At 64.6% G+C, this 56,820-nt stretch carries 52 protein-coding genes (1 of these 52 only partly in view); 17 read left to right on the plus strand and 35 right to left on the minus strand.

Annotated features, from left to right (window positions below):
* Positions 1–155: 155 nt before the first annotated feature.
* The 3 genes from FJ956_RS07045 (at position 156) to FJ956_RS07055 (ending at position 3,491) form a co-directional block, all read left to right on the plus strand.
* Positions 156–1,121, plus strand: a complete 966-nt coding sequence (locus FJ956_RS07045) for an ABC transporter permease (protein ID WP_140673025.1) — start codon at positions 156–158, stop codon at positions 1,119–1,121.
* On the plus strand, positions 1,111–1,926 hold the full coding sequence (locus FJ956_RS07050; RefSeq protein WP_140673026.1) for an ABC transporter permease: 816 nt from the start codon (positions 1,111–1,113) through the stop codon (positions 1,924–1,926). Before FJ956_RS07045 ends, FJ956_RS07050 begins: the two co-directional genes overlap by 11 nt.
* A 137-nt stretch (positions 1,927–2,063) precedes the next feature.
* Complete coding sequence (locus tag FJ956_RS07055; protein ID WP_140673027.1) at positions 2,064–3,491, plus strand: gamma-aminobutyraldehyde dehydrogenase; 1,428 nt, start codon at positions 2,064–2,066, stop codon at positions 3,489–3,491.
* Between the two features lie 171 nt (positions 3,492–3,662).
* Here the strand turns inward: FJ956_RS07055 and FJ956_RS07060 are convergent, their stop codons facing one another.
* The 10 genes from FJ956_RS07060 to FJ956_RS07105 form a co-directional block, all read right to left on the minus strand.
* A complete protein-coding gene (locus tag FJ956_RS07060) occupies positions 3,663–3,977 on the minus strand; it encodes a hypothetical protein (protein WP_095766062.1) in 315 nt (104 codons plus the stop codon).
* Positions 3,978–4,019: 42 nt separating this feature from the next.
* A complete protein-coding gene (locus FJ956_RS07065) occupies positions 4,020–4,382 on the minus strand; it encodes a nuclear transport factor 2 family protein (RefSeq protein ID WP_027166011.1) in 363 nt (120 codons plus the stop codon).
* 84 nt (positions 4,383–4,466) lie between these two features.
* Positions 4,467–4,940 carry a carboxymuconolactone decarboxylase family protein gene (locus FJ956_RS07070; RefSeq protein WP_140673028.1) on the minus strand — a complete coding sequence of 158 codons (474 nt, stop codon included), beginning with the start codon at positions 4,938–4,940 and terminating at the stop codon, positions 4,467–4,469.
* Positions 4,941–5,049: 109 nt separating this feature from the next.
* Positions 5,050–6,603, minus strand: a complete 1,554-nt coding sequence (locus tag FJ956_RS07075; protein WP_140673029.1) for an alpha/beta fold hydrolase — start codon at positions 6,601–6,603, stop codon at positions 5,050–5,052.
* Between the two features lie 152 nt (positions 6,604–6,755).
* Entirely contained in the window at positions 6,756–7,043 is a 288-nt protein-coding gene (locus FJ956_RS07080; protein WP_140673030.1) for a formate dehydrogenase subunit delta, read from the minus strand.
* Positions 7,033–7,863: a formate dehydrogenase accessory sulfurtransferase FdhD gene (gene fdhD / locus FJ956_RS07085; RefSeq protein ID WP_140673031.1), complete on the minus strand. Its 831-nt coding sequence runs from the start codon at positions 7,861–7,863 to the stop codon at positions 7,033–7,035. The genes FJ956_RS07080 and fdhD overlap by 11 nt, the downstream gene beginning before the upstream one ends.
* A 2-nt stretch (positions 7,864–7,865) precedes the next feature.
* Positions 7,866–10,778: a formate dehydrogenase subunit alpha gene (gene fdhF, locus FJ956_RS07090; RefSeq protein ID WP_140673032.1), complete on the minus strand. Its 2,913-nt coding sequence runs from the start codon at positions 10,776–10,778 to the stop codon at positions 7,866–7,868.
* A 13-nt stretch (positions 10,779–10,791) separates the two neighbouring features.
* Positions 10,792–12,348, minus strand: a complete 1,557-nt coding sequence (locus FJ956_RS07095) for an NADH-quinone oxidoreductase subunit NuoF (RefSeq protein WP_140673033.1) — start codon at positions 12,346–12,348, stop codon at positions 10,792–10,794.
* Positions 12,345–12,824 (minus strand): formate dehydrogenase subunit gamma, encoded by a 480-nt coding sequence (locus FJ956_RS07100; RefSeq protein WP_140658339.1) that lies wholly within the window; start codon positions 12,822–12,824, stop codon positions 12,345–12,347. Before FJ956_RS07100 ends, FJ956_RS07095 begins: the two co-directional genes overlap by 4 nt.
* 193 nt (positions 12,825–13,017) lie before the next feature.
* Positions 13,018–13,917 (minus strand): LysR family transcriptional regulator, encoded by a 900-nt coding sequence (locus FJ956_RS07105; protein ID WP_140673034.1) that lies wholly within the window; start codon positions 13,915–13,917, stop codon positions 13,018–13,020.
* 158 nt (positions 13,918–14,075) lie between these two features.
* On the opposite strand from FJ956_RS07105, the gene FJ956_RS07110 reads away from it, so the two are divergent.
* Together FJ956_RS07110 and FJ956_RS07115 are read left to right on the plus strand one after the other, a co-directional pair.
* The gene (locus FJ956_RS07110; RefSeq protein WP_140673035.1) at positions 14,076–14,717 is read left to right on the plus strand and encodes a DUF47 domain-containing protein; all 642 of its coding nucleotides are present in this window, start codon (positions 14,076–14,078) and stop codon (positions 14,715–14,717) included.
* Between the two features lie 3 nt (positions 14,718–14,720).
* Positions 14,721–15,725, plus strand: coding sequence for an inorganic phosphate transporter (locus FJ956_RS07115; RefSeq protein WP_140673036.1), 1,005 nt, complete (start codon positions 14,721–14,723; stop codon positions 15,723–15,725).
* Positions 15,726–15,754: 29 nt separating this feature from the next.
* On the opposite strand, the gene FJ956_RS07120 is transcribed toward FJ956_RS07115, so the two are convergent.
* Positions 15,755–16,132 carry a VOC family protein gene (locus FJ956_RS07120; protein WP_140673037.1) on the minus strand — a complete coding sequence of 126 codons (378 nt, stop codon included), beginning with the start codon at positions 16,130–16,132 and terminating at the stop codon, positions 15,755–15,757.
* Positions 16,133–16,343: 211 nt separating this feature from the next.
* Between FJ956_RS07120 and FJ956_RS07125 the strand changes: the two genes are divergently transcribed.
* Positions 16,344–17,519, plus strand: a complete 1,176-nt coding sequence (locus FJ956_RS07125; RefSeq protein WP_140673038.1) for an Mrp/NBP35 family ATP-binding protein — start codon at positions 16,344–16,346, stop codon at positions 17,517–17,519.
* A 23-nt stretch (positions 17,520–17,542) separates the two neighbouring features.
* Here the strand turns inward: FJ956_RS07125 and FJ956_RS07130 are convergent, their stop codons facing one another.
* Positions 17,543–17,992, minus strand: a complete 450-nt coding sequence (locus FJ956_RS07130) for a carbon monoxide dehydrogenase subunit G (RefSeq protein WP_140673039.1) — start codon at positions 17,990–17,992, stop codon at positions 17,543–17,545.
* A 150-nt stretch (positions 17,993–18,142) separates the two neighbouring features.
* Here FJ956_RS07130 and FJ956_RS07135 point away from each other — a divergent pair, with 150 nt between their 5' ends.
* Both FJ956_RS07135 and FJ956_RS07140 read left to right on the plus strand, forming a co-directional pair.
* Entirely contained in the window at positions 18,143–19,948 is a 1,806-nt protein-coding gene (locus FJ956_RS07135; protein ID WP_140673040.1) for an IlvD/Edd family dehydratase, read from the plus strand.
* A gap of 127 nt (positions 19,949–20,075) precedes the next feature.
* A complete protein-coding gene (locus FJ956_RS07140) occupies positions 20,076–20,474 on the plus strand; it encodes a hypothetical protein (RefSeq protein ID WP_140673041.1) in 399 nt (132 codons plus the stop codon).
* 142 nt (positions 20,475–20,616) lie between these two features.
* Here the strand turns inward: FJ956_RS07140 and FJ956_RS07145 are convergent, their stop codons facing one another.
* Entirely contained in the window at positions 20,617–22,206 is a 1,590-nt protein-coding gene (locus FJ956_RS07145; RefSeq protein WP_140673042.1) for a trimethylamine methyltransferase family protein, read from the minus strand.
* 222 nt (positions 22,207–22,428) lie between these two features.
* Positions 22,429–23,922, minus strand: coding sequence for a PLP-dependent aminotransferase family protein (locus FJ956_RS07150; protein WP_140629206.1), 1,494 nt, complete (start codon positions 23,920–23,922; stop codon positions 22,429–22,431).
* Between the two features lie 466 nt (positions 23,923–24,388).
* On the opposite strand from FJ956_RS07150, the gene pgi reads away from it, so the two are divergent.
* Positions 24,389–26,032 carry a glucose-6-phosphate isomerase gene (gene pgi, locus FJ956_RS07155; RefSeq protein WP_140673043.1) on the plus strand — a complete coding sequence of 548 codons (1,644 nt, stop codon included), beginning with the start codon at positions 24,389–24,391 and terminating at the stop codon, positions 26,030–26,032.
* 6 nt (positions 26,033–26,038) lie between these two features.
* Positions 26,039–26,764, plus strand: coding sequence for an HAD family hydrolase (locus FJ956_RS07160; RefSeq protein ID WP_140673044.1), 726 nt, complete (start codon positions 26,039–26,041; stop codon positions 26,762–26,764).
* On the opposite strand, the gene FJ956_RS07165 is transcribed toward FJ956_RS07160, so the two are convergent.
* The 3 genes from FJ956_RS07165 to FJ956_RS07175 are packed head-to-tail and all read right to left on the minus strand — an operon-like array spanning position 26,761 to position 29,862.
* Complete coding sequence (locus tag FJ956_RS07165) at positions 26,761–27,132, minus strand: VOC family protein (protein WP_140673045.1); 372 nt, start codon at positions 27,130–27,132, stop codon at positions 26,761–26,763. The genes FJ956_RS07160 and FJ956_RS07165 overlap by 4 nt on opposite strands.
* A gap of 16 nt (positions 27,133–27,148) precedes the next feature.
* Positions 27,149–27,898, minus strand: coding sequence for a 50S ribosomal protein L11 methyltransferase (locus tag FJ956_RS07170; protein ID WP_246671973.1), 750 nt, complete (start codon positions 27,896–27,898; stop codon positions 27,149–27,151).
* Positions 27,895–29,862 (minus strand): long-chain fatty acid--CoA ligase, encoded by a 1,968-nt coding sequence (locus FJ956_RS07175; RefSeq protein ID WP_140673046.1) that lies wholly within the window; start codon positions 29,860–29,862, stop codon positions 27,895–27,897. Before FJ956_RS07175 ends, FJ956_RS07170 begins: the two co-directional genes overlap by 4 nt.
* Positions 29,863–30,324: 462 nt before the next feature.
* On the opposite strand from FJ956_RS07175, the gene FJ956_RS07180 reads away from it, so the two are divergent.
* The 5 genes from FJ956_RS07180 to FJ956_RS07200 are packed head-to-tail and all read left to right on the plus strand — an operon-like array spanning position 30,325 to position 35,595.
* Positions 30,325–31,923: an ABC transporter substrate-binding protein gene (locus FJ956_RS07180; RefSeq protein WP_140673047.1), complete on the plus strand. Its 1,599-nt coding sequence runs from the start codon at positions 30,325–30,327 to the stop codon at positions 31,921–31,923.
* Positions 31,924–31,973: 50 nt separating this feature from the next.
* On the plus strand, positions 31,974–32,981 hold the full coding sequence (locus FJ956_RS07185; RefSeq protein WP_140673048.1) for an ABC transporter permease subunit: 1,008 nt from the start codon (positions 31,974–31,976) through the stop codon (positions 32,979–32,981).
* Entirely contained in the window at positions 32,982–33,890 is a 909-nt protein-coding gene (locus FJ956_RS07190; RefSeq protein WP_140673049.1) for an ABC transporter permease subunit, read from the plus strand. It abuts the gene before it with no gap.
* Positions 33,890–34,741: an ABC transporter ATP-binding protein gene (locus tag FJ956_RS07195; protein WP_140673050.1), complete on the plus strand. Its 852-nt coding sequence runs from the start codon at positions 33,890–33,892 to the stop codon at positions 34,739–34,741. The genes FJ956_RS07190 and FJ956_RS07195 overlap by 1 nt, the downstream gene beginning before the upstream one ends.
* Complete coding sequence (locus tag FJ956_RS07200; RefSeq protein ID WP_140673051.1) at positions 34,738–35,595, plus strand: dipeptide ABC transporter ATP-binding protein; 858 nt, start codon at positions 34,738–34,740, stop codon at positions 35,593–35,595. The genes FJ956_RS07195 and FJ956_RS07200 overlap by 4 nt, the downstream gene beginning before the upstream one ends.
* A 121-nt stretch (positions 35,596–35,716) precedes the next feature.
* Here FJ956_RS07200 and FJ956_RS07205 read toward each other — a convergent pair whose 3' ends face one another.
* The 5 genes from FJ956_RS07205 to FJ956_RS07225 form a co-directional block, all read right to left on the minus strand.
* Positions 35,717–37,006, minus strand: a complete 1,290-nt coding sequence (locus FJ956_RS07205) for a cysteine desulfurase-like protein (protein WP_140673052.1) — start codon at positions 37,004–37,006, stop codon at positions 35,717–35,719.
* 42 nt (positions 37,007–37,048) lie between these two features.
* Complete coding sequence (locus FJ956_RS07210; protein WP_140673053.1) at positions 37,049–37,723, minus strand: amino acid ABC transporter permease; 675 nt, start codon at positions 37,721–37,723, stop codon at positions 37,049–37,051.
* A 185-nt stretch (positions 37,724–37,908) separates the two neighbouring features.
* On the minus strand, positions 37,909–38,706 hold the full coding sequence (locus FJ956_RS07215) for an ABC transporter substrate-binding protein (protein WP_140673054.1): 798 nt from the start codon (positions 38,704–38,706) through the stop codon (positions 37,909–37,911).
* Positions 38,707–38,795: 89 nt separating this feature from the next.
* Positions 38,796–39,986 (minus strand): pyridoxal phosphate-dependent aminotransferase, encoded by a 1,191-nt coding sequence (locus tag FJ956_RS07220; RefSeq protein ID WP_246671976.1) that lies wholly within the window; start codon positions 39,984–39,986, stop codon positions 38,796–38,798.
* A 225-nt stretch (positions 39,987–40,211) separates the two neighbouring features.
* Positions 40,212–40,973, minus strand: coding sequence for an HpcH/HpaI aldolase/citrate lyase family protein (locus FJ956_RS07225; protein ID WP_140673056.1), 762 nt, complete (start codon positions 40,971–40,973; stop codon positions 40,212–40,214).
* A gap of 121 nt (positions 40,974–41,094) precedes the next feature.
* On the opposite strand from FJ956_RS07225, the gene FJ956_RS07230 reads away from it, so the two are divergent.
* On the plus strand, positions 41,095–42,186 hold the full coding sequence (locus FJ956_RS07230; RefSeq protein ID WP_140673057.1) for an LLM class flavin-dependent oxidoreductase: 1,092 nt from the start codon (positions 41,095–41,097) through the stop codon (positions 42,184–42,186).
* Positions 42,187–42,413: 227 nt separating this feature from the next.
* Here the strand turns inward: FJ956_RS07230 and FJ956_RS07235 are convergent, their stop codons facing one another.
* The 13 genes from FJ956_RS07235 to FJ956_RS07300 form a co-directional block, all read right to left on the minus strand.
* On the minus strand, positions 42,414–42,809 hold the full coding sequence (locus FJ956_RS07235) for a RidA family protein (protein WP_140673058.1): 396 nt from the start codon (positions 42,807–42,809) through the stop codon (positions 42,414–42,416).
* 43 nt (positions 42,810–42,852) lie between these two features.
* Positions 42,853–44,001 carry an acyl-CoA dehydrogenase family protein gene (locus FJ956_RS07240; RefSeq protein WP_140673059.1) on the minus strand — a complete coding sequence of 383 codons (1,149 nt, stop codon included), beginning with the start codon at positions 43,999–44,001 and terminating at the stop codon, positions 42,853–42,855.
* Positions 44,002–44,232: 231 nt separating this feature from the next.
* Positions 44,233–45,045 carry an enoyl-CoA hydratase family protein gene (locus tag FJ956_RS07250; RefSeq protein WP_140673060.1) on the minus strand — a complete coding sequence of 271 codons (813 nt, stop codon included), beginning with the start codon at positions 45,043–45,045 and terminating at the stop codon, positions 44,233–44,235.
* Positions 45,042–45,506, minus strand: a complete 465-nt coding sequence (locus FJ956_RS07255) for a MarR family transcriptional regulator (RefSeq protein ID WP_140658297.1) — start codon at positions 45,504–45,506, stop codon at positions 45,042–45,044. Before FJ956_RS07255 ends, FJ956_RS07250 begins: the two co-directional genes overlap by 4 nt.
* Complete coding sequence (locus FJ956_RS07260) at positions 45,500–46,273, minus strand: SDR family NAD(P)-dependent oxidoreductase (RefSeq protein ID WP_140673061.1); 774 nt, start codon at positions 46,271–46,273, stop codon at positions 45,500–45,502. The genes FJ956_RS07255 and FJ956_RS07260 overlap by 7 nt, the downstream gene beginning before the upstream one ends.
* Positions 46,270–48,564: a bifunctional salicylyl-CoA 5-hydroxylase/oxidoreductase gene (locus FJ956_RS07265; RefSeq protein ID WP_140673062.1), complete on the minus strand. Its 2,295-nt coding sequence runs from the start codon at positions 48,562–48,564 to the stop codon at positions 46,270–46,272. Before FJ956_RS07265 ends, FJ956_RS07260 begins: the two co-directional genes overlap by 4 nt.
* A 137-nt stretch (positions 48,565–48,701) precedes the next feature.
* Positions 48,702–49,301, minus strand: a complete 600-nt coding sequence (locus FJ956_RS07270) for a VOC family protein (protein WP_140673063.1) — start codon at positions 49,299–49,301, stop codon at positions 48,702–48,704.
* Between the two features lie 75 nt (positions 49,302–49,376).
* On the minus strand, positions 49,377–50,207 hold the full coding sequence (locus FJ956_RS07275) for an ATP-binding cassette domain-containing protein (protein WP_140673064.1): 831 nt from the start codon (positions 50,205–50,207) through the stop codon (positions 49,377–49,379).
* The gene (locus tag FJ956_RS07280; RefSeq protein ID WP_140673066.1) at positions 50,200–51,078 is read right to left on the minus strand and encodes an ABC transporter ATP-binding protein; all 879 of its coding nucleotides are present in this window, start codon (positions 51,076–51,078) and stop codon (positions 50,200–50,202) included. The genes FJ956_RS07275 and FJ956_RS07280 overlap by 8 nt, the downstream gene beginning before the upstream one ends.
* Positions 51,075–51,923 carry an ABC transporter permease gene (locus FJ956_RS07285; protein ID WP_140673068.1) on the minus strand — a complete coding sequence of 283 codons (849 nt, stop codon included), beginning with the start codon at positions 51,921–51,923 and terminating at the stop codon, positions 51,075–51,077. Before FJ956_RS07285 ends, FJ956_RS07280 begins: the two co-directional genes overlap by 4 nt.
* Positions 51,916–52,923 (minus strand): ABC transporter permease, encoded by a 1,008-nt coding sequence (locus FJ956_RS07290; RefSeq protein WP_140673070.1) that lies wholly within the window; start codon positions 52,921–52,923, stop codon positions 51,916–51,918. Before FJ956_RS07290 ends, FJ956_RS07285 begins: the two co-directional genes overlap by 8 nt.
* 70 nt (positions 52,924–52,993) lie before the next feature.
* On the minus strand, positions 52,994–54,523 hold the full coding sequence (locus FJ956_RS07295; protein WP_140673072.1) for an ABC transporter substrate-binding protein: 1,530 nt from the start codon (positions 54,521–54,523) through the stop codon (positions 52,994–52,996).
* 166 nt (positions 54,524–54,689) lie between these two features.
* Positions 54,690–56,264, minus strand: coding sequence for an NAD(P)/FAD-dependent oxidoreductase (locus FJ956_RS07300; RefSeq protein ID WP_140673074.1), 1,575 nt, complete (start codon positions 56,262–56,264; stop codon positions 54,690–54,692).
* Between the two features lie 120 nt (positions 56,265–56,384).
* Between FJ956_RS07300 and FJ956_RS07305 the strand changes: the two genes are divergently transcribed.
* Positions 56,385–56,820 carry the 5' portion of a cyclase family protein gene (locus tag FJ956_RS07305; protein WP_140673076.1) on the plus strand. 356 nt of this gene lie beyond the right edge of the window, so the window shows 436 of its 792 coding nt (coding positions 1–436); the start codon lies at positions 56,385–56,387; its stop codon lies beyond the right edge, outside the window.

The following is a 56,820-nucleotide window of genomic DNA, read 5'->3' on the forward strand; positions in this document are numbered from 1 at the left end:
AACCAGTTCCAGCGCTAGCATGGGAAACTGTTCGCGATGTCTTCGCACACCTGTTCGCGATGTCCCCAGTCCATACACCCCCTTGAGGGGGAGATGTCCGGCAGGACAGAGAGGGGGGCGAAGGATCGCGACCTCGGTCCGTACAGGGCGGCGCCATGACCATCGCCGCTGTTCAACCCAACCCCACCCCCGCCATACTGCCCGGCAGCGGCGGCCTGCGCGGCGGCCTCTCCGATCTTTTCTGGCGGCGGCCGAAATTCCTGCTCTTCCTGATGCTCCTGCCGCCGGTGCTGTGGCTAGGCATCGTCTATATCGGCTCGCTGTTCGCGCTGCTGGCGCAGAGCTTCTTCTCGATCGACGAGTTTTCCGGTCTCATCAACCGCGAGTTCACGCTGAAGACCTATGGCGACCTGTTCCAGGCCGCCAATCTCGACATCATCCTGCGCACGGTGACGATGGCCGCTTTGGTCACGCTGGCCTCCGCAATCGTCGCTTTCCCCATCGCCTATTACGCGGCGCGCTATGCGCGCGGCCGCTGGAAGGCGCTGTTCTATCTCGGCGTCATGCTGCCGCTGTGGTCGAGCTACCTGGTCAAGATCTATGCCTGGAAGCTGATCCTCGCCAAGGAGGGCATCCTCACCTGGCTGCTCGCCAAGCTGAACCTGCTCTGGCTGCTCGACGCCTGGCTGTCGCTGCCGATCGTCGGCGGCAACTCGCTGTCGGTCTCCTTCACCGGCACCTTCATCGTCTTCGTCTATGTCTGGCTGCCCTTCATGATCCTGCCGGTGCAGGCCGCGCTCGAACGCGTGCCCGGCAACCTCGTCGAGGCCTCGTCCGACCTCGGTGCCTCGCCGGGACAGACCTTCCGCAACGTGCTGTTCCCGCTGGCGCTGCCCGGCATCGTCGCCGGCTCGATCTTCACCTTCTCGCTGACATTGGGCGATTACATCATCCCGCAGATCATCGGCACCTCGCGCCTGTTCATTGGCCAGGCCGTCTATTCGCAGCAGGGCACCGCCGGCAACATTCCTTTGGCCGCCGCCTTCACCGTGGTGCCCATCGTCATCATGGGCTTCTATCTCTGGGGCGCCAAGCGCATGGGGGCTTTCGATGCGCTCTGACCGTGGTCAAAATGCTCCGCTCGGCCTGAAGATCGCCGCTGCCTGCGGCCTGCTCTTCCTGCACCTGCCGATCCTCCTGATCTTCGTCTATGCCTTCACGACGGAAGAGAAGAGTTTCGTCTGGCCGCCGCCGGGGCTGACCACGCAATGGTTCGCCGTCACCTGGAGCCGGCCGGACGTATGGGATGCGCTGTCGCTGTCGGTGCGCGTCGCCGCCATCTCGACGGCGATTGCGCTGGTGCTCGGCACGCTATGCGCCGCCGCCGTCTCGCAAACGCGCTTCTTCGGCCGCGAGGCCATCTCGCTGCTGGTCATCCTGCCCATCGCGCTGCCCGGCATCATCACCGGCATCGCGCTGCGCTCCGCTTTCGCGCTCGCCGACATCCCGTTCTCGTTCTGGACGATCGTGCTCGGCCACGCCACCTTCTGCGTGGTCGTCGTCTACAACAATGCCGTCGCCCGCTTCCGCCGCACCTCGGGCTCGATGATCGAGGCCTCGATGGACCTCGGCGCCGACGGTTTCCAGACGTTCCGGCATGTCGTGCTGCCCAACATCGCGACCGCGCTCCTTGCCGGCGGCATGCTCGCTTTCGCGCTCTCCTTCGACGAGGTCATCGTCACCACCTTCACCGCCGGCCAGCAGCAGACAGTGCCGATCTGGATGTTGGAGGAACTGATCCGCCCGCGCCAGCGCCCGGTCACCAATGTCGTGGCCATGGTCGTCGTGCTGGTGACGCTGCTGCCGATCCTGTTTGCCTATTACCTGACCCGCGACGGCGATCAGATTGCGGGGAGTGGAAAATGAAACGGGTCAGCAGTGAGTAGTTATTGGCGAATAGTAAGTAGTGAATGGTGAATGGAAGTACAGCGGATTGGTTCTGATAACTACTCACTACTTACTACTGACCATTCACCATTAACTTCCTTTCAAGGAGAGCCAACATGGACACCCAGATGCTGATCGGCTCGAAATTCGAGAAGGGCACCGAGGCCGAGGAGTCGATCCTCAATCCGAAGACCGGGGCGACGATCCTCAACTTGCCGGAGGCGAGCCCGGCGCAGATCGAGGCTGCTGTCAGTGCCGCCGAACGAGCGTTCGTCAGGTGGTCGCGCACGACGCCGGCGCAGCGCTCGAGCTATCTGCTCAAGATCGCCGACCGCATCGAGGCAGAGGCGAAGGAGTTCGCCGCGCTCGAGGCGCTGAATTGCGGCAAGCCGATCAACGCCGTGCTCAATGACGAGATTCCGGCGATCGTCGACTGCTACCGCTTCTTTGCCGGCGCGGTGCGTTCGATGCCCGGCCAGGTTGCCGGCGAATATATTCCGGGCCACACCTCGATGGTGCGGCGCGACCCGATCGGCATTGTCGCTTCCATCGCGCCCTGGAACTATCCGCTGATGATGATGGCCTGGAAGCTGGCGCCCGCGGTCGGCGGTGGCAACACGGTCGTCTTCAAGCCGTCGGAGCAGACGCCGCTGACCGCGCTGAAGCTGGCTAGGATCCTCGCCGAGGTGCTGCCCCAGGGCGTCGTCAATGTCGTGCTCGGCCGCGGCGACAGCGTCGGCAACACGCTGATCAACCACACCAAGGTGAACATGATCTCGATCACCGGTGACGTCGCCACCGGCAAGAAGGTGCTGCAGGCGGCCGCCAAGTCGGTCAAGCGCACGCATCTGGAGCTCGGCGGCAAGGCGCCGGTCATCGTCTTCGACGATGCCGACCTCGGCGCCGTGGTCAACGGCCTGCGCGCCTTCGGCTATTACAATGCCGGTCAGGACTGCACCGCCGCCTGCCGCATCTATGCCGGCAAGAAGATCTACGACAAGCTCGTCGCCGACCTCTCCTCCGCCGTCTCGACCATCAAGTACAACCAGCCGGACGACACCGAGAACGAGATCGGGCCGCTGATCTCACGCCGCCAGCGCGACCGCGTGTCGAGCTTCGTCGAGCGCGCTTCCGAACTGAAGCACATCGAGATCACCACCGGCGGCAAGCCGGGCGAGGGCTCTGGTTTCTACTACCAGCCGACGGTCGTCGCCGGCGCGCTGCAGGAGGACGAGATCGTGCGCCGCGAAGTGTTCGGCCCGGTCGTCTCGGTCACCCGCTTCTCCGACGTCGACGAGGCGGTGAGCTGGGCGAACGACAGCGACTACGGCCTCGCCTCGTCGGTGTGGACCAAGGACGTCTCGCGCGCCATGGCGACGGCCGCCCGTCTGCAATATGGCTGCACCTGGATCAACACCCACTTCATGCTGACCAACGAGATGCCGCATGGCGGCCTGAAGCAGTCCGGCTACGGCAAGGACATGTCGCTCTACGCGCTGGAGGACTACACCGCCGTCCGCCACGTCATGGTGGCGCACGGGTAGTGCAGTTTTCCCTTCTCCCCCTGTGGGAGAAGGTGGATCGGCGCGCAGCGCCGAGACGGATGAGGGGTGTTCCAGCTTGGCGCCAAGCTACCCCTCACCCGGATTGCCAGCCGAATTGCGAAGGCAATTCGGGGCAATCCGACCTCTCCCACAAGGGGAGAGGTAGCGGTGCTACTCGACGATCCGGAAGATCGTCCATTTGCTGGTGCCCGACACCACATAGGGCTCGAGCTCCTTGCCCCATTTGGCGTGCGCGTCGATCTTGGCGATCTTGGCGAAGAATTCCTCCAACTGGGCCAGGCTTTCGACCTGGTGGTGCGCCTCGATCGTCGCTTCGCGCGCGCCCACGGAACCGGTCATGAGCTGGAACTTCATGTCGGCGAGCCCGACCTGCGAGCCGATCTCGCGCTCCCATTTGCGCATCAGCTCGAGCGCGGTCTGCTTGTGACCGAACTTGGCGTCGATCTGCCATCTGGCGCTGAACATGTTCTTTCTCCTCCCTGACTTGCGGTTGAGCCCGCGGTTGATCTACTCGTCCCAGGCCTGCACGACGGTCTGCCTTGCGATGCGGCCGTTCTTCAATTCCAGCATCGCCGCGCAGAACACCTTCGTGCCGTCCGGATAGGCGCAGGCCTGGGTGAAGGCGAGGCTGTCGCCCTCGGCGATCGTGGTGTCGACCTTGTGGGTCATCGCCCGGCTGCAGATGTCGTCCCAGAAGGTGCTGATCGCCGCCCGGCCGCGGATCTCGCGCGGCTTGCTCGGCGGATTGTTGCGGTCGATCACCCGCACCAGCGCGTCGTCATTGTAGAAGCTCGACAAGAGCTTGCCGTCGCGGCCTTCGATCGCCTTCTTGATCGCCGCGCCGTCCACTGTCTGTGTCTTGGTCAGCATGTCATCCTCCATGTGCCCGTCTCTCGATCGGGCTGTTGACGAGGGAAGCGCCGCCCGGCGTTTATCGCCGGGCAGGGATTTCGTTCACTGCGACTTGGCCTTGACGGCCGCGAACACGTCGTCCGTCTGTTTCTTGAAGGTCGCCAGGTCGACCTGGCTGCCGTTGAGCATCGTCGACCAGTGCCGCACGATCGCCGCCATGGCCACCGCCTCCTTGATCTCCTCGTCGCTCGCGCCGTTGAGCTTGGCGGCCTCGGTGTGGAAATAGATGCAGTACTGGCAGGGAATCTGCGCGGCGACCGCAAGCCCCATCAGCTCCTTGGTCTTGCCGTCGAGCGCGGTGTTGGGGTTGAGCTGCACACCCTTGATCTCGGCCCAGGCGCCGGCGACCGCGACGTCCGGCAAGGTCTTGAACATGTCGGGCACCGAGCCGAGCGTGGCCTGGATGTCCTTGTAGGCGGCGGCGGCCGAAGCGTCTTCGGCATGCGCCGGAGTGATGGCCAGCAATGCGCCCGCGGCAAATGCCAGCAATCCGATCTTGCGATTGAGTTTCAGCATTTCATCCTCCATTTCGCAGCGCCCTTTCGGCGACATCGCCCGGCCTGCATGGGGAGAATTGATATCGCTTACAGCACCCCCCGCGCTTCCCCCGAAAGCGCCATGGCTCTCATGGCCCGTCCGGGCCAGCATGCCTCGCCGAAAATGCCGCCGCCGCCGCCCGCGACGGCAGGTCGAGCTTGAGCAGTATATTGGCGACGTGCCGCTTGACCGTGTGCTCGCTGAGGCTGAGCGCGGCGGCGATCGCCGCGTTGCTCTTGCCGTCGGCGATCAGGTTCACCACCTCGCTCTCGCGCGCCGTCAGCGCGGCCGGCTCGGCGGACCTTGCCTTGGGCCGGCAGGCCGGCTCCAGATGCTGCTCCGACGTCGCCAGAACTGCCGGCATGGGCTCGTCCACCTCATCGAGGCTGACGCGGCCGGCATCGACGAAATGCAGGCCGGAACCTATTGCGAGATCGGCGACCAGCCGCGAGGCGAGGATGTCGCCGCGCCCGGCATGCGCCGCGAGCTGCATCGTCACCCGCGCCGTCAGCCCGACCGGCTGGCCGCGCATTTCGATCTCGCCGACATGCACGCCTTGCGCGCTGGCCACGCCGATCTGCTGTGCCGCCTCGCGCAGCGCCGCGGCGCAGCGTACGGCGCGCGCCGGCCCATCGAAGCGCGACATCATCAATTCGCCATGCGTGCCGGCCGTGCGGCCGCCATGGCGGCCGACCAGAAGCCGCCAGGTTTCCTGGAAGCGCTGGCTGCGCTCGCTCCACATGCGATCGCCGAGCCTGGCCGTGTCGTAGATGCGCGTCACCAGCAGCGCCGCCAGCACGCGCTCGGTGTCGGCCACCGCGGGCTCGCCGGTGAGGCATTCCTCGATCAGGTCGGCGACGCGATCGACATCGCCGGTCCAGATCGGATGATCGCGCCCGGCTATCTCGACCAGCCGGGCATGCGGGATTTTCTTCGCGAGGAAGCGGCTGGCGTCGGGGTCGACACGGACGTCGTTGCGGCGATGGATGAGCAGCGTCGGCGCGCTGATCATCGCCAGGATGCCGCGCACGTCGATGCCGGCGTTCATGCGGGCAAGCGCTGCCGCGGCCGTCGGACTGGCCGACAGCCGCTCGAACCGGGCCCACCACTGGGCGAAATGCGCGTCGTCCACGCGGCCAGGCGCGAAATTGGGCAAGGTGGCGCCGGTGCCCCACGATGTCTCCGCCGTCTCGATGAAAGCTTCCAGCCGTTCCGGCGACATCACCCATTTGTGGAAATGCGCATAGGCGCCATAAAGCACGAGCGCGCGCGTCCGCTCCGGATAGGTGGCGGCGAACAGCATCGCCATCGGCGCGCCCTCCGAAGCGCCGAGGATCGCCGCCCGGCCGCTGCCGGCGGCATCCATCACCGCGCGCACATCGTCCATGCGCGTTTCAAGGCTGGGCAGATTGTGGTTGTCGACACGGTCGGAAAGCCCGGTGCCGCGCTTGTCGAACAGGATCAGCCGCGAGAAGGCGGAGAGCCGTTTCAACAGGCGGCTGTAGCCTTCGTCTTCCCAATGCAGGTCGAGATTGGAGATGAAGCCTGGCACGAAGACCAGATCGAACGCGCCCTGGCCGACCACCTGATAGGCGATCCGCACCTCTCCGCTGCGCGCGTATCTGGTCTCGATCGGCCTCACGCAAACTACCCCGCCCGGCCAGACGATTTCCTGTCGCCGACCATAGCAGAAGCGGGCCGTCTAAGGCAGCCTAACTTTAGAGAGATGAAATATAAGACCTTTGTCGCCGGAAGAGCGGAGCCGCGCTGCCATGCGCAAAACGGCGTAGTCGCCTATGCTTGCCTGGCGTAGCCGAGGCTCTTGTCTGCCTGTTCCGGCGTCGGTGGCCGCTTGATCTTGGCCGAGGCGGCGATCACAAGGTCGTCGAAATTCTCCGTGCCGGCGTCCAGCATCTCGAAGAATTGGCGCCGCATCCGAGGCTCCCAGAACTTGTTGATGTGCTCGGCGACGCCGGCAATGCCTTCCTCGCGCGGCTTCGAATGGAAGAAGGTGGCGATCTGGTTGGCCATGCGCACCAGCTTTTCCTTGGTGTTGGCGATGTGGTCTTCGTCATGCGACATGCTTGGCAACTCCGGAAGCCACCCGTTCGGGGTGGGTGAAAATATCGAAATCGTCGCCGCGAACCAGCGCCACCAGCGTCATGCCGGCGGCCTCGGCCGTGCGGATGGCAAGGGCGGTCGGCGCCGAAACCGCCATGATGATCGAAGCGCCGATGGCCGCCGTCTTCTGCACCATCTCCACCGACACGCGCGAGGTCACGACAACGGCACCGCTCTCGCCGTCGATGCGCGCCTTGGCCAGCGCACCGGCGAGCTTGTCCAGCGCGTTGTGACGGCCGACATCCTCGCGCGCCATCACGATGCCCTTGCCGGGAACATAGAAGCCGGCGGCATGCACCGCGCCGGTTTCAGTGTGCAGCGGTTGGACCTTCGAGAGCAGCCGGACGGCGCTGGTGATATCTTTGGCGTCGAGCGTAAGCTTCGACGCACCGACCGCGTCGACCGAGCGCATCGCCTCCTCGATGGATTCGATGCCGCACAAACCGCAGCCGACCGGCCCGGCCAGCCGGCGCCGCCGCGCCTGGAAGCGCGTATTGGCCTTATCCTTGAGCCTTATTTGGATGTCGATGCCAGCGCCGAGATCCTCGACCTCGATCGCCTCGATCTCAGCCGGACCGGCTATGATGCCTTCGGTCAGCGAGAAGCCGAGGGCGAAATCCTCGAAATCGGCCGGGCTTGCCATCATCACCGCATGCGTGGTGCCGGCAAAGGAGAACGCCACCGGCGTCTCCTCCGGCACCATGCGGTTCGCGGCCGAGGTGCCGCCGACGCGATGCGCCAGCCGGGAGATTTGCGTCGTCGCTTTGCGGCGCGCGGCCAAGACTACTCCGCCGCCTGCAGCGGGGCGATGCGCCGGCTCTGCTTGGCCTGCTCGTTATAGTCCTTCTGCCAGTCGGTCGGGCCGTTAGACGGGGCCACCTGCACGGCTGTGACCTTGTATTCCGGACAATTGGTCGCCCAGTCGGAGAAGTCGGTGGTGATCACGTTGGCCTGCGTGTCCGGGTGGTGGAAGGTGGTGTAGACGACACCGGGCGAGACGCGGTCGGTGATCAGCGCGCGCAGCGTGGTTTCGCCCGAACGGCTCGCCAGCCGCACCCAGTTGCCTTCGTGCACGCCGCGGACTTCGGCGTCGTGCGGATGGATCTCCAGCCGGTCCTCAGCGTGCCACATCGAATTCTCGGTGCGCCTTGTCTGCGCACCGACATTGTACTGCGACAGGATACGGCCGGTGGTCAGCAGCAGCGGATAGCGCGGACCGGTCCGCTCGTCCGTCGCCACATATTCGGTGCGGATGAACTTGCCCTTGCCGCGCACGAAGCCGTCGACATGCATGATCGGTGTGCCGAGCGGCGCCTTCTCGTTGCAGGGCCACTGCACCGAGCCGACGCGGTCGAGCAGCTCGAAGGAGACGCCTGCAAAGCTCGGCGTCGTCTTGGCGATCTCGTCCATGATCTCAGACGGATGCGTGTAGTTCCAGTCGAGCCCGATGGCGCGGGCAAGCTCCTGCGTCGCCTCCCAGTCGGCATAGCGCGCCTTCGGCTCAATGACCTTGCGCACCATGTTGATGCGGCGCTCGGCATTGGTGAAGGTGCCGTCCTTCTCGAGGAAGGTCGAGCCCGGCAGGAAGACATGCGCGTAGTTCGCCGTCTCGTTGAGGAAGAGGTCGTGCACGACCACGCATTCCATCGCGGCGAGACCGCCGGCGACATGCTTGGTGTCGGGATCGGACTGCAGGATGTCCTCGCCCTGGATGTAGATGCCCTTGAACGAGCCGTCGACGGCGGCGTCCAGCATGTTGGGGATGCGCAGGCCCGGCTCATCGTCCAGCTTCACGCCCCACAGGCTTTCATAGATGTCGCGCACCGCTTCGCCCGAGATGTGCCGGTAGCCCGGCAATTCATGCGGGAACGAGCCCATGTCGCAGGAGCCCTGCACGTTGTTCTGGCCGCGCAGCGGGTTCACGCCGACGCCCGGACGGCCGATATTGCCCGTGGCCATGGCGAGGTTGGCGATGGCGATCACCGTGGTGGAGCCCTGGCTATGCTCCGTCACGCCGAGGCCGTAGTAGATCGCGCCATTGCCGCCCTTGGCATACATGCGCGCGGCACCCCGGATCAGTTCCGGATCGACGCCCGAGAGCTTGCCGACGGTTTCGGGGCTGTTTTCCGGCAGGGCGACGAAGGACGCCCAGTCCTGGAACTCGGCCCAGTCGCAGCGTTCGCGGATGAAGGCCTCGTCGAACAGGCCTTCGGTGACGACGACATGCGCCAGCGCCGTCAGCACCGCCACGTTGGTGCCGGGCTTCAAGGGCAGGTGGTAGTCGGCTTCGATATGCGCCGACTTGACCATCTCGGTGCGGCGCGGATCGAGCACGATCAGCTTGGCGCCCTGGCGCAGCCGCTTCTTCAACCGCGAGGCGAAGACGGGATGGGCGGAAGCCGGATTGGCGCCGATGATGACGGCGACATCGGTGAAATCGACCGAATCGAAATCCTGCGTGCCGGCCGAGGTGCCGTAGGTCTGGCCCAGCCCATAGCCGGTCGGCGAGTGGCAGACGCGGGCGCAGGTGTCGACATTGTTGTTGCGGAAGCCTTGGCGAACCAGCTTCTGGACGAGGTAGGTCTCCTCATTCGTGCAGCGCGAGGACGTGATGCCGCCGATCGCCGTGCGTCCATACTGATACTGGATGCGGCGGAATTCCTTCGCCGTGTGGGCGATCGCCTCTTCCCAGCTCACTTCGCGCCACGGATCGGTGATCTTCTCGCGGACCATCGGCGAGAGGATGCGGTCCTTGTGCGTGGCGTAGCCATAGGCGAAACGGCCCTTGACGCAGGAATGGCCGTGGTTGGCCTTGCCGTCCTTGTAGGGCATCATGCGGATGACCTCGTCATCCTTCACCTCGGCCTTGAACGAGCAGCCGACGCCGCAATAGGCGCAGGTGGTGACGGCCGAGCGCTCCGGCAGGCCCTTTTCGAGCACGGTCTTCTCGCGCAGCGCGTCCGTCGGGCAGGCCTGCACGCAGGCGCCGCAGGAGACGCATTCCGACGCGATGAAGTCCTCATGCATGCCGGCGACCATGCGCGATTCGAAGCCGCGGCCCTCGATGGTCAGCGCGAAGGTGCCCTGCACCTCCTCGCAGGCGCGCACGCAGCGCGAGCAGACGATGCATTGTGCCGGATCATAGGTGAAATAGGGATTGGATTCGTCGCGGGCGATGTAGTCGACCGCCAGCGAGCCATGGCCCGGCGCGACGCCGCCTTCTTCCTTGACGTGGTTGCGGCCCTCGACACCATAGCGGTTCTCGGCCAGGCCGACCGACTTCGCCACCGCGTCGAACTCGCTGGCGCCGGTTCCGGCCTTCTCGTTCCAGCCGGTCGGATGGTCGGAGACATAGAGCTCCATGACGCCGCGACGGATGGCGTCGAGCCGGTCCGACTGCGTGCGCACGACCATGCCTTCGCCGACGGGCGTCGTGCAGGACGCCGGCGTGCCGCCACGTCCTTCGATCTCGACCAGGCAGACGCGGCAGGAACCAAAGGAGTCCAGCATGTCGGTGGCGCAGAGTTTCGGGATCTCGACCCCGCCCTCCATCGCCGCGCGCATGATCGAGGTGCCTTCCGGCACGGTGATGCTTTGCCCATCCACGGTCAGCGTGATCTGCTTCGTCGCTTTCGACTCCGGCGTTCCGTAGTCGATCTCTTCGATGAGTGTCGGGAAGTCGGCCTTGATGTTCATCTTCTGCCAGCTCCTATTCAGCCGCCACGCGCGCCGGCGCGGGCTTGAAATCCTCGGGGAAATGCGTGATCGAACTCATCACCGGGTAGGGCGTGAAGCCGCCCAGCGCGCAGAGCGATCCGAACTTCATCGTGTTGCAGAGGTCGGTGACCAGAGCGAGGTTCTTCTCCGCCTCGATGCCCGCGGCGACCTTGTCGAGAACCTCGACGCCGCGCGTCGAGCCGATGCGGCAGGGCGTGCACTTGCCGCAGCTTTCGATGGCGCAGAATTCCATGGCGAAGCGCGCCTGCTTCAGCATGTCGGCCGTGTCGTCGAACACGGTGATGCCGGCATGGCCGATCAGCCCGTCGCGCTTGGCGAATTCCTCGTAGTCGAAGGGCGTGTCGAACAAAGCGCGCGGGAAATAGGCGCCGAGCGGCCCGCCGACCTGCACCGCCTTCACCGGACGTCCAGTGGACGTGCCGCCGCCGATGTCGTCGACGATCTCGCCCAGCGTCAGGCCGAAGGCCGTCTCGAACAGGCCGCCATGCTTGACGTTGCCGGCGATCTGGATCGGGATCGTGCCGCGCGAGCGGCCCATGCCGAAATCCTTGTAGTAGGCGGCGCCCCTGTCCATGATGATCGGCACGGAAGCCAGCGAGATGACGTTGTTGATCACCGTCGGCTTGCCGAACAAGCCCTGGATGGCCGGCAGCGGCGGCTTGGCGCGCACCACGCCGCGCTTGCCCTCGAGGCTGTTCAAGAGCGAGGTTTCCTCGCCGCAGACATAGGCGCCGGCGCCGACGCGGATTTCCATGTCGAAGGCGTTGGGCGAGCCCAGCACGTTGACGCCCAGCACGCCCGCCTTGCGGGCGATAGCGACCGCCTTGTTCATCGTCGCCACCGCATGCGGATATTCCGAACGGATATAGACGAAGCCCTTGGTCGCGCCGGTGGCGATGCCGGCGATTGCCATGCCTTCGATCAGCACGAACGGATCGCCTTCCATGATCATGCGGTCGGCGAAAGTGGCGCTGTCGCCTTCGTCGGCGTTGCAGACGATGTATTTCTGCTCGCCCGCCGTATCCAGCACCGTCTTCCACTTGATGCCGGTCGGGAAGCCGGCGCCGCCGCGGCCGCGCAGGCCGGATTCGGTCACCTGTTTCACGATATCCGCGGGCGCCATCGCTACTGCATTCTGCAGGCCGTTCAGGCCGCCATGCGATTTGTAGCTGTCGAGTGACAGCGGATCGATGATGCCACAGCGCGCGAAGGTCAGCCGCGTCTGCTTGGCGAAGAAGGGGATCTTGTCGGGCGAGCCCAGCCAGCGCTTGTGGTGGCCGCCCTTGAGGAAGCCGCTGTCGAACAGGCTCTTGACGTCGGACGGCTTGACCGGCCCGTAGGCGACGCGGCCCCCGGCCGTGGCGACCTCGACCATCGGCTCAAGGAAATAGGCGCCGCGCGAGCCGTTGCGCACGATCTTTGCCTCGACGCCGCGCTCCTTGAGTTCCTTCTCGATCGCTTTGGCGACCTTTTCGGCGCCGAGCGCCAGCGCGCCCGAATCTGCCGGGACATAGATGCGCGGGATCATGAACGTACCTCCGCGACGATCTCTTCGATCTTCTCGTCATCGAGCCGGCCGATGACTTCGCCGTCGAGCATCGCCGACGGCGAGCAGGCGCAAAGCCCGAGGCAGTAGACCGGCTCCAGTGTAACCGATCCGTCGCGCGTGGTCTCGTGGAAATCGATGCCGAGCAACTGCTTGACCTTGGCCGCGACGGCGTCCGAGCCCATCGACTGGCAGGCTTCCGCCTGGCAGAGCTTCAGCACATGCCGCCCGGCCGGCTTGGCGCGGAAATCGTGATAGAAGCTGACCACGCCGTGCACCTCGGCCCGGGAGAGGTTCAGCCCGTCGGCGATCACCGGCAGCGCGTCCTTCGGAACGTGCCCGAACTCTTCCTGTATGCTGTGCAGGATCGGCAGCAGCGGGCCTTCGAGGCCCTTCATCTCGTCAATGATCGCCGCTGTGCGCGACGCGATCTCGGTACTTGCGGCCTGCATGGTCACGCAGCGCCCTCCCTGGTCGTGGCGGCCAATGTATGTCACCCCAGGATATAGAGCGATTTCGGGGTAACGACATGCATGGGGCGCATTATCGCTAAGTCCTTACGAAATCAGAGGAAACCTCCGAAATCAATAAAGCGCTCCCGTCGCTTGATAGAAATTTTCTATCAAAATCGGGCAGCTCGCATTGTCTAGCCTAGCGGTGGCGACGGAAATCGTCCGCCAGCGCCATCGCCTCGTCCAGCAGCGCCTGCACCAGCGGCGTGTGCGGCTCGCGCGGCGCCGCCACCAGCCCGACCGTGTGGCTGGCATCCGGCTCGACGATGGGGATGGCTCGGATGGGCTCGGAAAAGCCGAACGTTTCCGCAAGGTTGAGCGGCATGATCGATGACCATTTGCCTGTACGGATATGCGAGAAGAGCACGATCATCGAATTCGATTCCAGCGTCGGCCGCACCTGCACGCCGGCTTCCGCCAGATGCTGGTCGATGATGCGCCGGTTCTGCATGTCGGGCGTCAGCAGGCAGAGCGGCAGCTGGCTGATCTCGGCCCACGACACTTTGTCGCGGTCCGAATAGGGGTTCCCGACCGCCGTGATCAACTGGTAGCGCTCGTCATAGAGCGGCACGCTGGTGACGCGCCCGAGCGGCTCGTTGTCGAGATAGGTGATGCCGGCATCGACGTCGAAATTGCCGAGCAGCGATAGCACTTCGATCGATGTCCGCGACAGCACCGAGAAGGTGACGCCGGGATGCTTCTCGCGGAACGGCGTCGTCAGCCGCGCCACCATGGCCAGCGCGGTCGGGACGGCGGCGATGCGGATGCGGCCGGCAAGGCCGTGGCGCGCCGCCCGCATCTCCTCGCGCATCGTCCTTGTGTCGCCGACGATGCGGCGCGCCCAGCCCAGCACCTGCTTGCCCTCCGGCGTCAGGCCTTGGAAGCGGGAGCCGCGCAGCACCAGCATGACGCCGAGCTGCCCTTCGAGCTGCTTGATGCCGGCCGACAGCGTCGGCTGCGTGACGCCGCACACCTCCGCGGCCCGGCCGAAATGCTCCTCCTTGGCCAAAGCGATGAAGAATTCCAGTTTGTCGATCATGCCATCCGATCCGCCGCGGTTTGCCCAAGGTCGGGGAAATCGCCTTGCTTCGCAAGACGCATGCGCAATCGGCCTCGTCCACATTTTTGAGCCGGCTATCTGTTTTCCCGCACCGCGCATGGCGTTATGTGGGATAGGTGGAAGCAGGGAGGGACGACATGCTGGGTTGGTTTCGCAAGCTGTTGCCGCGCGAGGATCGCTTCTTCGACCTGTTCGAGCGGCATTCGCGCACCGTGGTCGGCGGCGCCGAAGCCCTTGAGCAGCTTCTCCAGGGCAAGGATATCGACCGCTGGTGCCAAAAGATCATCGATCTCGAAAACGAGGCTGACGGCATCACCGCCGAGGTGCTGCTTGCCGTTCGGCGCTCCTTCATCACGCCCTTCGACCGCGGCGATATCAAGGATCTGATCCAGTCGATGGATGACGCCATCGACATGATGCACAAGACCGTCAAGACGGTGAAATTGTTCGAGGTGAAGGAGTTCGACCCGCTGATGCGGGAAATGGGCGGCGTCATCGTCCAGGCTGCCCGATTGGTCGCGGAGGCGATTCCGCTGCTCGGCAAGGTTGGCGCCAACGCAGCGCGCCTCAACGCCATCGCCGAGGAGGTGATGCGCGTCGAGGGCCGCGCCGACGATCTGCATGAGCATGGCCTGAAGGATCTGTTCAAGCGCCACGGCCGCGGCGACGCCATGGCCTACATGATCGGCTCGGAGATTTATGGCCAGCTGGAGAAAGTGGTCGACCGTTTCGAGGACGTCGCCAACGAGATCAGCGGCATCGTCATCGAGAACGTTTAGGCGATGGACGCTACGATCGCCTTTCCCCTGCTGGTCGGCCTCGTTGCCGTGGCGCTGTTCTTCGATTTCCTCAACGGCCTGCACGATGCCGCCAACTCGATCGCGACCATCGTCTCCACCCGGGTGCTCAGGCCGCATTACGCGGTGCTCTGGGCGGCTTTCTTCAATTTCATCGCTTTCCTGTTCTTCGGCCTGCATGTCGCGGAAACGGTGGGGAAAGGGATCGTCGACGCCAGCATCGTCACGCCGGCGGTTATCTTCGCCGCGCTCGTGGGCGCCATCGTCTGGAACATCGTCACCTGGATCGCCGGCATTCCGTCCAGCAGCTCGCATGCGCTGATCGGCGGGCTGGTCGGCGCCGGCGTCGCCAAGGCCGGAACCGGCGCCATCGTCTGGTCGGGGCTCGGCAAGACGGTCGCCGCCATCGTGCTCTCGCCGGCGACGGGATTCGTGCTGGCCCTCGTCCTCGTTCTCATCGTCTCCTGGCTGTTCGTGCGCCAGACGCCGTTCGCGGTCGACAGCACTTTTCGCGTGCTGCAGTTCTTTTCCGCCTCGCTCTATTCGCTGGGACATGGCGGCAACGACGCGCAGAAGACCATGGGCATCATCGCCGTGCTGCTCTATTCGCAAGGCGCGCTCGGCCCGACTTTCTATGTGCCGCTTTGGGTGGTGCTGACCTGCCAGTCGGCGCTGGCGCTGGGCACGCTGTTCGGCGGCTGGCGCATCGTGCACACGATGGGATCGAAGATCACCCGGCTCAACCCCATGCAGGGTTTTTGCGCCGAGACCGGCGGGGCGATCACGCTTTTCGCCGCCACCTGGCTCGGCGTCCCGGTCTCGACGACGCATACCATCACCGGCGCCATCATCGGCGTGGGCGCCGCCCGCCGCGTCTCCGCCGTGCGCTGGGGCATCGCCGGCAACATCGTCGTCGCCTGGGTGATCACCTTGCCGGCGACGGCTGCGATTTCGGCGCTGACTTATCTCGCCACGAGGCTGGCCGGATGACGGGTCCCGGCTCCGCCTGAGAACGGGCGCTATTTGCCGACCAGGTTCAGGATGTTGCCGTCGGGGTCCTTGAACCAGGCCACCTTCATGCCGGAGCCGACGTGGATGTCGCCTTCGAGCGACAGTCCAGGCATATCGTAGTGCTCGAAGGTGATGCCCTTCGACCGTAGCGATTTGACGATCGGCTCGATCCGGTCGCCGACCGCCCAGGTTGCGGCCGTCGCCTTGTTGGTGCCGGCGAATTGCGAATGATAGACATTGATGAGGGTGTCGCCGCTTTTGTAGACGATCAGTTCGCCGTCCATGTCGTCCACTTGGCTGAGGCCCAGCGTGCCCTCGTAGAACGCCCGTGCCTTGGCGATATCCTTCACCGCGAGACTGGCTGTCACATTGCTGTTTTCAAGCATGACCGTCTTCCTTCTCCGGTTGTCGTGATGGCGATGGAGATAGCGCGGGCGCGCCGTTCGGCTATGACCTGGCCCGAATCTGCGCCACGGCCCTGGCCAAACCCGACACCATCCGTCGCTTTCCGGGGCACGCCGGGCGAGCCATTGCGCCACGGCTTGGTTCTGGCGGGAAACTGCACTATCTGGAACGCCAAAGCCCCGAGGAAAGATCATGACCGTTACCAAGGAATCCGTCGTCGAGCGCCTGAAGACGGTGAACGGGCCGGACTTCACCGGCAACATCGTCGACCTCGGCATGGTCTCGGAGATCTTCATCGCCGATTCCAAGGTCTTCTTCTCGATTACCGTTCCCGCCGCCCGCGCCCAGGAGCTGGAGCCGTTGCGCGCCGCGGCCGAGCGCGCGGTGAAGGCCATCCCCGGCGTCGCCAGCGCCGTCGTCGCGCTGACGGCGGAGAAGAAGGGTGGCGGCATGGAAGCGCCGGTTCCGGCGCGCCCGGCCGCCCCTCGGCCAGCCGCCCCGCCGCCGGCGCCGCAGCGACCCGCGCCGCACGCGCCCGCATCACAAAGCCACGGCAGGCGCGGCGTGCCCGGCATCGACGCCATCATCGCGGTCGCCTCCGGCAAGGGCGGCGTCGGCAAGTCGACCACCGCGGTCAATCTGGCGCTCGGTCTTGCCGCCAACGGGCTGAAGGTCGGCGTGCTCGATGCCGACATTTACGGCCCGTCGATGCCCAGGCTGCTCAACATCCACGGCCGGCCGCAGACCGTCGACGGCAAGGTGCTGAAGCCGATGCAGAATTACGGCCTCAAGGTGATGTCGATGGGCTTCCTCGTCGATGAGGAGACGCCGATGATCTGGCGCGGCCCGATGGTGATGTCGGCGTTGACGCAAATGCTGCGCGAGGTCGAGTGGGGCCCGCTCGACGTGCTGGTGGTCGACATGCCGCCCGGCACCGGCGATGCCCAGCTCACCATGGCTCAGCAGGTGCCGCTCGCCGGCGCCGTCATCGTCTCGACGCCGCAGGATCTGGCGCTGATCGACGCCCGCAAGGGCCTCAACATGTTCAAGAAGGTCGATGTGCCGTTGCTCGGCATCGTCGAGAACATGAGCTACTTCCTCGCCCCCGACACCGGCAAGCGCTACGACATTTTCGGCCATGGCGGCGCGCGCCGAGAAGCCGAGCGCCTCGGCGTCACCTTCCTCGGCGAGGTGCCGCTAGAAATGGGCATCCGCGAAAGCTCGGACGCCGGCACCCCGGTCGTCGCCTCCAAGCCGGAGGGTGCGGAGGCAAAGATCTATCGCGACATCGCGAGCAAGGTCTGGGAAAGGGTCCAGGAGGAGCGCGGGGCCGCCGAAGCCGCCGTGCCGAGCATCGTGTTCGAATAACCCCCTTTCCCTTGAGGGGAGGGTCAGGCGCCGACCTTCTCGCCGAACGTCGAGAAGAACTGCCCTGCCAATTTCTTCGATGTCGACTCGATCAGCCGGCTGCCGAGCTGCGCGATCTTGCCCCCGACTTCGGCCTTGGCTGCGTATTTGAGCACTGTCGAGTCCGCCCCGTCGGCGGTCAACGTGACGTCGGCGCCGCCCTTGGCGAAGCCGGCAATGCCGCCCTTGCCTTCGCCCTGGATGGTATAGGAATGCGGCGGCTTGAGGTTCTTCAGCGTGACTTCGCCGTTGAAGGTCGCCTTGATCGGCCCGATCTTCAGCACCACGGTCGCCGCCATCCCGGTGTTCGAGGTTTTTTCCAGGCTCTGGCAGCCGGGAATCGCCTCTTTCAGGATTTCCGGGTCGTTGAGGGCCTCCCACACTTTCCCGATGGGTGCGGCGATCCGCTCCTCGCCTTCGATCACCAAAGCCATCAAGACCTCCCGGATTGCTGATGCCGGTTGGTCGTAGCGCGCGGCCCGAAACAAGTCTATCGCACCAAAGTCCGGGTTCCGGCTGCGCCTGCCTCTTGCCTGCATGGACGCATTGTCCTATCGATTTGTCATACAAATACGGAGACCACCATGGCAGGCGCCCCCACCAAGAAGAAGAAATTTCGCTCGCAGGAGTGGTTCGACAATCCCGACAATCCGGGCATGACGGCGCTCTATCTCGAGCGCTACCTTAATTACGGCCTGACGCGCGCCGAGCTGATGTCGGGCAAGCCGCTGATCGGCATCGCGCAGACCGGTTCCGATCTTTCGCCCTGCAACCGGCATCACCTCGAGCTCGCCAAGCGCGTGCGCGAAGGCATCGTCTCGATGGGCGGCATCCCGTTCGAATTCCCGTGCCATCCGATCCAGGAGACCGGCAAGCGCCCCACCGCCGCGCTCGACCGCAACCTCGCCTATCTCAGCCTCGTCGAGGTGCTCTACGGCTATCCGCTCGACGGCGTCGTGCTGACCATCGGCTGCGACAAGACCACGCCTGCGCTGCTGATGGCGGCGGCCACCGTCAACATCCCGGCCATCGCGCTTTCGGTCGGCCCGATGCTCAACGGCTGGCACAAGGGCAAGCGCACCGGTTCGGGCACCATCGTCTGGGAATCCCGGCAACGGCTGTCGGCCGGCGAGATCGGCTATGACGAGTTCATGGACATCGTCGCCTCCTCGGCGCCGTCGACCGGCTATTGCAACACCATGGGCACGGCGACCACCATGAATTCGCTGGCCGAGGCGCTCGGCATGCAATTGCCGGGCTCGGCCGCTATCCCGGCGCCGTACCGCGAGCGAGGCCAGATTTCCTACGAGACGGGCAAGCGCATCGTCGAGATGGTGCATGAGGATCTGAAGCCGTCCGACATCATGACCCGCAAGGCGTTCGAGAACGCCATCGTCGTCAACTCTGCCATTGGCGGCTCGACCAACGCGCCGATCCACCTCAACGCCATCGCCCGCCATCTCGGCGTGCCGCTCGACAATGACGACTGGCAGAAGATCGGCCTCGACATCCCGCTGCTGGTCAACCTGCAGCCGACGGGCGAGTATCTCGGCGAGGATTACCACCATGCCGGCGGCGTGCCGGCGGTCGTCGCCGAACTGATGAAGGGCGGGCTGCTGCCGCATCCCGGTGCCATCACGGCCAACGGCAGGTCGATGGGCGACAATTGCAGGGATGCCGTCAACGAGAATCACGACGTTATCCGCGGCGCCGACAAGCCGCTCAAGGCCAATGCAGGTTTCATCAACCTCAAGGGTAATCTGTTCGATTCCGCCATCATGAAGACCAGCGGCATCTCGCCCGAATTCCGTGAGCGCTACCTCTCCAACCCGAACGACCCGGAGGCCTTCGAGGGCAACGCCATGGTCTTCGACGGGCCGGAGGATTACCACGCCCGCATCGACGATCCGGCGCAGGGTATCGACGAGCACACGATCCTGTTCATGCGCGGCGCCGGTCCGGTCGGCTATCCGGGCGGCGCCGAGGTGGTCAACATGCAGCCGCCGGCCTACCTCATCAAGAAGGGCATCCACGCCCTTGCCTGCATCGGTGACGGCCGGCAGTCCGGCACGTCGGGCTCGCCGTCCATCCTCAACGCCTCGCCGGAAGCCGCGATCGGCGGCGGCCTGGCGCTGCTCAAGAGCGGCGACCGCGTCCGCATCGACCTGAAGAAGGGCACGGCCAATATCCTCGTCAGCGACGAGGAGATCGTCAAGCGGCGCGCCGCGCTGCAGGCCAATGGCGGCTACCACTATCCCCAGCACCAGACGCCGTGGCAGGAGATCCAGCGCGGCATGGTCGACCAGTTCTCGGCCGGCATGGTGCTGAAGCCGGCGGTGAAGTACCAGGACGTCGCCCATACCAGCGGCGTGCCGCGCGACAATCACTGAATTCCCGGCTTGGTGAAATCAAGGGGCGGCTTGCGAAGCGCAGCCGCCCCTTTCTTGTGCCCTTGTTTCAGCCGCATGGCGCATCCAGATAGCGTCATACCAGCTGGTTAAGGACATAAGGATCATCATGGCCAAGCGGCGCTCTTCCCTCGGCTTTCTCGGCATGTTCGGCCGCTCCGGCGACTTGCGCCAGCTCGACGACGCGTTGCGTGCGGCCGATCTGCATCCGGCGCTGGTGCCGGAAGGGGTAAAGCTTACCATCGTCAATCTGATGAACGACCGCTGGCCCGATGAGCCGCCGGCGGGCGCCTATCAATCCGTGGCCCAGCTCTGCGGCTATTGCGTCGCCGGGCCGGAAGTGTTCGTGCAGGTCAACGGCCGCGAGCCGACATTGGCGGTCGAGCGCCGCATCGAGGCGGCGCTGGAGGCCGGCGACAGCTTCGACGCGCAGCTCGTGCTGATGACGCTGCACGCCAAGCTGATCAACGCCGAAGTCGTCGAGCGCTATGGGCTCAGTGTGGAGTGAACCGCTGGATAGTATGCGTTGATATTCAGGTCAGGCCGAGTCGAAAACGATGTCTTCCGAGAACCGGAGCGGAGCGTACTTAAAGTACGTGAGCACCGGAAGCGCAGGAAGGCATTGTTTGCAGGCCGGCCTCACCTGAATATTAGCCGCCCATCTTGTTGCGCGGCAACTTGATCATCTCGCCGAAGCGGGCGCGCAATTTGTCGTCGAGCAGGCGCGAGACGTGGCGCGGGAAACGCTCGGCAAGCACGCGCTTCTTCTCCGCGATCGCCCGCGACAGGATGTCGGGCCGGCCCTTCTCGTTCCATTCCTTGGGCGAGAAACGATCGCCGACGGCGGGATAGAAATACTCGGTCTGCATCAGCTTCAGCGTCTGATCGTTGCCGAGATAGTGTCCGGGACCCTTCATGCAGACATCGGCGATGGTGTCGATCGACAGCGCCTCGTCGGTCACCTCGATGCCGCGCACGCAGCGCAGGCAGTGGCCGAGCATGTCGTTGTCGATGATCAGGCTTTCCAGGCAGAAGCCAAGCAGCGAGGCATGCATGCCGGCTGACTCATAGACGAGATTGAGGCCGGCAAGACCGGCCATCACGTCGGTGATGCCCTTTTCATAGCCAGACTGGATGTCGGGCAGTTTCGAATCCGTCATGCCGGCAGCCGAACCACCCGGCAGGTCGTAATATTGCGCCATCTGCGCGCAGGCCGCGGTCAGCACCGCCTGTTCGGCCGATCCGCCGGACATGGCACCGGTCCTAAGGTCGGAGACGAACGGCCAGGTGCCGAAGATCGCCGGATGTCCGGGTTTTATTGCGTTGACATAGACCAGGCCCATCAGCACTTCGGCCACCGCCTGCACCACCGCGCCGGCAATCGCGGCCGGAGCAGTCGCGCCGGCCTGGCCTGCCGACAGGAGCAGGATCGGAATGCCGCCTTCGACGCAGGCCTCCAGCACGCCGCAGGCGTCTTCGGCGAATTTCATCGGCGGTACGACGAAGCAGTTCGAGTTCGACACGAACGGCCGCGCCCGGAAATTCTCCTCGCCGCCGGCGATTGCATAGAGCATTTCCAGCGCCGGCTTGACGTTCTCGCGCACGGTGAACGAGGTGCCGACATGCTTGGATGTCCCCATCACGCAGGCATAGAGCGTGTTGAAATCCATATCGAGCGGGTCGGGAATGTCGCGCGGCACCATGGTGCGCTGGAAGAAATGGATGTTGTCCAGCCCATCGACGAGACGGGCGGCGTCGTAGAGATCCTGCAGCAGCGATTCGCGGTATTCGCGCTTCTCGACATCGACCAGATGCACCGCCGCGCCCGCCGTGCCGTAGTGCACGCGTTTGCCCTGGATCAGCATGTCGTGCTTCGGATCCTGGCCGTAGAGTGTGAAGTTGCGCGCAGCGTTCTTGATCGTGTCCAGCACCAGCGCGCGTGGCAGCCGGATGCGGCCGTCGTCGCCATGGGTGCCGCCGGCCCGGGTCAGCGCTTCGATGCAGGACGGGATGGCGTTGGCGAAGCCGACCGTCTCCAGGAGCGTCAGCACCGCTTCGTGGATGCGTTCCTGGTCGTTCTGGCTCAATGGCCCATAGCTGCCGCCTTCAAGCCCCGCCCGCACTGGACGGATGTCGTCGGCCAAGGGCGCCGCCCGCATCGCGCGGCGCGCTTCGCGCCCGCCGGAACGCCGCGAACGCTGGTCCGACGACGCTTCCTGCTTCTCGAGAGCCACTGACATGGAAGCACTCCACCTTTTGTCTTTATCTGCGAGGCGGGCGCGGCGGTTGGTCCACCATCGGCCTGCCTCGTCCCCTTCTGGCTCCGACTATGCCGCCGGCATTGGCACAGCCTATGGGCCAAGCAATCCAGTCGAATATGCCAGAATGCTAAAGCGGCAAACATGCGCCCAAACAAAAAGAGCCGGCGCAGCGCCGGCTCTTTTTCAGGACGTCTGTGGCGGTCAGGCGGCCGCGGGCCTGCGCCCGGCGGCGGTGGCGAGTTCGCGAATGCCCGGCTCGATATGCTGCAGCGAGATCGAGGAGATACCCAAGCGCATGAAACGAGAGGGCTTTTCGCTGCGGTCGAAGAACCGGTCGCCGGGTTCGATGATGACGCTGCGCGAAGCGGCGGCTTCGGCCAGGCCGCGTGAATCGGTGCCGCGCGGCCCCTCCAGCCAGAGCGATGTGCCGCCCGCCGAGTCGGTCGAGCGCCATTCTGGCAGGAAAGCGGAAATCGCATGGACCAGACGCTTGCGCCGTTCGTCGAAGGCGGTGGAAAGTCTGCGCACCAGCGCCTCGTGATGGCCGAGCGACAGGAACAGCGCAACGGCACGCTGGTTGTTCGCCGGCGGGTGCCTGAGCATGAAGCGGCGCAGCGCGCGAAGCTCGGCGATCAGCCCGGCCGAGGCCACGATGTAGCCAAGCCTGAGACCCGGAGCCAGCGTCTTCGACATCGAGCCGACATAGATGACGCGGCCGGAACGATCGAGGCTCTTCAGCGCCTGCTGCGGCGCCTCGTCGAGCAACTGGCTGTCATAGCCGTCCTCGATGATGATCTGGTTGTTGCGGTTGGCGCGCGCCAGGAGATCCTGCCGCCGCTCTGCCGACAACGGCACCATGGTCGGGCAGTGGTGGCTGGGCGTGACGAAGACGAAGCCGGAATCGCTGGGGATCGACGAGGTCACGATGCCCGACTGGTCGACCGGAACCGGCTGGATATCGGCACCGGCCAGCCGGAAGATCGAGCGGGCATCGGGATAGCCGGGGTCTTCCATGGCCACCTTCGAGCCCTTGGTCATCAAGAGCGTGGCAAGCATGTAGAGTGCGTTCTGCGCGCCCAGCGTCACGATGATCTCGTCCGGATTGGCGAAGATGCCGCGGCGCGGCAGGAGCCGCGCCTGGACCTGCTCGATCAGCAGCGGATCGTCACGGTCCACCATGTCGGATGCCCAGTTGCGGATCTCGAGCACCGCCAATGCCATCCGGTTGCACTCGCGCCATTCGGCGGTCGGGAACAGCGCCGGATCGAATTGGCCATAGACGAACGGATAGGAGGACTTGATCCAGTTGTCGTGCTTGGCCGGCGGCGGCATGTCGCTTGCGGCGATCTGCCGGCGCGCCTTCCAGTCGATCTCGTTCTGCTGGTCGGGCGCCTTCTGGTGCGGCTTGGCGGGAGTGGCCAGCACGTCCGGATTGACGAAATGGCCGCGCCGCTCGCGCGCCACCAGGAAGCCCTGGTCGACCAGCTGCTGGAAGGCGAGCACCACCGTGCCGCGGGCAACCCCAAGTTTTTCCGCGAGAATTCGGCAGGACGGCAGCGGCATCGAGGCGGCGATCTGTCGGTCGAGAATGGCCGCGACGATCGCCTGGCGGATCTGCGCCTGGAGGGTTTGGCCGGATTCAGCCGAAATCCGGAACAGGCCGGACCATATGGCCGTGTCATTGCGCTGTGGCATGGGAAATCTTCCTCGGATGGCCAGCTGTTTTCACTTGGCTGGACCAGTGGAGTGTATGGGTGGCATAAGGGGTTGCGCCAATCAATTTTTCTGATCGCTGGGATTTATGCCAGTGATCTATCAAGCGCGATGCGAAGCATCGTCGCCACGCGTTTAGGCGCGATGCGCAGCATCGTCGCCGCGCGCTAAAGCGCGACGCAAAGCGTCGTCGCGACACCCTCCCAAGCGCGACGCGCAGCGTCGTCGCCCCCCGCGATGCGCAGCATCGTCGCCCTACCGCACAGCACCCTCGCCGTGAAATTCCCGCACCTCACCATCCAATACCATCCCTCATCAAAGCGTGAATGCGGTGCGGCAAAGCCGCGCTTGAACGAAATGGAAATCGGCTCGATAGAATGACGCGCCGACACGCGCCGGAAACATCCGGCCTGTTAAAATGGTCTAAAAACCCGCCAGGAGCCCGCCAGTGGATCAGCCAACCTTCGACAAGCAGGTCACCGCTCTGCGTGAGCAGCGCGCGGCGGCCAAGGGCAGCATGCGCGAGGCCTTCGCAGCCGATCCCAAGCGCTTCGAGACATTCTCCGCCATCGATGGCGATCTTCTGCTCGACTGGTCGAAATGCGCCGTCGACGCAAACACGATGACGATGCTGGAGAAGCTCGCGGGTGCGGCCGATCTCGCGGGACGCCGCGCCGCCATGTTCGAAGGCAAGAAGATCAACATCACCGAGAACCGCGCCGTGCTGCACACCGCGCTGCGCAACCTGACCGGCAAGAGCGTGGTCGTCGACGGCCAGGACACCAAGGCCGATGTGATCGCCGTGCTCGACGCCATGGGCGCCTTCGCCGACGCCGTCCGCTCCGGCAAGGCGGCCGGCGCCACCGGCAAGAGGATCACCGATATCGTCAACATCGGCATCGGCGGCTCCGATCTCGGTCCGGCGATGGTGACGCTGGCGCTCGCGCCTTATCATGACGGACCGCGCGCGCATTATGTCTCCAATGTCGACGGCGCCCATATCCATGACACGCTGAAGGGCCTGTCTGCCGAGACGACTTTGTTCATCATCGCTTCCAAGACCTTCACGACCGTCGAGACGATGACGAATGCGCAGACGGCGCGCGACTGGGTTCAGAAGGCGCTCGGCCAGGAAGCGGTCGGCAAGCATTTCGCCGCCGTCTCGACCGCGCTCGACCTTGTGGCGAAATTCGGCATCGAACAAGACCGCGTCTTCGGCTTCTGGGACTGGGTCGGCGGCCGCTATTCGGTCTGGAGCGCCATCGGCCTGCCGGTGATGATTTCCGTCGGCCCGCGCAACTTCCGCGCCTTCCTCGACGGCGCGCATGAGATGGACGAGCATTTCCGTACCGCGCCGATGCAAAAGAATCTGCCGGTGCTTCTGGGGCTGATCGGCTGGTGGCATCGCGTCGTCTGCAAATATCCGGCCCGCGCCGTCATCCCTTACGACCAGCGCTTGTCGCGCCTGCCGGCCTATCTGCAGCAGCTCGACATGGAATCGAACGGCAAGAGCGTCACGCTGGACGGCGCCGCGGCCGCCACGCCGACCGGCCCGCTGGTCTGGGGCGAGCCCGGCACCAACGGCCAGCATGCCTTCTTCCAGCTCCTGCATCAGGGCACCGACTTCATCCCGGTCGAGTTCCTCGCCGCCGCTGTCGGTCACGAGCCCGAGCTGAAACACCAGCATGATCTCTTGCTCGCCAACTGCCTGGCGCAGTCGGAGGCCTTCATGAAGGGCCGCACGCTGGAAGAGGCGCGCGCGCAGATGCTGGCCAAGGGCATGAGACCGGCCGATGTCGACAGGATCGCACCGCATCGCGTCTTCTCGGGCAATCGCCCCTCGCTCACCATTCTCTACAGAAAGCTCGACCCGCGCACGCTGGGCAGGCTCATCGCGCTTTACGAGCACCGCGTCTTCGTCGAGGGCACGCTCTTCAACATCAATTCCTTCGACCAATGGGGCGTCGAGCTCGGCAAGGAACTGGCGACCGGCCTGCTGCCTGTCGTTGAGGGCAAGGAGACTGCCGCAAAACGCGACGCCTCGACTGCCGGACTGGTGGGACATATCCACCAATTGCGTGGCGCGGAGTAAACGGGATTGGCGGATATCAAGGGAATATTGTTCGACAAGGACGGCACGCTTGTCGACTTCAACGCAACCTGGCTCGGCGTCGCCGACTTCATGGCGATGGATGCCGCCGAGGGCGATCGCTGGAAAGCGGATCGGCTGCTTGCCGCCGCCGGCTTCGACTTCGTCACCAAACGCTTCAAGCCGGATTCGATCTTCGCCTCCGGCTCGAACATGGACGTCGTCGAGCTCTGGTTCCCGCGTCTGTCCGAGGAGGACCAGATGCGCGCAGTTTCCCGCTTCAACGAGATCACTTCGGCGCAAGGTTCGGCCATGGCGGTCGCGCTGCCGGGCGTCATCGACTCGTTGCGGGCATTGCACAACCGATCCTATCGCATGGGTGTTGCCACCAACGATTCGACCAGCGGCGCCGAAAGGACGCTGGCTACGCTCGGCATCGCGCAGCTCTTCGATGCCGCCTTCGGCTATGACGCCGTTGCCAACTCCAAGCCGGCGCCCGACACGGTCGTCGCTTTCTGCGACCTGACCGGGTTGAAGGCGGGCGAGATCGCCATGGTCGGCGACAACCGCCACGATCTGGAAATGGCGCGCGCCGGCGGCTGCGGCCTGGCGGTGGGCGTCTTGTCTGGAACAGGCACGCGCGACTCGCTGGCGCCGATGGCGGACGTCGTTCTGGATTCGGTCGCCGACCTGCCGGATTTTCTGGCTGCGCGGATGAGCGTGCCGGCGGGTTAGATTGAGACGCGGCCGTCGTCCCCGTCTGACGCGTCTGACAAGTCTTCGCGAACAAAAATACTGCGGCCTTCAGGGTCCTTCACGATGATCCTGCGCATGCCGGGTTCAGCATCCCGCCATAGCGGAATGCCCGCTGCCAGCATTCTCGCTCTTGCATGGTCAAGATTGGCGACGTTCACGCCGATCATGATTCCCGGGCTCGCGACATCCTTGCCCGGGTAGATTTCAAGAACCGTCGCGCCCCCCGCACAGGCTAGATGTTCAGGGCCTGAGCCATGCTGTTCCGTCACGAATTCGAACCCAAGCAGGCGATAGATGGCTGCCGTGCGCTCGATATCTTGGGCAAAAATTGTGACGAAGCTAATCATAGTTGGACTCTCCCTTTTAAGGGGCGGCTTTCCCCATGGTTTGCTTGAGGATCGCTCTGGAAGATTCCGCGACAAAGGCGAACACCGCGCTTGGCTTCAGCTCGCTGCCGCCGTTTCCGCCGACATCCGGGACCTGGTATTCGCCGAGCAGGCAAAGTCGCGGCCGGGGCAACCAGGCGCGGCCGGGGTCGCCGACCAGCACGTCGATGCCGGCGGCGAGGCAGCGTTCGAGGAACGGCATCATCCGCTGCCCGACGTCCTGCGCGTAAAAGACATCGCCAGCGAGCACCAGCTCGACCGCCGGCGGCGGACCCGCGGTAATGTCCCTGCCGATGACCTCGATGGCGACGCCATTGGCTTGTGCGTTGAGGCCCAGCGCCACAACGCCGTTGCGATCTACCTCCGCCGCGATCACCGCGCGCGCTCCGGCCTTTGCCGCCGCGATCCCGACCAGCCCCGAGCCGGCGCCGAGGTCGAGCACGCGTTTGCCAGCCACGATCGACGGACGGTCGAGGATATAGCGGGCCAGCACGGCGCCGCCGGCCCAGGCATAGGCCCAGTAGGGCGGCTGCGGCTCCGGCGAGCTTTCGTCGCTGTCGTCGTCCGGTTCGAGCAGCCGCCGCAGTCCGCTGCCGGGATGCGACTGGTAGAGCCGGACCTCCGGCAGCGACGGCACCGGCGCCAGCCGCATGTTCGCCCTGATGAATTCCACCGGATCGAGCCGCTTGCCTCGCCCCGGTGTCTTGCCGGCGGAATAATCGCTCAAGCCTGGTCCCGCAGCGCGCGCCGCAGGATCTTGCCGACCGGCGTCTTCGGCAGCTCGGTGCGGAATTCGATGGATCTCGGCCGTTTGTAGCCGGTCAGATTTTCGCGGCAATAGGCCATCAGCGCCTCGACGGTGAGCGCCGGATCCTTCTTCACCACGAACAATTTAGGCACTTCGCCGGAATGCTCGTCCGGCACGCCGATCGCCGCCACCTCGAGCACGCCGGGGTGATGCGCCACCACCTCTTCCAGTTCGTTGGGATAGACGTTGAAGCCGGAGACCAGGATCATGTCCTTCTTACGGTCGACGATCTTGGTGTAGCCGCGCTCGTCCATGAAGCCCATGTCGCCGGATTTGAAGAAGCCGTCCTTGGTCATCACCTTGGCGGTCTCGTCGGGCCGGTTCCAGTAGCCGGCCATCACCTGCGGGCCGCGGATGCAGATCTCGCCGACTTCGCCGAGCGGCACGTTGTTGCCGTCGTCGTCGCGGATGGCGATCTCGGTCGAAGGCAGCGGCAGGCCGATCGTGCCGGTGAAATCGGCCGAGCTGAACTTGTTGGCGGTCGCCACCGGCGAGGTTTCGGACAGACCGTAGCCTTCGCTCACCGGGCAGCCGGTCAGCGCCTTCCAGCGCTCGGCGACGCCCTTCTGCACCGCCATGCCGCCGCCCAGCGTCAGGATCAGCGGCTTGAAGTCGAGCTTGCGGAACTCCTCATTGTTGAGCAGCGCGTTGAACAGCGTGTTGAGGCCCGGGAAGATGTGCATCGGGTATTTCGCCAGTTCCTTGACGAAGCCCGGAATGTCGCGCGGGTTGGGGATCAGCACGTTCTGCGCGCCCTGCTGCATGCCCATCAGCGCGTTCACCGTCAGCGCGAAGATGTGATAGAGCGGCAGCGCGCAGATGAAGTTGAGATGCGCCGGCTTCGGCTTGACCGTGTAGGCGTCCTCCACCCACAGCGAATTCTGCGCGACGTTCGAAAGCACGTTGCGATGCAAAAGCACAGCGCCCTTCGAGACGCCGGTGGTGCCGCCCGTATATTGCAGGAAAGCGATGTCGTCGCCGGAGACCGTGGGCGGCTTGAAGGCGATGGTCGCGCCGGTCTTGAGCACGGCGTTGAACTTGACATGGCCGGGCAGCGACCAGGCCGGAACCATATTCTTCACCCGCCGCACGACGATGTTGACGATGGCGCCTTTGAGACCGCCCAGCATGTCGCCCATCGCCGCGACGATGACATGCTTGACCGACGTCCTGGCGATCACCGCCTGCAGCGTGCCGGCGAAGTTTTCGAGGATGACGATCGCCTGCGCGCCGGAATCCTTCAACTGGTGTTCCAGCTCGCGCGGCGTGTAGAGCGGATTGACGTTCACCACCGTGTAGCCGGCGCGCAGTATGGCCATCATCGCCACCGGATATTGCAGCACGTTCGGCATCATCAGCGCCACGCGCGCGCCCTTCTCCAGGCCTCTTGCCTGAAGATAGGCGCCGAACGCGGCCGACAGCCGCTCGAGCTCGGCATAGGTGATCGATTTGCCCATGCACACGAAGGCCGGCTGTCCGCCGAATTGCTTGCAGGCGCCGACCAGGAAGTCGCCGATCGACTTGTAGGGCAGGGCGCCGATCTCGGCCGGCATGTTCTTCGGATAGCTTTTCAGCCACGGTTTTTCCGGCAGGCCGACGGTGAGCTCGGTGATCGCCTTCGGCAGGCCCTTGGAGACGGGCCTGGCGGTGCTCGGCCTGGCAGCCTCCGCTTTTGCGGTTGCCGGCTTGCCCACTTTCGCGGCTGCGGCCTTGGTCGTTGCGGGCTTGGCGGCGGCCGGCTTTGCAGCGACCTTGGCGGGCGCTGATTTTGCTGTCGCCTTTGCCTTGGGCGCGGCTGCGGCCTTGGCAGCCTTGGGCGCATCGCTTCCGGCGGCCTTGGCCTTTGCTTTCGCCGCGGCTGTCGTCTTGGCTGCTTTTGCCACCTGTCTCTCCCTGTCGCCTTCGATCTGGGCGCCCGCTTCCAGGGAAGCGTCCTCCACGCCGTCGCGGATTTTCCGGGAAGTCCCGCCCATTGCCTATGTATTGCCTCTATCGGCGGCCGTGCAAGCCTTGCCCCAACGGCAGGACGGGGAAAGAGATTTGCCGTCGAAATCTGATGGTCCGGCGGCCTCGCATATCGTGCCTGGGCGGCAGGCAGACCTCGGGCAGTCAGCCCCCGCGAGCCCATTTCCCAAGGCGGCCGATCAATAAAAAAATGCCGTCGTTAATAATGTCGTGAGCAGAAAAAATTACTCACTTTTTCTGCTTTTGGAGCACAAGCTAGATTCTTTTCCTGCTTCCCATGGGGTACGCAAACGAGGTGTTCCAAAGGCGAAGAAACGGTGCTTATATGCGCCCTTCGCGAGCCTGATAGAGGGGCTTGAGAGAACATCAGGGAGTGCTCAATGAAAAAGACAATGACTTTTGCAGCCGCGTTGCTGGCTGCAAGCGTCCTCAGCGGCATGGCCAGTGCTAAGACGCTCGTTTACTGCTCGGAAGCGTCGCCGGCCAATTTCGATCCGGGTACGACGACCGGCGGTAACGACTTCGACGCGTCTTCGCGCACCGTCTATTCGCGATTGGTCGAATTCAAGCACGGTGGCACCGAGATCGAGCCTGGTCTGGCCGACAAGTGGGAAATTTCCGACGATGGCCTGGTTTATACTTTCCATCTGCATCCGGGTGTGAAGTTCCAGACCACCGACTATTTCAAGCCGACGCGCGACCTCAACGCCGACGACGTTGTCTTCTCCTTCGATCGCCAGTTCAACAAGGAGAATCCGTGGAACGGCGACAAGTACCTGCCGAACCTCACCTGGGACTATTACACCGGCATGGACATGCCGAAATACGTCGCCAAGTGGGAGAAGGTCGACGACCTCACCGTCAAGCTGACGCTGACCGAGCCGAACGCGCCGATGCTGGCCAATCTCGGCATGGACTTCGCCTCGATCGTGTCAAAGGAATATGCCGACCAGTTGCAGAAGGACGGCAAGATGGCCGACTTCTCGACCAAGCCGGTCGGCACCGGCCCGTTCCAGTTCGTCGACTACCAGCTGGATTCGGTCATCCGCTATGCGGCCAATCCCGACTACTTCAAGGGCAAGGAAAAGATCGACGATCTCGTCTTCGCCATCACGCCTGACGCGACCGCCCGCATCCAGAAGGTGCTGGCTGGCGAATGCGACATCGCGCCCTATCCGAACCCGGCCGACATCGCCACCATCAAGGCCAACAAGGACGTGACCCTGATGGATCAGGCCGGCCTGAACATCGGCTATATGAGCTACAACACCACGATCCCGCCGCTCGACAAACCGGAAGTGCGCCATGCGCTCAACCAGGCGATCGACCGGGAAGCCCTGATCAAGTCGCTGTTCCAGGACGCCGGCGCCACCCCGGCCGAGAACCTCATCCCGCCGACCATGTGGTCGTGGGACAAGGACGTGAAGACCGACGCCTACAATCCGGATGAGGCCAAGAAGGTGCTCGAGGCTGCCGGGCTGAAGGAAATCCAGCTTTGGGCCGCCGACCGCGTTCGCCCGTATAACCCGAACTTCCAGCGCGCGGCCGAGCTGATCCAGGCCGACTGGGCCAAGGTCGGCGTCAAGGCGGATATCGTCAACTACGAGTGGACGAAGTATCGCGAGGAAGGCAAGAAGAAGGACCGTCCGGGCGCCTTCCAGATCGGCTGGACCGGCGACAATGGCGATCCGGACAACTTCTTCGCCACTCTCTTCGCCTGCTCCGCTATCGGCGTGTCGAACTACTCCAGCTGGTGCGACAAGGACTTCGAGGACCTGATCCAGAAGGCCAAGAAGACCAGCGACCAGGCCGAGCGCACCAAGCTCTATGAGCAGGCGCAGGTGATCTTCGCCAAGGAAGCCCCGGCTTTCCTGCTGGCCCACAGCCAGGTCTATTCGGTCGTTCGCAACAACGTCACCGGCTACAAGATGGACCCGCTCGGCATTCACCGCTTCGACGGCGTTGACAAAGCCGAATAAGATTGCGAACGGGGCGGCGTAAACTTTAGCGCCGCCCCATTCCATCCAAGATGCTCCGATATCTTCTCAACAAGATCGCCCTCCTGATCCCGACCCTTGTCGGCATCACCATCTGCGCCTTCGCGTTTGTCCGGCTGCTGCCCGGCGACCCGATCCTCGCCATGGCCGGCGAGCATGGCGTCACCCCCGCCCGCTATGAAGAGCTCAAGCAGCAGTTCGGCTATAATCTGCCGATCTGGGAGCAGTATGCGCGCTATGTCGGCGAGGTCGTCACCGGTGATTTCGGCGTCTCCATTTCCTCCAAGCGCCCGGTTCTCGAGGAGTTCAAGACGCTGTTCCCGGCAACGCTGGAGCTGTCCTTCTTCGCCATGATCTTCGCCATGATCATCGGCATTCCGGCCGGCATCTTCGCCGCGGTCAAGCGCGGCTCATGGTTCGACCAGTCGCTGATGGGCACCGCCCTTGTCGGCTATTCCATGCCGATCTTCTGGTGGGGCCTTTTGCTCATCATCTTCTTTTCCGGCTACCTCGGCTGGACACCGGTTAACGGCCGCATCGACCTGCAGTACTTCTTCAAGCCGATCACCGGGTTCATGACGGTCGACACCTTGATCTACGGCAAATGGGCTGCATTTCGCTCGGTATTGCGCCATCTGGTGCTACCGACAATTGTGCTCGGCACCATTCCGCTGGCTGTGATAGCGCGCCAGACGCGCTCCGCCATGCTCGAGGTGCTGGGCGAGGACTATGTGCGGACTGCCCGCGCCAAAGGCCTCTCGTCGGCCCGAGTCATCGGCGTGCATGCTCTGCGCAACGCGCTCATCCCGGTGGTCACCACCATCGGCCTGCAGGTTAGTACGCTGCTCGCCGGCGCCATCCTTACCGAAACGATCTTCTCGTGGCCCGGCATCGGCAGGTGGATGGTCGAATCCATATCCAAGCGCGACTATGTTGTCGTGCAGTCCGGCCTGCTGCTAATTGCCCTTGTCGTCATGGCCGTGAACCTGATCGTCGACGTGCTCTATGCCGTCATCAACCCACGCATCAGGGCGGCATAGATGAGCCAGACCGAAATCGCCCCGATGGCCGCCGGCAGCCCGGATCGTCTCACCGGCCTCAAGACCTTCTGGCACTATTTCTCGGTGAACCGCGGCGCCGTCATCGGCCTGTTCGTCTTTGTCCTGCTGGTGCTGGCTGCGCTCTTCGCGCCGCTGCTGGCGCCCTACGCGCCAGACGTCCAGGACAAGACCGCATTCTTGCGGCCTCCGGCCTGGCAGGACGGCGGCTCGACACAATACCTGCTCGGCACCGATCCGGTCGGGCGCGACATCCTCTCGCGCCTGCTCTACGGCGCGCGCTTCTCGCTGTTGATCGGCGCGGTCGTCGTCACGCTGGCGCTCACCGGGGGCATCACACTCGGCCTGCTGGCCGGCTATTTCCGCGGCTGGGTCGACGTGGCGATCATGCGCGTCATGGACCTGATCCTGGCCTTCCCGTCGCTGCTCTTGGCGCTGGTGATGGTTACCATCCTCGGTCCCGGCCTGTTCAATGCGATGCTGGCGATCGCGCTCGTCCTGCAGCCGCATTTCGCGCGCCTTGTGCGCGCCGCGGTGATGGCCGAGAAGAGCCGCGAATATGTCGTGGCGGCGAAGGTTGCCGGCGCCGGGCATTTCAGGCTGATGCTGGCGACCATCCTGCCCAACTGTCTGGCGCCGTTGATCGTCCAGGGCACGCTGTCCTTCTCCAACGCCATCCTGGAAGCCGCAGCGCTCGGCTTCCTCGGCCTTGGCGCCCAGCCGCCGACGCCGGAATGGGGAACCATGCTTGCCTCGGCGCGCGAGTTCATCCTGCGCGCCTGGTGGGTGGTGACCTTCCCAGGTCTTGCCATCCTCATCACCGTGCTTGCCATCAACTTGGTCGGCGACGGCCTGCGCGATGCGCTCGATCCCAAGCTCAGGAGGTCGTGATGGCGCTGCTCGACATCCAGAATCTCGTCGTCGAATTCCAGACCGCGTCGGGTCCGTTTCGCGCCGTCGACGGCGTCTCGCTCCATGTCGACGAGCGCGAGGTGCTCGCCATCGTCGGCGAATCCGGCTCCGGCAAATCGGTGTCGATGCTGGCCGTGATGGGCCTGTTGCCATGGACGGCGACCGTCACCGCCGACCGCATGACCTTCAACGGCCGCGATCTGTTGAAGATCAGCCCGGCCGACCGCCGCAAGATCATCGGCAAGGACATCGCCATGATCTTCCAGGAGCCGATCGCCAGCCTCAATCCCTGCTTCACCGTCGGCTTCCAGATCGAGGAAGTGCTGCGCTTCCACATGGGCATGGACAAGGCCCAGCGGCGGGCACGCGCCATCGAGCTTTTCAAGCAGGTCGGCATTCCGGAACCGGAGGAACGGCTGAATTCCTTTCCGCACCAGATGTCGGGCGGCCAGTGCCAGCGCGTCATGATCGCCATGGCGATCGCCTGCAACCCGAAGCTTTTGATCGCCGACGAGCCGACCACCGCGCTCGACGTCACCATCCAGAAGCAGATCCTCGACCTGCTGGTCTCGCTGCAGGCCAAATACGGCATGGGCCTGATCATGATCACCCACAATATGGGCGTCGTGGCCGAGACCGCAGACCGCGTCATCGTCCAGTACAAGGGCCGCAAGATGGAAGAGGCCGACGTGCTGTCGCTCTTTGAATCGCCCAAGAGCAACTACACGCGCGCGCTGCTCTCAGCGCTGCCGGAGAACGCGGTCGGCGACCGGCTGCCGACCGTCTCCGACATGCTGTTCGAGCCGGCGCCTTCAGGAGCCGGCGCATGACCAAGGTCGTCGAAGGCAAGGACATCAAGCGCGACTATCATGTCGGCGGCGGCCTGTTCCGCGGCGCGCGCACCGTCCATGCGGTGAAGGGCGTGTCCTTCAGCGTCGAGAAAGGCAAGACGCTTGCCATCGTCGGCGAGAGCGGCTGCGGCAAGTCCACGCTCGCCCGCATCATCACGCTGATCGATCCGGCCACCTCCGGAGAACTCTTCATCGACGGCAACAAGGTCGACATCGCCCGGGACGGTCTCTCCAAGGAAATGCGCCGCAAGGTGCAGATCGTCTTCCAGAACCCTTATGGCTCGCTCAACCCGCGCCAGAAGATCGGCGACGTGCTCGGCGAGCCGCTCTTGATCAACACCGACAAGCCGACCGAAGAGCGGCGCGACCTGGCGATGAAGATGCTGAAGAAGGTCGGTCTCGGACCGGAGCACTACAACCGCTACCCGCACATGTTCTCGGGCGGCCAGCGCCAGCGCATCGCCATTGCCCGCGCGCTGATGCTGAATCCGAGCTTGCTGGTGCTGGACGAGCCGGTCTCGGCGCTCGACCTGTCGGTGCAGGCGCAGGTGCTCAACCTGCTTGCCGACCTGCAGGACGAGTTCCAGCTGACCTATGTCTTCATCAGCCACGACCTCTCGGTGGTGCGCTACATCGCCGACGACGTGATGGTGATGTATTTCGGCGAAGCGGTCGAATACGGCCCGCGCGAGGAGGTCTTCTCCAACCCACAACACGCCTACACCAAGACGCTCTTCGCCGCGACGCCGCGCGCCGACATCGCCAGCATCAAGGCGAGGCTGGCCAAGAAGAAGGCGGCGGGACCTCTGCTTCGTCCTCGCAAAGGGCGCTAGCCCAGAGGTCGTCATTCTAGGGCGGAGCGGGAGCGAAGCTACGCGGCGCAGACCCGAGGATGACGACGCGGAGTTAGCCGCTCCGATGTCCCGTGCAGGCCCCCGACCAAAGGTCCTTAGATCACGACAGCTTGGCAATAATCGCCCGCAGCGCCTCGCCGAATTTGTGCACCTCCTCCACCGTGTTGTAGTGCACCAGCGAGGCGCGGATGGCGCCGCTGTCCATCGACAAATTGAGCCGCTTCATCAGCCGCGGCGCGTACATGTGGCCGTCGCGGATGCCGATCTGCATGGCCGCCATCTCCTCGACGATCCGCTGCGGCGACAGCTTGCCGATGTTGAAGCAGAAGGTTGGCACGCGCTCGTGGATGCGCGTCTCGTCGGCGACGCCGTAGATCGTCGCGCCGCAATCCTTCAGCACCTTCATCATCTCGCGCGCCAGCATCAGCTCGTAGTCGCGGATGGCGTTCATGCCGGCGACGATGTTGTCGCGGCGCGAGCGGTTGTTTTCCGGCAGGAAGTTGCGGCCGATCGATTCCAGGTAGCGCACCGCCGCGTCCATGCCGGAGACGTTCTCGTAGATGAAGGTGCCGGCCTCGACCTTGTAGGGCGGCTCGTCGGGAATGAAGTCCTCGCGGAAGGTCGGCAGCCGCTTCAGCGTCTCGAAGCGGCCCCATAGGAAGCCCATATGCGGCGAGAAATTCTTGTAGCCCGAGCAGACGAGGTAGTCGCACTGCCAGGCCTGCACGTCGATCAGCCCGTGCGGTCCGTAATGCACGCAGTCGAGGAACACTTCGGCGCCGGCCGCATGCGCGATCCTGGCCACCGCGGCGACGTCGACGATCGAGCCGATCGAGTGCGCCGTCACCGTGCAGGCGACGAGCCGGGTGCGTTCCGACACCAGCGGCTTGAGGTCGTCGACATGCAAATTGCCGTCCTCGCGCATGCGCCACCATTTGAACTTGGCGCCGGCGGATTCCAGCGCCAGCCAGGTGGCGATGTTGGCGTCATGGTCCATGTCGGTGATGACGATCTCGTCGCGTCCCCCAATCGTGTCATTGGAAAGCATCTGGCCGATACCGAGGCTGACCAGACGGATAAACGAGGTGGCGTTCATGCCGAAGCAGATTTCGGACGGGCTGTAGGCATTGATGAGCAGCGCGACGCTTGTCCGCGCCTCGGCGACCGACTGGTCGACGGTGACGCTGCGGCCATAGCGGCCGCCGCGCTGCACATTGTGCGACACCAGATGGTTGGTCACCGCGTCGAGCACGCTTTGCGGGATCTGCGCGCCGGCGGCGTTGTCCATGAAGATGAAGTCGCCGGCACGCTGCAGCGCCGGGAACATCGCCCGAATCTTTTCGACGGGGAACGCGGCGGCGTTCGCATTGTCTGTCTGATGCTTGTTCACGGGTAAGCTCCTGCGAAGGACTTGGATGGGGACTGGTTGGCGTCAGCGCGTCTTCTCTGTCTGGAAGCGGCGCTCGAGCAGGCTGACGAGGCGAACCATCGGCCAGAGGAAGATCAGGTAGACCAGCGCCGCGCCGATCAGCGGCGACGGGTTCGCGTAGAGCGACTGCGCATTGGTCGCTTCCTTCAAGAGTTCCGGCAGCGCCACGGTCGAGGCGAGCGAAGTGTCCTTGAACATCGAGACGCAATTGCTGGTCATCGGCGGGATGACCACGCGGATGGCTTGCGGCAGCACCACTTTGCGCAGAGTGAGCATGAACGGCAGGCCGAGCGCCTGCGCCGCCTCGAACTGGCCCTTAGGAATGCTCTCGATGCCGGAGCGGAACACTTCGGCCGAATAGGCCGACATGATGATGGCGAATGCCGTCACGGCGGACGCCCAGGACGACAGGCGGATGCCGAGGAAAGGCAGCGCGTAATAGATCAGGATCAGCACGACCAGCACCGGCAAGGCGCGGAAGATGTCGGTGTAGCCGATGGCGAGCCAGCGCAGCGGTTTTGGCGCGTAGAGCCGCACCAGGCTGATCGCCAGCCCCATGACGATGCCGATGACGATGCTCATAATTCCAAGCAGCAGCGTGTTGAGGAAGCCGCGCAGCAGCGCCGGCAGGCTCGACACTATGACGTCGGGATTGAAGAAGGTGTCGATCAGCGACATGGGGTGTTCCCGAACCGTGTCAGAGCAATTCCAGGAAACGTGTGAAACGGTTTTCCGTCCGGAATTGCGTAAAAACGAGGGTAGAGGCCCGAAACATCAGATCAGGTCTGCCCTGGGTTCCGGGAGAAAGGAAACGAGCCGTGCGGGCCTCGAAAGCCGACACGGCTCGTTTTTCGTCAGTCCGCTCAGGCCTTGGGCAGCGGCATTTCCTTGACCGTCGAGGAATCGGCCGGCGCATCGGTGCCGAACCACTTCTTGTGGATGGCGGCCAGCGTGCCGTCCTTCTTCATCGCCGTCAGCGCGTCATTCAGCTTGCCGAGCAGCGGATGGTCCTTGGTCATCATCAGCCCGTACTGTTCGCCGGTCTTGATGCGCTGCTTGACGACGAGGTCCTTCATCTTCTGGAAGGAGTACTGCATGCCGGGGACGTCGCTGACGGCGGCGTCGACGCGGCCGGCGCTGAGGTCGAGCAGAAGGTTCTGCTGCGTGTCGTAGCCCTTCACGTCGCTGAAGCCGTCGGCTGCCTGGTGGTCCTTGACCCAGGTCTCGCCGGTCGAGCCGGACAGCACGCCGACGACCTTGCCCTTGAGATCTGCCTCGGCGTTGATCGCGCTGTCGGTCTTGGTGGCGATGCCCATGTCGGAATCATAATAGGGCTGCGTGAAGGACTGCGACTTCAGCCGCTCTGCCGTGATGGTGATCGAGGAGATGGCGACGTCGATGCGCTTGGAGGTGGTGGCCGCGAACAGCGCCTGGAAGCCGAGATCGGCGATGTCGGTGGTCATGCCGATGCGCTTGGCCGCCTCGTTGACGATGTCGACCTCGAAGCCTTCGAAAGTGCCGCTCTCGTTCTTGTATTCGAAGGGCGGATTGGTCGGGTAGGCGCCGACATTGAGCACATCGGCGGCATAAGCGGTGGCGGGGCCGGCGGCGACGCCGATGGCGGCGGCCAGAACAAGCAGGTTGCGACGCGTAAAGCTCATTTGGTTTCCCTCTGGGTCTTCCCTCTGGTTGTTGATCGGGCGGGGCTGACCCCGCACGGTTTCTTGCCGTCCCGCCTCCCAGCGGGACGTCAATTCATGGCGGCGACCATGCGGGTGAGCGCGGTCGCTATCTGGTCGCGGTCGCGGCAGACGCACATTCTGAGGAATGCCGTTGCCGAGCTTCCGAAGAGATGGCCGGGCGCCAGCCCGACGCGGGCCGTCTCCAGGATCCTGGCGCAGGCTTGCCGGGCGTCGCTTTCACCCTCGAGCGCAAAGAAGGCATACATGCCGCCGCGCGGTTTGGTCGGCAGGATGATGCCGGGGATTTGCGCCAGCCTGTCATAGGCAAGGTCGAGGCCGGTCCTGATCCGCTGTCTGATTTCCTCGACCAGCGGCTCGCCCTGGCGGATCGCCGCCACGGCGCCGGCCTGGATCGGGGCCGCGGTGCCGCTGTTGATATATTGCGTCATCGCGCCGAGCTGGTCGGCAACGCCGGAAGGATGCGTCAGCCAGCCGATTCGCCAACCGGTCATCGCCCAGGCTTTCGAGAAGCTGTTGACCGACAGCACCCGGTCGCCGTCCTCGGCGATCTGCAGGATCGAGGGCGCGACGTCGCCGTCGAAATAGAGCCGGCCATAGACCTCGTCGGAGATGATCCAGGTGCCGGTGCGCCGGCTGAAGTCGAGCAGCGCCTGCATCTCCTCGCGCGTCGCCGTCCAGCCGGTCGGGTTGGACGGCGTCGACAGGAAGATGGCGCGGGTGCGCGCGTCGCAGGTGGCGAACAGCCGGTCGAGATCGAGCCGCCAGTCATCCGTGAAGTCGAGCGAGAACGGCCGCGGCTCGCCGCCGATCAGGTGGATGGCGTTATGGATGTTCGGCCATTGTGGCGCGACATAGACGATGTTGGTGCCGGTATCGACCAGCAGCTCGAGCGCAAGGTACAGCGCCTGCATGCCGCCCGGCGTCACCGTGGTGCGCGCGATCGGGATGGGGCGGCCATGGATGCGCGTCTGGTACTCCGACAGCGCCTCGTTCAGCGGGCCGTGCCCGCGCATGTTGGGAACATAAAAGGTCAGGCCCTCATCGAAAGCGGCCTTCGCCGCGTCGCGGATGAAGGCGGGCGTCACCAGGTCGCCTTCGCCGTACCAGAGCGCGATGACATCGCCGAGCTCTCGCGCGCGAACCGCCAGGTTTGCGATGTTTTCCGTGTGCAGGTCGCGAATTTGCGCCCGCACGCCATCGAAAGCATAGCGCGCGCTGGACGACGACTGGGGCAACACAAACGACAAGGACTGAAACCCCTTCCACCAATGATGGACCGACCGGAAAAGCCCCTCCGCCACGGCAGTCGCATCAGCTTCGGATGCTATCCAAAGCGCGGCGCTTTTCAAGGCAAAAGTTTTAAGCTTAAAAAGTTGGTTGGCCTGTCGCCGATAGGCCTTTTGACCGCGATCGTCATTAGGCGTGTTGATGTCAGGCCGGCATCACCTGAATATCAACATGCCTTAGCCAAGTTCGGCACGCGCGGCGGTACAGTTGGCCGCGGCGCCGGCGCCAAGAAACATCGTGTCGCTGGCCAGCACGAAGAAACTCGCGCCGATGGCTGCCCATCGGCTGACGGTCTGTGGGCTGGCGCAAAATATGCCGGCAGTCCTGCCATGTGCGATCGTCGCGCGAATGATTGTTCCGATCGCCTCGGAGAGCTTGTCCGCGCCTGCCGGTCCGACCGCGTCGATCGACACCGAAAGATCGCCAGGGCCGACGAAGACCACGTCGATGCCGTCGACGGCTGCGATCGCCTCGATATTGGCCAGCCCCTCGGCGGTCTCGACCTGAATGGCAACGACAATCCGGTCATTGGCGGCGGCAAGATATTCGGGGATGCGGTAGCCGTAGCCCGAGGCCCGGCCGGGGCCGACGCCGCGCTCGCCTTGCGGCGGATGGCGCGAGGCCCTCACCGCCATTGCGGCCTGCTCTGCGGTCGAGACGCGCGGCACGAGCACGCCTTGCGCGCCGCTGTCCAGCGCCGCCTGGATCGCTTCCGGCGCATGGCCGGGAACACGCACCATAGTCGGCGCGCGATGCACGTCGGCCGCGCGCAGCATGGTCTCGATCGTCTCGCGCGAAATCTGCGCGTGCTCCCAGTCGATGCAGAGGAAATCGAGGCCGGACGACGCCATCACTTCCACAGCGACCGGATGGGGGATGGCGGCGAAGGACCCGATGAGGTTCGCCTTGCCGATGCATTTCTGGCGGAACTCGCTCATGCCTGTCCCTTTCGTGTTGCCCAATGCATATCCGCAAACGGCGGCGAGGCGAAGCTGTTTCAGGCTTGAAATATTTTCGCCCGGGCCTAGCGTGTGGATCTTCCGCCCAAGAGTTCCGGACATGATCAAAGCGCATCCCCTGCACGGCCCGAACAGACTGAAGCTCGGCGTCTTTTCCACCAACGCCGATGGCGGGCTGGCCATCACCGATGTGCCGGAACGCTGGACGGCAAGCTGGCAGGATAATCTGACGGCGGCGCAGATCGCCGATCGCGCGGGCCTCGAATTCATGCTGCCGATCGCCCGCTGGCGCGGCTTCGGCGGCCGCAACAAGGTGCGCGAATTCTCCTTCGAGACCTTCACCTGGGCGGCGGCGCTTGCCGCCGCGACCGAACAGATCGGCTTGTTCATGACCGTGCATGTGCCGCTGGTGCATCCGCTCTATGCCGCCAAGGCGCTGGCGACGGTCGACCATATCAGCCAGGGCAGGGCGGGGCTCAACGTCGTCTGCGGCTGGAACCCGAAGGAATTCGGCATGTTCGGGACGCCGCTGGTCGAGAAAGGCTATGACCAGGCAGCCGAGTGGATCGAGATACTCGAACGGCTTTATGTCTCAAGCGAGCCGCTCGACTATGAGGGCGCTTACTATCGGCTGAAGGAGGCGGTGAGCCGGCCGGCCAGCCTGCAGGTGCCGCGCCCGGTGACGATGAACGCCGCTTTTGGCGGACCGGGCCGGGATTTCGCCGCCGCCAGATGCGACTATCTTTTCACGACCTTCTCGGAGATGAGCGATGCCGGCAAGCATGTCGCCGATATCGGCGAGCGCGCCGCCAAGGTCGGCCGTGACGTCGGCGTCTACACCGTGGCGCATGTGGTCTGCCGCCCGACCATGGAGGAGGCGCAAGCTTATTACACGCGCTACGCCGTCACGATGGCCGATCACGAAGCGGTCGATGCCCATATGGCCGGCAAGAAGGAATTCTCGCAGTCGCACGACCCGCATGCCTATGACCGCTACCGCCAGCGTTTCGCCGGCGGTGCCGGCACCTATCCGCTGATCGGCACCCCGGAGACGATCGCCTCCGACATGGCGGCGATCGCCGCGCATGGCTACCAAGGCATTGCGCTGTCCTTCGTCAACTACACCCAGGAACTGCCCTATTTCTGCGACCACGTGCTGCCGATTTTGAGACAGGCAGGACTCCGAGGATAATAGCTGATCGCTTCGCCTGTTGGCGGCGGCTTCCCCGACTTCGTCATCCCTTGGGCGAAGCTCCGTCGCGGAGACCCTTGGGATCCATCCCGTTACCTCGGACGCAGGGCGCGGCGGCGCAGAATTCTGCACCGTCGCGACGCTTACAAGTCGCGGAATGGATCCTCGGGTCTGCGCTGCGTCGCTATCGCTCCTTGCTCCGCCCGTGGATGACGAAGCGATGGTGTTTATTCCGGGATGACTGCCATGGCCTGAATCTCGATCTTGGCACGGTCCTCGACCAGCGCCACCACCTGCATGGCGGCCATCGCCGGGAAATGCCGGCCGATCACGTCGCGGTAGGCTTTGCCGATGCCTTTGAGGTTGCCAACATACTCGGCCTTGTCGGTGAAGTACCATGTCATCGAGGTGATGTGCCGTGGCTCGCCACCGGCTTCGGCGAGCACGGCGACGACATTGGCGAGCGTCTGGCGCACCTGGCCGACGAAGTCGTCGGTCTCGAATTTGCATTCGGCGTTCCAGCCAACCTGGCCGCCGACGAACACCAGTCGTCCCTGCGCGGCCACGCCATTGGCGTAGCCGATCGGCTTGGCCCAGCCTTCGGGCTGCAGGATCGTATGCATGTCTGGCTCCCCCTATTACAAATCTGGTTCGCAAGGCATCGCGTCACGCCCCGCCTATCACCTGCCTGGCGATCACCACCTTCTGCACGTCCGAAGCGCCCTCATAGATGCGCAACGCCCGGATCTCGCGATAGAGGCTCTCGACGATGTGGCCCCTGCGCACGCCGTCGCCGCCATGCAGCTGCACCGCCTTGTCGATCACCTCTTGCGCCTTGTCGGTGGCGAACAGCTTGGCCATCGCCGCTTCGCGCGTCACCCGCGCGGCGCCCATGTCCTTGGTCCAGGCGGCGCGGTAGATGAGCAGCGCGGCGGCATCCACATCCAGCGCCATGTCGGCGAGGTGGCCCTGCACCATCTGCAGCTCCGCCATCGGCGCGCCGAACAGCTTGCGCTCGCTCGCCCGCTTGACGCTCTCGTCCAGCGCGCGTCGTGCGAAGCCGAGGGCCGCGGCGCCGACCGTCGAGCGGAACACGTCGAGCACCGACATGGCGATGCGGAAACCATCGCCGGGCTTGCCGATCAGGGCGGAAGCCGGAACTCGCGCATTGTCGAAGGAGAGCCGCGCCAGCGGGTGTGGCGCGCTGACCTCGAGCCGCTCGGCGACGCTGAGCCCCTTCGCGTCGCCTGGCACAACGAAAGCGGAAATCCCTTTCGCGCCCGGCGCCTCGCCGGTGCGGGCGAAGACGACATAGAGATCGGCGATGCCGCCATTGGAGATCCAGGTCTTTTCGCCGAAAAGCAGATACTCGTCGCCGTCGCGGACAGCGGTCATCTCCATGTTGGCGACGTCCGATCCCGCGCGCGGCTCCGACAGCGCGAAAGCCGAGATGGCCTTTCCGGCCCGCGTCTTCTCCAGCCAGCGCTGCTGCTCCGGCGTCCCGAACAACGTGATCGCGCCGGTGCCCAGCCCCTGCATGGCGAAGGCGAAATCGGCGAGCCCGTCATGCCGCGCCAGCGTCTCGCGCGTGATGCAGAGCGTGCGCACGTCGAGTGGGGTGGGATTGGCGAGGTCCAGCGCCGTCGGCTTCAGCCAACCGTCGCGGCCGAGTTTAGCGACGAGTTCGCGGCAGGCGGCGTCGACGTCGTGGTGGTCGACGGGGAGGTTTTGTTGGCACCAGGCGTCGAGGTTGTCGGCGAGTTGGCGGTGGCGGTCTTCGAAGAAGGGCCAACTGAGGAAGGAGCGGTCAGGCATTTGTGCCTCCGCAGTTCTGCGAGGTTTGCGCTCTACGGCGCCCCCCTCTGTCCTGCCGGACATCTCCCCCACGAGGGGGGAGATTGGCAGTTTCGGCGCCTCGCTCAATCCTGCGGCGTTGGCGGTTGGCGAAAGCCCGCGTGACGTCTGATCTCCCCCCAAGTGGGGGAGATGGCCGGCAGGCCAGAGGGGGGCGCTGTCCCGCCAGCGTTGCCAATAACGCACCCATCATCAATCCCCCTCGAACACCGGCTTTTCCTTCGCCGCGAACGCCTTGTACGCTCGTTCGAAATCGCCGGTCTGCATGCAGATCGCCTGCGCCTGCGCTTCCGCCTCGATCGCTTGCTCGAGGCCCATCGACCATTCTTGGTTGATCTGCGTCTTGGTGATGCCATGCGCGAAGGTCGGCCCGGCGACGATCCGCGCCGCCATGTCGAGCGCATCGGCTTCGAGCGCCGCCGGCTCGACCAGGCGGTTGTAGAATCCCCAGCGCTCGCCCTCGGCGGCGCTCATGGTGCGGCCGGTGTAGAGCAGCTCGGCCGCGCGGCCCTGGCCGATGATGCGCGGCAGGATCGCGCAGGCGCCCATGTCGCAGCCGGCCAGGCCGACGCGGGTGAACAGGAAGGCGGTCTTCGCGTCCGGCGTGGCGATGCGGATGTCGGAGGCCATGGCGATGATCGCGCCGGCGCCGACCGCGACGCCGTCAACAGCCGCGATGATCGGCTTGCCGCAGTTGAGCATCGCCTTGACGAAGTCGCCGGTCATGCGCGTGAAGGCGAGCAGTTCCTTCATGTCCATCTTGACCAGCGGTCCGATGATGTCGTGGACATCGCCGCCCGAGCAGAAATTGCCGCCATTGGGCAGGAACACGACGGCATCGATATCGTCGGCATAGACCAGGTCGCGAAACGTGTCGCGCAGCTCCGCATAGCTGTCGAAGGTGAGCGGGTTCTTGCGCTCGGGACGATCGAGCCGAACCTTCGCGACCTTGCCTTCGACCTCCCAGAGGAAGTGTTTTGGCTTGAGCTTTGCCATGGCGCTCATTCGCGTCCCTCCCAATTGCTGCGGAACGATTTCAGCATGCCGGCCAGCCGCCGTGCCTCGTCCTCGCTGACATTGCCGAGCAGCTCGCCGACCCAACTCTCATGCGCGGCGGCGATCGCGGCGAAAGATTTCGTGCCTTCCTCGGTCAGTCGCACCATAGAGGTGCGCCGGTCGCCATTGCGACGCGCCCGCGTCACCAGCCCTTCGGAAACCAGCCGGTCGACAATGCCCGTCACATTGCCGTTCGACACCAGCAGGAAGCGCGACAGGTCGCTCATCAGCATGCCTTCCGGCACGCGGTAGAGCGCCGCCATCACGTCGAAGCGCGGCAGCGTCGTGTCGAACTCCTTCTTCAGCCGCTCGCGCAGCTCGGCCTCGATGGTGCGCGAGGCGCGCAGCAGGCGTATCCACAGCCGCAGCCTGTCCTTGCCCGGTCCGGCGGAGGTAGGTCCCGCTACCATGTTTCACCTCCCGAGACCGAGATTGCCTGCCCGGTGATCGACCGCGCGGCGTCGCTGCACAGCCAAAGCACCGCCGCAGCGACTTCCTCCGGCTGGATGAAACGCCCTTGCGGGTTCGTCGCCGCGAGGCTCGCTCGCGCCTCATCGGTGGAACGTCCCGTCTTCTCGACGATGCGCTGGACGGATTCCTCAAGCATGTCGGTTTCGACGAAGCCCGGGCAGACGGCGTTGACGGTGACTCCGGATTTGGCTGTTTCGGCGGCCAAAGCCCGCATCAACCCGACCACGCCGTGCTTGGCGGCGACGTAAGGCGCGACATAGGCATAGCCTTTGAGGCCCGCGGTCGAGGCGACGAAAACAATCCTGCCCCGTTTGCGCCCCAGCATTCCCGCGAGCGCCGGCTTCACAGTCAGGAAGGCGCCGGTGAGGTTGACGTCGAGCGTGCGCTGCCAGTCGGCCAGCGAAGTCTTGTGCGCCGGGGCACTGCCCGCCATGCCGGCATTGGCGACGACGATGTCGAATGGTCCGCGCTCGGCTTCCGCCTTCTCGTGGAGGGCCGCCATGTCGGCCTCGTTCGCGACATCGGCGGTGGCAGCAAAGATGCGGTCGCTTTCCATTGCGACCTCGGCAAGGGCAGCTTCGCGCCGCCCGCAGATGGTGACGGCCAAACCTTCCGCCGCCAGTGCCAGCGCGATGGCCTTGCCGACGCCGGAGCCGCCGCCGGTGACCAGCGCGTGCTTGCCGGTGATTTCGCGCGCGGCGCTCATACTTTGAGCCCCGCTGCCGCTTCGCGCTCGGCCAGCCGGTAGATCTGGTCGCGTCCGGGCAGATAGGGATCGGGCCATTTGACGCCGCGATCGCCGAGCGTCACCGCCGCGTGCAGCGTCCAGTAGGGATCGGCAAGATGCGGCCTGGCCAGCGCCACCAGGTCGGCGCGACCGGCCATCAGGATCGAGTTGGCATGGTCCGGCTCATAGATGTTGCCGACCGCCATCGTCGCCATGCCGACCTCGTTGCGGATACGGTCGGAAAACGGCGTCTGGAACATGCGGCCATAGACCGGCTTGGCGGCGATCGAGGTCTGCCCGGCCGATACGTCGCAAAGGTCGACACCGGCCTCGTGCAGCATCTTCGCGATCTCGACCGCGTCCGAAGGCGTGACGCCTTCGATGCCGACCCAGTCATTGGCCGAAATGCGCATCGAGATCGGCTTTTCGGCCGGCCACACCGCGCGCACCGCATGGAAGATTTCCAGCGGATAGCGCATGCGGTTTTCCAGCGAGCCGCCATAGTCGTCGGTGCGCCGGTTGGTCAGCGGCGTGATGAAGGCCGACAGCAGGTAGCCGTGCGCGGCATGGATCTCCAGCATGTCGAAGCCGCAGCGCGCGGCCATCTTCGCCGACGCGACGAATTCTCCGCGGACCAGATCCATGTCGGCGCGGTCCATCGCCTTCGGCACCTGGTTCTTCGGCGACCACGCGACGGCCGACGGCGCTACCACCGGCCAGTTGCCGGAGGGCAGCGGCACGTCGGTTCCTTCCCAGCCGACACGGGTCGAGCCCTTGGCACCGGAATGGCCGATCTGGGCGCAGATCTTCGCCTCGGTCTCGGCATGGACGAAATCGACCAGCCGCTTCCAGGCGACCTCATGCTCCGGCTTATAGAAGCCCGGGCATCCGGGCGTGATGCGCCCTTCCGGGCTGACGCAGGTCATCTCGATGTAGAGCAGGCCGGCGCCGCCCTTGGCGCGCTCGGCATAATGCGAAAAATGCCAGTCGGTCGGGCAGCCGTCGATCGCCTTATACTGCGCCATCGGCGAGACGACGATGCGGTTGGTGAGCGTCATGTCGCGCAGCTTGAACGGCGCGAACATCGGCGCGCGGCGTAAGCTGTTGCCGCCGGCGCCGGCCTTGCGCTGGAACCATTCCTCGGCGCCCGCCAGCCATTCGGCATCGCGCAGGCGAAGGTTCTCGTGGCTGATGCGCTGCGAGCGGGTGAGCAGCGAATAGTTGAATTGAACTGGATCTAAACCGAGATATCGTTCGACTTCCTCGAACCATTCGAGCGAATTGCGCGCCGCCGACTGCAGCTTCAGCACCTCGGTGCGCCGCGCATCTTCATATTTTCGGAAGGCCGCCTCGAGGTCCGGCTCGGACTCGACATAATCGGCCAGCGCCACCGCGCTTTCCAGCGCGAGCTTGGTGCCGGAGCCGATGGAGAAATGCGCTGAAGCCGCGGCATCCCCCATAAGCGCCAGGTTTTTGTAAGACCAGCGCTCGCACAACACGCGCGGGAAATTGATCCAGGCCGAACCTCGAATGTGGTTGGCGTTGGTCATCAGCGCATGGCCGCCGAGATGCTTTGCGAAGATGCGCTCGCAGACCGCGATCGATTCCTGCTGCGTCACCTGGCCGAAGCCGAAGGCGGCCCAGGTCTCTTCGCTGCATTCGACGATGAAGGTCGCGGTCTCGCTGTCGAACTGGTAGGCATGCGCCCATACCCAGCCATGCTCGGTCTTCTCGAAGATGAAGGTGAAGGCGTCGTCGAATTTCTGCGTGGTACCCAGCCACACGAACTTGCATTTGCGGGTGTCGATGTCGGGCTTGAAGACATCGGCGAAGGCCGCGCGTGACTTCGAGTTCAACCCGTCGGCGGCGACCACCAGGTCATGCGTTTCCATGAAGGGTTTGGGGTCGGAAATATCGGTCTCGAACATCATCTTGATGCCGAGCTCGCGGGCGCGCCGCTGCAAGAGGACCAAGAGCCGCTTTCGCCCGATGCCGCAGAAGCCATGGCCTGAGGACACCGTGCGCACGCCGTCATGGATGACGGCGATGTCGTCCCAATAGGCGAAATGCTTCTTGATCCAGACGGCGCTGACCGGGTCGTTTTTTGTCAGGTTCTCCAGCGTCTCCGCCGACAGCACCACGCCCCATCCGAACGTGTCGTCGGCGCGGTTGCGCTCATAGACCGTCACCTCATGCGCGGCATCGCGCAGCTTGAGCGAGATGGCAAAGTAGAGGCCGGCTGGTCCGCCGCCGAGAACCGCAACCTTCATGTCTTGCGATCTCCAATTAGCTTCCGGAACCGCCGGATGGACGACGGCTCCGGATATCAGTATCACGCTCGGCGGCAATTATTTCAAGCTTAAAGTTTCATAATTGAACGATGGCCAAGCGCGCGCTCTGTATCAACTCACTTGGTCGGATCCTTTGGACTCCACAGCACCGTCTCCGCGCCCTTTTCATAGGCCATGCCATCCGGGTAGCTGATCGCCTCCAACTGCAGGCCCCATGGCGCCTGGAAATAGAGGATGGTCTGGCCGGCGGCTGGCCCTTCCTTCACCGGCAGCGGTCCCATCCGGGTCTTCACCCCCTTGCCCTCGAGATAGGTCTTCGCGGCGGCGACGTCGTCGACATAGAAGGCGATGTGGAACCCGCCGATGTCGCTGTTCTTCGGCGTCAGGTCCTTCTGGTCGGGCGCGGTGTATTTGAACAACTCGATGTTCGAGCCATAGCCGCAGCGCACCATGGTGATCTCCTCGATCACCGCCTTCGGATCGACGCCGAGCAGGTCCTGCATGAAGGTGCCCTTGTCGTCGGCGAACGGCCCGAACGCCATCGCCTTCTTGCAGCCGACGATAGTGGTGAAGAAGTCGACGGCTTGCTTCATGTCGGGCACGGTGATGCCGGTGTGGTCGTGCCCGCGCATGCCGGGAATCGCATCCGCCGATGCGGCTCCCATTGAGCCGAACAGGATTGCGGCAAGCATCGCGCCGCGAGTTGCGTAGTTCATGTCACCCTCCGTTGGCGGGCTCACTTGTCCTTGCGCACATCCGAGTCCCGCTGGTCGGCGTGCGGATAGCTCAGTTCATTCAGGCGCCTTCGCCGCTGGCTGCAGCCAGTCCGGATCGATCTCCGGCAGCGGAATGGCGGCGAGCAGGTCGCGCGTGTAGGTTTCCTTCGGGCTGGCGAATAGCGCGTCGGTGGCGCTGGCCTCGACGATCCTGCCTTCGCGCATGACGATGACCTGCTGGCAGAGCCGCCGGATCACCGACAGGTCGTGGCTGATGAAAGCGACGGTCAGGCCCATCTCCGCTGCCAGCTTTTCCAGCAGCGTCAGGATCTGCGCCTGCGTCGAGACGTCGAGGCCGGAGACGATCTCGTCGGCCAGCACGAATTTCGGCGATAGCGCCAGAGCGCGGGCAATGCCGACGCGCTGGCGTTGGCCGCCCGACAGTTCGTGGCGGTAACGGCTGGCAAAACTCTGTGGCAGGCCGACGCGCTTTAGCGCCTCGGCGACACGATCCTTCAGATTGTCGCCAAGGCCATTTTGCTTGAGCGGCGCGGCGATGACGCCGGCAATGGTGCGACGCGGGTTGAGCGACGACATCGGATCTTGAAAAATCATCTGCAGATTGCGGCGCAGTGGCCGCAGCTCCGCCTCCGGCAGATGGGTGATATCGCGGCCATCGAAGCTGATGCTGCCGGCGCTTGGTTCCAGCAGGCGCACCAGCGCGCGTCCGAGCGTCGACTTGCCCGAGCCCGACTCGCCGACGATGCCGGTCACCGATCCCTTTGGCAGGTCGAAGTCCAGCCCTTTCAGGATTTCGACCAGCGGCGCGCGGCCGATCAGCGGCTTGCGCGTCATGTCGGGCAGCGCCACCTTCAGCCCGCGCACGGAAAACAGCGGCTCAGCCATGGCTGGGCCTCCAGCCTTTGTCGGCGGCGGCGATCTCGGCCGCCAGCCCGGCAAGCACGCTCTCGTCCACCGGTCTCAGTGACGCGAAGGGATCAGTGTAGCGCGGCGTCGCCGCGATCAGCGCGCGCGTGTACGGATGCTGCGGGGCCGCGAAGAGCTGCGCGGTCTCGGCTTCCTCGACCACCTTGCCGGCATAGAGCACCGAGACCTTCTGGCTGATCTTGGCGACGACGCCGAGGTCATGGGTGACGAACAGGATCGCCGTGCCGTGATCGCGCTGCAGTTGCGCGATCAGCCGCAGGATCTGCTTCTGCACGGTCACGTCCAGCGCCGTCGTCGGCTCGTCGGCAACGATCAGCCTCGGTTCCGCCGCGAAGGCAGCCGCGATCAGCACGCGCTGGCGCATGCCGCCCGACAATTCATGCGGATAGCTTTTCAGCACGCGCTCGGGATCGCGGATATGCACCTCGTCGAGCAATTGCCGGATGCGCTGGTCGGCTCTCTCTGCGCTCCAGCCGAGAATGCGCACCAGCCGGTCGGTCATCTGCGGGCCGATGCGCCGCGACGGGTTGAGCGCGGTCAGCGGATCCTGCGGGATCAGCGCCGTTCGCGCGCCGATCAGGGTCCGCCGCGCCTTGGCGTCGAGTCGACCCAGATCCTCGCCCTCGATCAGCATCTCGCCTTCGACGATGCGCACGCTTTTCGGCAGCACGCCGAGCACCGCCTTGCCGATCATCGTCTTGCCGGCGCCGCTTTCGCCGACCAGCGCGCGGACCTCGCCCGGCTGGACAGTGAGCGATACCGAGCGCAACACGCGCTGGCCGTTGGGAAGCACAGCGCTCAAGCGGTGGATGTCGAGGCACGCGCTCATCGCAGCACCGGATCGAAGCGCGTCTTCAGCGCCTCGCCGAACTGGCTGAACGACAGCACGGTGAGGATCAGCGTGATGAGCGGGAACACCAGCACCCACCAGGCCTGATGGATCGACAACCGTCCCTCGGCGATGATGCTGCCCCAGGTCGGGTCGTCGGTCGAGATCGACAGATTGACGAAGGAGAGGATCGCCTCGACGATGACGGCGATGCCCATCTCCAGCGACAGCAGCGCCACGATCGACGGCACCACATTGGGCAGCACTTCGCGCAGCATGATGCCGACGCGGCCGTAGCCGGCGATGCGGGCATTCTCGACATAATCCATGCGCGACTGGCCCATCGCCTCGGCGCGGATCACCCGGCAGAAACGCGTCCAGTCGATGATCGCGATGGCGAGGATGACGGAGCTCAGGCCCGTGCCCAGCACCGCGACCAGCAAAATGGCGAACAGCACCGGCGGAAACGCCATCCAGACATCGACGATGCGCGAGATGATGCGGTCGGGCCAGCCGCCGAAATAGCCGGCGATCAACCCCAGCGTCGAGCCGAGCAGGCAGGCGGACGTCGCCGCCGCGAAGGCGACGATGAAGGCGATGCGGCCGCCGAAGATCAGCCGCGACAAGAGATCACGTCCAAGGCTGTCGGTGCCCAGCCAATAGCCGGGCTCGGCGCCGTCAAGCCAGAAGGGCGGCAGACGCTCCAGCATCAGGTCCTGCGCCAGCGGGTCCTGCGGCGCGATCAATGGCGCGAAGATCGCCGCCAGCAGCGCCAGCAACAGCCAGCCGCCGGCCAGCCAAAGCCGCGGGCTCAAGCCGCATCGGGCGATGCGCGCCTCATCCATGGCGCAGCCTCGGATTGAGCAGCGCATACATCATGTCGACGGCGAGGTTGATCAGCACGAAAAGCAGCGCGAAGACCAGCACGATCCCCTGGATCAGCGGCAGGTCGCGGTTGATGACGGCGTCGATCGCCATGTTGCCGAGACCTTCATAGGAAAACAGCCGCTCGACGATCACCGTGCCGCCGATGAGGAAGGTGAACTGCACGCCGACCAGCGTCAGCGTCGGCAATGCCGCGTTCTTCAGCGCCTCGCGCAGGATCACCTGCGTCTCGGAAAACCCCTTCACGCGCGCCAGCACGACATAGTCGAGATCGAGCACTTCCTTCAGCGACTGTTTGAGCAATTGGGCGATGATCGCCGCCAGCGGCAGCGCCAGGGCCACGGCCGGCATCAGCATGTGTTTCAGCAGGTCCCAGGTGAGGTCGAAGCGGAGCCTGAGGATGCTCTCGACCAGATAGAACTGGGTGGCGAAGGGCAGATCGAGCTGCGGCGAAACCCGGCCGGAAATGTCGAAGACGGGCACCAGCACGCCGAACAGCAGGATCAGCACCAGGCCCCAGAGAAAATCGGGGATGGAGAGCGTCGCGCCGCTGGCGATGTCGATGCCGGCCTCTATCGCCGTGCCGCGCGAGCGCGCGCCGAGGATCGCGGCGGTAGCGCCGATCGCGATCGCCATCAGCAGCGCCACGGTCGCAAGCTCCAGCGTCGCCGGCAGCCGGTTGAACACCAGCCCCAGCACATCCTGGCGCAGCGAGATCGAGGTGCCGAAATCGCCGTGCAGCACGCCGCCCAGCCAGATGAAGAATTGCTGCACGATCGACTTGTCCAGCCCATAGAGCGCGCGCAGCCGCGCAATGTCGTCATTGCTGGCGCCGGGCGGCAGCATCATGGCGATCGGGTCGCCGGGCGCGACGCGGATGACGATGAAGACGACGATGGCGACGCCGAACAGCGTCACCAGCATCGTCAACAGACGAATGAGGAATCTCTGCAGCAGCATGTGCCCATATGCCTGGATGAAAATGCGCGCCGTCTTGCGGACGGCGCGCGTGGCAATCCCAGACCGACGATCAGGCCGCCGGGGTCATCAGCGCCGGCAGCAGCGCGCCGGACACGTGCTGCACGACATTGACCTTCTTCGAGTGCACGATCGGCTGCGCATACTGCATCAGCGGCAGCACATAGGCCTGCTCGGCGATGTATTTGTCGACCGCCTTCCAGCCGGCAATGCGCTTGGCCTCGTCCTTCTCGCCCCATAGCGGGTTGATCATGTCGATCAGGTCCTGACTGTCCCACACCGAATGCGGGCTCGGGCCGTACATGGCGAAGCCGGTCGAGGTGGTCGGGTCGCCGATGGAATTGCCCCAGTTGTAGAAGGCGGCCGGCGCCAGCTTGTCGGCGGCGCGCAGCTCATAGTGCTTGGCGATCTCGTAGACCTCGATATTGGCCTCGATGCCGACCTTGCGCCACATGCCGACAATCGCCTGGATCATCTCGTAGTCCTTGGGCTTGAAGCCCTTGGTCGTCTGGATGGTGAACTTCACCGGCTTCTCCGGCGAATAGCCGGAAGCCGCCAGCAATTCCTTGGCCTTTTCCACATTGTGCTCGACCTTGATCGAGGCATCGAAGGCCGCATATTCCGGCGTCTCCAGCGTCGCGATCGGCTGGCCGTAGCCGCGCAGCAGCCGCTTCACCAGCAGATCCTTGTCCACCGCCATCACGGCCGCCTGGCGAACGTTCTTGTCCAGCATCGCCTCGATGTCGTTGAAGAAGATCATGCCGATGTCGGAAACGTTCTTGATCGAGCCGGCCAGCCCGTCCTTGGCGATCAGCCGGTCATACTCCTCATAGGGAATTTCGAGCGTCACCTGCGAGGAGCCGGATTCGATCTCGGCGACGCGGCTCGCCGCGTCGGTGACGAACTTGATCGTCACGTTCTCGAAGGCGGGCTTCGTGCCCCAATAGTGCGGATTGGCCTTCAGCCGCAGGAAGGCGTTGCGCTCGAATTTGTCGACCATATACGGCCCGGTGCCGATCGGCGCCTTCTCGAAGCCTTCGGCGCCCACCTTCTCGTAATAGGCCTTGGGCAGGATGTAGCCGGTCAGGAACGACATCCACTTGAAATAGACCGGATCGAACTGCACGACGTCGCCGGTGATCTTGTTGCCGTCGATCTTGAAATTGTTGACGTTCTTCCAGACGAACTGGATCGGGTTGCCGGTCTTCTCGTCGCCGGCCCGTGTCAGCGACCATACCACGTCTTCCGGTGTGAAGGGCGAGCCGTCATGCCATTTCACGCCGTCGCGCACCGTCATCATCACCTTGGTGCGGTCGTCGTTCCAGCCCCATTCGGTGAGCAGGCCGGGCGTGAAGGAAAGGTCCGGCTTCTGCCCGATGATCTGGTCGAACACCGACTGGTAGAGGCCCTGGATGGTCGGGTTCACCGCCGAGGGTCCGGTTGTCGGATCCCAGGAGGGCAGGTTGACGTTATAGGCGATGGTGAGCTCGTCCGCCGCCTTTGCCGCCCTCGGCAGGCCAAGCGTGGCCGCGCCGATCGCCGCGGCGCTATACCCAAGCAAGTCGCGTCTGTTGATGGTCATGGTCGTTCCCCTTGTTGGTTGTCATTTGTCCGCGCGGCGTTTTCATTCGGTGGTGGGCAACCGCGCCTTGTCCATCCCGGAATTCTAGCCCTTTGTTGGAGCATGATCTTTCCGAAAACCGGTTCCCACTTTTTGCGTTCGCTGACCTTCGGTTCGGGATCATGCTCTAGTTCCCTCCCAGCTGTTGGGCGAGCATGAAACCGGAGCCTGCGCCCGTGCCGGCGCCGGGCCATGTCGCGGCGCCGGTGAGGTAGAGGTTCGAGACCGGCGTGCTCCAGCGCGCGAAGCCGCGCGCCGGACGGAAGAGGAAATTCTGCGCCAGATGATGGCTGCCGCAGATCTGGTCGCCGCCGACAAGGTTCGGGTTCTCGCGTTCCAGGTCGAGCGGCGAGAACACCGCGCGGCCGAGGATTTTCTTGCGCAATCCCGGCGCGTAGCTTTCGATGATGTCGAGCACGCGCTCGGCATAGGCATCCTTGACCGCGTCCCAGTGAGCGGGGGCGATCTTGCCGGCCGCGTCGCCAAGGATCTCCGCCGGCAGCATGCGCACCTGCACCCACAGCACATGCTTGCCCAGCGGCGCGCGCGACGGATCGACCGCCGTCGGCTGGCCGACGACGAGCACGGGCTGGTCGGGCAGCAAGCCGGCGATCGCCTGCTGGTAGACGCGCGACATGGCGTCGAGCGACGGCGCCAGATGCACATAGGCGAACTGGCGAAGCTCGGCGCCGGCGCTCCAATCGGGCAGATCGTCCAGCGCGAGGTGAATCATCATCGTGCCCGGCGCATGGCGGAATTTCTTCATCGCTGTGTCGAAGCCGGCGTCGCCGGAGCCATTGGGCAGCAGCTTGCCCGGCAGCGCTTTCGGCGCGACACCGGCAATGACGGCCTTGGTCGCGGCATGGGTTTCGCCGGATGCCAGCCGCACGCCGGTCGCCCTGCCGCCGGAAACCGTTATCTCGGCGACGTCCGCGCCGGTCGTGATCTTGCCGCCTGCCGCCGTCACCATGCCGGCGAGCGCGCGGATGATGGTGTCGGCTCCGCCTTTGCCCAGCACCATGCCAAAACTCTGGTTGGCCATCGATTCCAGATAAGGGAACACGGCGCCGCCGGCGATGTCGGGCGCGAAATCGAGATGCATGCCCCAGGCCGCGAGGGTCGTGCGCACATGCGGCGTCTCGAAATTTTCCTCCAGCCAGGCGCGAGGCGACGACAGCAGCAATCGAGCCGTATCGAGAGCGCCGGCGATGCCCTTCTTGCGCCACAGGTTCCAGCCCGTGCCGACCAGCGCCCTTGCGCTCATCGGCGAGCCCAGCAGGCGGAACAAATGTTCGGCTTCCCCTGGAAAGGCGCCGACCAGGCGGCGCCATGCGGCTGCATCCGCCGACGAGAAGGCGGCTAGCCGCGACGCCGTCTTCTCGAGGTCGTTGCTGACGCCGAACCATGTCCGGTCCGGGAAGGCGCTGGCGAAGCAGTCGCCCACCGGCGTGAATTCCAGCCCGTGGCCTTTCAATTCATTTGCATATTTCCGGTGAAAGGCGGAGCCGGCGAAGAGGCTTAGGTTCATCGCGCCAAAATCGTGCCGGAAGCCGGGAAGCGTGTATTCGGCGGTCCGCACCGCGCCGCCGATCGCCTCGCTGCGTTCGAAAACCGCTATTTTCCAGCCTTTGAACGCCAGATGCGCGGCGCATGCCAGACTGTTATGGCCCGCCCCGACAAAGATGGCGTCGAACTCGCTCACGCCCTGCCCCAAAAATGCTTTATGCTTAAAGATAATTGCAGATGCATATGTTTTCGTCTAGTAGGTATATTAAGGGCCGCAACGAGCCTTGAAGGTCACGAACAAGAGGGAACAAAAACCATGGACACGCAGAAACTCCTCGGCGAGGTCGCCGGCCAGTTGCTCTCGGGCGCCATCAAGGTGGTCGACCTGACGGCGCCGCTCGGTCCCGATACGCCGCTGATCAAGCTGCCGCCGGAGCTCGCCGTCGACACGCCGAAGGTCGAGATCCACGAGATCTCTAAATATGACAAGAACGGCCCTTGGTGGGCCTGGAACTGGCTGAAGCTCGGCGAGCATTCGGGCACGCATTTCGACGCGCCGCAGCACTGGATCTCCGGCAAGGACTATCCGGACGGCGCCACCGACACCATTCCGGCGCAGAATTTCATCGGCCCGGTCAACGTCATCGACTGCTCCAAGGAGTCGGCGGCCGACCACGACTTCCTGCTCACCGTCGACCATATCAAGGCCTGGGAAGAAAAGCACGGCGCCATCAATCCGGGCGAGTGGGTGG

This window comes from Mesorhizobium sp. B2-4-3 (assembly GCF_006442815.1).
GTDB lineage: Bacteria > Pseudomonadota > Alphaproteobacteria > Rhizobiales > Rhizobiaceae > Mesorhizobium.

Coding starts and splice junctions, on each gene's coding strand:
- FJ956_RS07180 (WP_140673047.1), top strand. CDS start 30,325: ATGAAAAAGACAATGACTTTTGCAGCCGCGTTGCTGGCTGCAAGCGTC.
- FJ956_RS07065 (WP_027166011.1), bottom strand. CDS start 4,382: ATGCTGACCAAGACACAGACAGTGGACGGCGCGGCGATCAAGAAGGCG.
- FJ956_RS07255 (WP_140658297.1), bottom strand. CDS start 45,506: ATGGTAGCGGGACCTACCTCCGCCGGACCGGGCAAGGACAGGCTGCGG.
- FJ956_RS07150 (WP_140629206.1), bottom strand. CDS start 23,922: ATGCCACAGCGCAATGACACGGCCATATGGTCCGGCCTGTTCCGGATT.
- FJ956_RS07260 (WP_140673061.1), bottom strand. CDS start 46,273: ATGAGCGCCGCGCGCGAAATCACCGGCAAGCACGCGCTGGTCACCGGC.
- FJ956_RS07280 (WP_140673066.1), bottom strand. CDS start 51,078: ATGAGCGCGTGCCTCGACATCCACCGCTTGAGCGCTGTGCTTCCCAAC.
- FJ956_RS07240 (WP_140673059.1), bottom strand. CDS start 44,001: ATGCCTGACCGCTCCTTCCTCAGTTGGCCCTTCTTCGAAGACCGCCAC.
- FJ956_RS07290 (WP_140673070.1), bottom strand. CDS start 52,923: ATGCTGCTGCAGAGATTCCTCATTCGTCTGTTGACGATGCTGGTGACG.
- FJ956_RS07130 (WP_140673039.1), bottom strand. CDS start 17,992: ATGGCTTTGGTGATCGAAGGCGAGGAGCGGATCGCCGCACCCATCGGG.
- FJ956_RS07165 (WP_140673045.1), bottom strand. CDS start 27,132: ATGATTAGCTTCGTCACAATTTTTGCCCAAGATATCGAGCGCACGGCA.
- FJ956_RS07285 (WP_140673068.1), bottom strand. CDS start 51,923: ATGGATGAGGCGCGCATCGCCCGATGCGGCTTGAGCCCGCGGCTTTGG.
- FJ956_RS07250 (WP_140673060.1), bottom strand. CDS start 45,045: ATGAGCGCCATGGCAAAGCTCAAGCCAAAACACTTCCTCTGGGAGGTC.
- FJ956_RS07120 (WP_140673037.1), bottom strand. CDS start 16,132: ATGCTTGAAAACAGCAATGTGACAGCCAGTCTCGCGGTGAAGGATATC.
- FJ956_RS07110 (WP_140673035.1), top strand. CDS start 14,076: ATGCTGGGTTGGTTTCGCAAGCTGTTGCCGCGCGAGGATCGCTTCTTC.
- FJ956_RS07230 (WP_140673057.1), top strand. CDS start 41,095: ATGATCAAAGCGCATCCCCTGCACGGCCCGAACAGACTGAAGCTCGGC.
- FJ956_RS07275 (WP_140673064.1), bottom strand. CDS start 50,207: ATGGCTGAGCCGCTGTTTTCCGTGCGCGGGCTGAAGGTGGCGCTGCCC.
- FJ956_RS07140 (WP_140673041.1), top strand. CDS start 20,076: ATGGCCAAGCGGCGCTCTTCCCTCGGCTTTCTCGGCATGTTCGGCCGC.
- FJ956_RS07135 (WP_140673040.1), top strand. CDS start 18,143: ATGGCAGGCGCCCCCACCAAGAAGAAGAAATTTCGCTCGCAGGAGTGG.
- FJ956_RS07295 (WP_140673072.1), bottom strand. CDS start 54,523: ATGACCATCAACAGACGCGACTTGCTTGGGTATAGCGCCGCGGCGATC.
- FJ956_RS07060 (WP_095766062.1), bottom strand. CDS start 3,977: ATGTTCAGCGCCAGATGGCAGATCGACGCCAAGTTCGGTCACAAGCAG.
- FJ956_RS07045 (WP_140673025.1), top strand. CDS start 156: ATGACCATCGCCGCTGTTCAACCCAACCCCACCCCCGCCATACTGCCC.
- FJ956_RS07235 (WP_140673058.1), bottom strand. CDS start 42,809: ATGCATACGATCCTGCAGCCCGAAGGCTGGGCCAAGCCGATCGGCTAC.
- FJ956_RS07210 (WP_140673053.1), bottom strand. CDS start 37,723: ATGTCGCTGATCGACACCTTCTTCAATCCCGACGTCATAGTGTCGAGC.
- fdhF (WP_140673032.1), bottom strand. CDS start 10,778: ATGAACATCAAGGCCGACTTCCCGACACTCATCGAAGAGATCGACTAC.
- FJ956_RS07070 (WP_140673028.1), bottom strand. CDS start 4,940: ATGCTGAAACTCAATCGCAAGATCGGATTGCTGGCATTTGCCGCGGGC.
- FJ956_RS07225 (WP_140673056.1), bottom strand. CDS start 40,973: ATGAGCGAGTTCCGCCAGAAATGCATCGGCAAGGCGAACCTCATCGGG.
- FJ956_RS07215 (WP_140673054.1), bottom strand. CDS start 38,706: ATGAGCTTTACGCGTCGCAACCTGCTTGTTCTGGCCGCCGCCATCGGC.
- FJ956_RS07145 (WP_140673042.1), bottom strand. CDS start 22,206: ATGTCAGTGGCTCTCGAGAAGCAGGAAGCGTCGTCGGACCAGCGTTCG.
- FJ956_RS07185 (WP_140673048.1), top strand. CDS start 31,974: ATGCTCCGATATCTTCTCAACAAGATCGCCCTCCTGATCCCGACCCTT.
- FJ956_RS07050 (WP_140673026.1), top strand. CDS start 1,111: ATGCGCTCTGACCGTGGTCAAAATGCTCCGCTCGGCCTGAAGATCGCC.
- FJ956_RS07265 (WP_140673062.1), bottom strand. CDS start 48,564: ATGAAGGTTGCGGTTCTCGGCGGCGGACCAGCCGGCCTCTACTTTGCC.
- FJ956_RS07190 (WP_140673049.1), top strand. CDS start 32,982: ATGAGCCAGACCGAAATCGCCCCGATGGCCGCCGGCAGCCCGGATCGT.
- FJ956_RS07125 (WP_140673038.1), top strand. CDS start 16,344: ATGACCGTTACCAAGGAATCCGTCGTCGAGCGCCTGAAGACGGTGAAC.
- FJ956_RS07105 (WP_140673034.1), bottom strand. CDS start 13,917: ATGATCGACAAACTGGAATTCTTCATCGCTTTGGCCAAGGAGGAGCAT.
- FJ956_RS07115 (WP_140673036.1), top strand. CDS start 14,721: ATGGACGCTACGATCGCCTTTCCCCTGCTGGTCGGCCTCGTTGCCGTG.
- FJ956_RS07270 (WP_140673063.1), bottom strand. CDS start 49,301: ATGAACTACGCAACTCGCGGCGCGATGCTTGCCGCAATCCTGTTCGGC.
- FJ956_RS07080 (WP_140673030.1), bottom strand. CDS start 7,043: ATGTCGCATGACGAAGACCACATCGCCAACACCAAGGAAAAGCTGGTG.
- FJ956_RS07195 (WP_140673050.1), top strand. CDS start 33,890: ATGGCGCTGCTCGACATCCAGAATCTCGTCGTCGAATTCCAGACCGCG.
- FJ956_RS07055 (WP_140673027.1), top strand. CDS start 2,064: ATGGACACCCAGATGCTGATCGGCTCGAAATTCGAGAAGGGCACCGAG.
- FJ956_RS07095 (WP_140673033.1), bottom strand. CDS start 12,348: ATGATCCCGCGCATCTATGTCCCGGCAGATTCGGGCGCGCTGGCGCTC.
- FJ956_RS07200 (WP_140673051.1), top strand. CDS start 34,738: ATGACCAAGGTCGTCGAAGGCAAGGACATCAAGCGCGACTATCATGTC.